The sequence below is a fragment of the Halomonas sp. GXIMD04776 genome, assembly GCF_049808615.1.
GTDB lineage: Bacteria > Pseudomonadota > Gammaproteobacteria > Pseudomonadales > Halomonadaceae > Modicisalibacter.
The window spans coordinates 1-53,790 of sequence record NZ_JBNCAN010000027.1 but is presented as its reverse complement, the minus strand read 5'-3'; the positions used below and the strand labels follow the sequence as shown (position 1 = coordinate 53,790).

Here is a 53,790-nt window from a genome sequence, read left to right as displayed (position 1 = left end):
GCCATTAGGTCTTTTTTAGCTGACCCAATCCACATTAATTTTTTTGGCTGTGAACTCATAAAGGAAATTATACCTATTTTGGCATAGTCGACAAGATGATTTTAAGTAGACTGCCAGTCTTGCAGTGTTTTTCATCAAGGCGGCATCCAGAAACGCGTCAAGCGTAGGATCTTGCTTGTCCGCCTCGGCGGCCAGCCGCGATTGGCGGCGACACTCCTCGGCGAAACCCGGCGCTCGGGTATTCGGCACTCAGATCGTGATCGGACGCACCACTTGCGCGCGGAACTTGTCACGGTGCTTCGGTTCGCGACAGTTATCATGAGCCATTTCATTATCCTTCGCTGTCATTGCCTGGCGACGTAGTGAGCGTGGCGATCCACGTCCTCCCGAAAAGCTTCCAGCAATAACCTGAGACCGCAAAAAACCCGACAAACCAAGCTGGCATCAAAACCACCGCCTGTTCATGCCTTGACTCTTTTCCGCGTCTTTCTACAAAAAATTGCCCTTCCCTAAAAAATTTCGCATTTAGGCCTAAAGCAATTTTCCCTGGCGACGATAAACAGGGTAACGGCCAACGGCGCCGTTGCGGTAGGAGAGGCAGAACCCAGTAAAGCGCCGATTCACCGCTGGAGCCCTCAAGACCTAATCAGGTTACTATAGGAAGGAAATAAACATGTCAGTTATCAATACCAACATCACTTCGATGATCTCTCAGCAGAACCTGGCTTCATCCAAAGGCGACCTGACTACCGCCATGGAGCGTCTGTCTTCCGGGCTGCGCATCAACAGCGCCAAGGACGATGCCGCCGGCCAGGCCATCGCCAACCGCATGACCAGCCAGATCACCGGCCTGTCCCAGGCACAGCGTAACGCCAACGACGGTATCTCCATCGCTCAGACCGCAGAAGGCGCCCTGAACCAGGTCAACGACAACCTGCAGCGTGTTCGTGAGCTGACCGTTCAGGCTCAGAATGGCACTAACTCCGCCGACGACCTTCAGTCCATTCAGGACGAGATCGGTCAGCGTCTGACAGAAATCGACCGTATTTCAAGTGAAACCAACTTTAACGGTGTGAAGGTGCTGGCTAGCGACCAAAACATCGGCATTCAGGTTGGCGCCAACGACGGTGAGAGCATTTCTGTCGCCCTGAAGGCTATCAACTCTTCTACCCTGGGCATGGATGGTTTTTCTGTCGCGGCTAACACTCTAAATACTAGCGAAGCGATCACTCAGGTCACCAACGGCGGTGGTACGCCGGCAGACGTTAACCTCAGCACCGCCGCTACCACTCTCGGCGTCGATGCCTCCACGTTGTCACTGCGCAACGTTCAGGATGCAAATGGCAATGCCACCGGTAATTTCGTTGTAAAATCTGGTGATGACTACTACGCAGCTTCTGTCGACGATGCGACTGGCGCTGTTTCGCTGAACGTTGCAGATGTCGACTTCTCGGATACTGATAATGGCGTGACCGGTCCTGTTACTCTTGCAGACCAGCTCGTTAAAGTAGGTGCGAATGCTAGTGGTGCTGCCACAGGCTATGTGGAGATTCAAGGCGGAAATTATTCCGTAGCAGCCTCTGCGTTGGCTAACGGCGGCGCAACGGGCACCGATGATGATCAGACAGGTACTACTATTGCTCTTAGCGGCGCAACTCCAACTGCAGAGTTCACTGGTGCCAGCAGCAACGATCCGCTGGCAACTCTTGACAGTGCACTGAAGCAAGTTGACGAGTTCCGCTCTGCCTTGGGTGCCTCGCAGAACCGCTTCGAGTCTGCCATCACCAACTTGAGCACTAACGAGACCAACCTCTCTGCCGCTCGTTCACGCATCGAAGATGCCGACTACGCGACTGAAGTGGCCAACATGACTCGCAGCCAGATCCTGCAGCAGGCCGGTACCTCCGTCCTCGCACAGGCCAACCAGCTGCCGCAGTCCGTACTGTCACTGCTGGGTTAATTCAAAGCATAGCGGTAAAAGTGAGGGTCGGCTTAGGCCGGCCCTTTTCCTGTTTGAGAATTTATTAAGGCATGTCCATGAAGTGCAGATATTGTAATGGCGAGGGTGACGTGCGCTGCCCTACATGCAAAGGTGGCTTGCTTGAGGTGGGATGCCCCGACTGCGATGGCGACGGCTGGATAGTCGATCCCGAAGCGGAAAAGCTACGGGAGTGTAACCGTTGTGAAGGCGAGGGAACCCTGACATCCGACGAGTGCTCGAATTGCGATGGCCTAGGCGTCGTCGATTGCGACGACTGCAATGGCACTGGCGAGGAATAAAGATTCTTCGGCGTTTCATGTAGATTTGATTTGGCTTGATCCAGCGTGCCTCCATCGGGCTGCCGAAAGGCGGCCTGTTTCCGTTTCTAGTTGAAGAGACTTCGCCGCGTCAGTAATACCGACACTGCACGATGACGATGGCTTGATCTATCATCCGGGGTCTTACAACGTAATAACTCTCTCAGGGACTGGCGCGACACCCCCAGGGGTTCAGCCAGCCGCGTGGAGGTCAAGTCATAGTCCGGAATAAAGTCCTCTCTCAACGTCTCGCCAGGATGAGTCGGCTTGCGCTGCATACCCGCAGTATTAGGAATAGCCATCGTTGTCACCTTACTCAGTGGTAATCGCATACTTCGACGTCGTAAGCATCACCCTCTTCAAAACGAAAGTAGCCCGTCGGAAATTGTCAGACTAGCCACAACACGACATCGCAATTTGCGATATCTGGTAAGATTGCGTTACACTCCTTATCGCGAAATGCGATATAAGAACAGTATGCATATCACCACACAGAAACGAATTTGGGAGGCCAAGGTAAGGTGGCCGCAATCTGCGTCTGCTCTAGATGCCTGGTATCGCCTTATCAAAGTCAGCGAGCCCAGTAGCTTCGCAGAGATGAAGGCGCTGTTTCCAGCAACCGACAAGGTCGGCCATCAGCATGTATTCGACATCGACGGCAACAAACTGCGTCTGATAGCCGTCGTCCATTATCGTTTCAAGAAAGTCTACCTTCAGCACGTCCTTGACCATGCTGAATATGATAAGGGCAAATGGAAGGAATAACCCATGAGTGCGTTGATCCAACAAGCCGTAGCACATTGGCACTTTGTTGCGCCTTTGCTTGATAAACCATCGTCAGAGGCAGATTACGATGCCTTGGTCGAAGCGCTTGATGAGGTGCTGGTGCTAGTGGGCGATGATGAACACCATCCGCTGGCAAGCCTGGCATCTCATATGGGCGACCTGCTAGAAGCTTATGATCACGCTCATCGGCCAATGCCGGAGGTAAGCGGTGTTCAGGCGCTGCGCTATCTAATGCAGGAGCATGGCCTTGATCAATCAAGCCTGCCTGAAGTTGGTACGCAATCGGTGGTCTCGGAGATTCTCAGCGGCAAGCGTCAACTCAACCTACGCCACATCCGAGCACTTTCGACGCGATTCGAGGTGCCAGTAGAAGTGTTTCTCGAATAGCCATCTTTTGCAGCTTGGTTCAATAATGATACCGACACTGCACGATGATAATCGCCTGATCGGTCTGTCCATAGACGAGACGATGCTCGCGATCGATGCGTCTTGACCAATAGCCGGCCCAGTTGTACTTCAACGGCTCGGGATCACCGAGGCCGTTGAAAGGCTGTCGCTGTATGTCCTTTATAAGCGTGTTGATCCGCTTCAGCGTCTTTTTATCCTTGGCTTGCCAGTAAAGATAATCCTCCCACGCCTTCTCGGCCCAGGTCAGCATCACTTTTCAATCAGCTCATGCTGGACCGTCTGACCGGCTTCGACTTCAGCAATAGCCTGATTCAACCGCTCGGCGTTCTTGGGACTTGCCATCAAATAGGCAGTTTCTTCGTAGGATTTGAAATCCTCCACCGACATCACGATGGCAGGCTTGCCATTCTGACGGGTGATCAAGATTGGCACATGATCGTCGTTGACCTTGTCCAGGATGCTGGCCAGCTGAGCGCGGAAAGCCGAGTAGCTCAAAGTATCCATATGTTTACACCTCGATGTAATTGTACAGTTCATTGTACTGGTACAAAAACAAGTACTCAAGCGCATTTAAGTTGGTCCACTTGCTCAATCTTGTCAGCCTGACGCTGAGTGGCAAATCGAAATAACCCCCAATAGTCAAGCTTTTTATCCCCTTGCCGATATCTCTTTCAAGATACCTTTCAACAGTTGCACATCCACTCGGCAAGCAGGGAAAACCGATGAGCCACTTACATGTCTTGAAGACCACATCGGACAGCACATTTCTGAAAACTCTTGATCAGGCGTTGCAAACCCTGATCGAGCAGGATCGCTTCCTTCTCAAGCGGGGTGCCAACGAGCGGGCGATCTCCTTTCGCCTGGCGCTGCATCTTCAGGCGCTGTTGCCCGAGTGGAACGTGGACTGTGAATACAACTGCTGGGAGACCCCCTGCCACTATATGAAGCAGGTCGTCACTGGCACCACGTCCGCGGCGACCGAGGCGCGCACGATTTTCCCGGATATCGTCGTTCATCGACGCGGCACCGCGGAAAATCTGGCGGCCATCGAGATTGCCAAGAGCACCAATCGCTTCAGCATCCACCAGGACATCAAGAAGCTGAAGGCCTACAAGACGCAATTGGGCTATCAGCACACCCTGCTCCTGAGCATCGGGGTCGATGATGATATTGGTAACAGTCAGGTAGAGGTCATTGCCTGACCCTAGCCACCACTACGTATCGGAATACGCCATGACACCCTCCATTCATGATCTCAATTTCGTTGCACAAGCGCCTTCCGTCAGCGATCTGCTATCGCGTCAGCGTTCTGACAAAGCTCTGATACAGCTCCCCGCCGCCGAGGGAGACGCGTCATCCACAGGGATTGCCGGCGGCGTTGATTCGACGAGCTTTGAGGAGCTGCTGGAACCCGTGCAGCGGATCAACGATGTGATGCGCAGCTATGGCATCGAGTTCGATCTGCAGCGCCAGGAGGGGCGCGTGGTAACGCGTATCATCGACCGCCTAAGCGGCGAGGTGATTCGTCAGATGCCCAGCGAGGAAGTATTGCGTATCGCTGATTCTCTCGAGCAGTTGCAGGGCCATCTGATCACGCTCGAAGTTTAGCATCAGCACACGTATATTAGATTAATTTCTTATATCTAAAGGTTCGCGAGATGGCTGCCGATAATAGCGGATAAACGGCATATCCAGTGTTATCGGTATTGCCCCATGAATGCCTCGAGGCCGATCAAAACAATGAATCACTGCGTCAGTTGCTCCCCAAGCCAGCAACGATCGAGAATCAAGGACACCGTGCGCTTGGAGGCGCTTGAATCGACACGACTGTTGGACACCTCCTCGGAGCAGCGCTTCGATGTTCTGACGCGCCTGGCCTGTCGTCTCTTCGAGGTGCCCATCGCCCTTGTCAGCCTGGTGGACGACAAGCGCCAATGGTTCAAGTCGGCTCAGGGCATCACCGTACGCGAAACCCCGGTAGAACACGCCTTCTGCGCCTACGTGATCGAAGCGAATGAGCCGATCATCGTGGAGGATGCACGCCAAGATTCACGCTTTTGCGATAACCCCCTGGTGACGGGTGCTCCTTATATTCGTTTTTATGCGGGCGTTCCCGTCTACGGTCTTGGCGACAGCCCGTTGGGGACACTGTGCATCATCGGCTGCGAGCCCCGCAGCATCACACCTAAAGAACTGGAAACACTGCATAACCTTGCCGATCTGATTACTCTCGAGATCGCCCATGGACGACGGGCAACCCACTTGAATGAAATGCCTGACAGTGAGGCCACGCTTGAACGCACGATCGAAGCGCTCATTGCCCGCTCGGAACAACGCCATCGGGCCGGCGCCCCGCCGAAGCTGATCTTGCTCGAGCTGCTCGACGATCTTCTGCGCTTGACCCAATGCCAATACGGTCTGGTGGGTGAAATCACGAAAGAAGATGATGCCCTGGTACTCGACGTGCTTGGCATGTCCCTGGGCGATGTGACTGAAAAGATGCATGCGTTCTTCATTCGTGGCGGCCGCAGGCTGAGCCTCGATCGTATGAATGCCCTGATGAACGATCGCTTTCTGCGACCGGAAATTCAGGTGTACAACGATCATGATTTCGCCGACATTTCACCGAATGCGCTCCCGGACAATCATCCACCGCTGCATAATGCGTTGCTGGTTCCGTTCGTGGTGGGAGGTGAAAACCGGGGCCTGATACTGATCGCCAATCGCAAGGATGGCTTCAACCTCGCCCGTGCACAACGCCTGCTGAAACCCTTGATGAGTATCGGCAGCCGTCTACTCGAGTCACTGCACGAAGAACAGGCAAAAGGCGCCCTCTACGCCACCCTGGAAGAGTTTCGTGCCACCCTGGATGCCACCCTGGACCTGATTCTCATCTTCGAGGAGCAGTCCCAACGCTTTACCTATTGCAATCAGGGCGGGCTCGATCAACTCGGCTACAGCAATGAAGAAATAAAGACGCTGTCCCCCGACCAGCTGATCGATTGTTTCAACGACACGGCCCCGACCGGGCAGCTCGCCATGCTGGAAGAGGACGATCAATCGGTACGCTTGAATACCCATCTTCGCTGTCGCGATGGCGAAGTTCTCCCGGTGCGGGCAACGATACAACGGATCAAATACAAGGATTCCGGTCACTACAACGTCGTCATCGTTGCTCGGGATCTGCGCGAGTCCCTGGAAGCGCAACGCGAGATTGAATGGATCACTCATCATGACGCCTTGACCCGCCAGCTCAATCGCGCGGGTTTTCTAAAAGCGCTGGCGAAAAACGCTCCCAAGCGTCATTCCACGGCACGCCGTCAGGCGGTGCTGGTGTGTGGAGTCGATCGTTTCAAGCGGATCAACGATGCCCATGGCACGGCGATGGCGGATGACGTGCTGCGAGAGCTGGCTGGCGTCTTTTCTTCAGCATTGATGGATTATTCCAACGCGCTGATAGGACGCCTGGGCGGTGACGAATTCGCTATCGGTGTCAACCTGGTCAGCGACAAGCATGTTCTCGAGCTAGCCGACCGCTTACGTCAGCGCGTGGAGCAACACCGCTTTCCGATGATCGGTGAATTGCAGTTGACCATCAGTATCGGCTTGGCTACCACCACCGGCGGCTATATAAAACCCGCCGAGCTGTTGCGTCGGGCCAATGCGGCTCAGGTGCAAGCCAAGCGGCACGGACGCAACCGGGTACGCCAATACATGAGCGGCATGCTCAAGGAAGCCAGCCGACACCAGAATATCGAACAGCGGCTCTCCGGCGCGTTTGCCCGTGGTGATTTTCGTCTGCACTTTCAACCCCAGTGGCATCTGGCCGATCTTTCCCGACCCACCGGCGCGGAGGTGCTTCTGCGCTGGAAAGACGAGAAGTTAGGCACCATCGGTCCCGATGTTTTCGTGCCGATTCTGGAAGAGAACGGGATGATGATCGAGGTCGGGAAATGGGTCATCGAACAGGCGCTGGACGCGCTGGTCGCGGCTCGGGACCGGCTCTCCGAAGGCTTTTTCATCAGCATCAATATCAGTGCCATCCAGTTGATGGATGACGATCATCTGGCAACCCACATAATGTCGGCATTGCATCAGCGCGGGTTGTCCACCAGTGCATTGGAGCTCGAGATCACCGAAACCGCGCTCATTCAATCCCCGGAGTGGATCGGCCAGCAACTGGCTGGGTTGTATGATCGAGGAGTGCGTATTGCCTTGGACGATTTCGGTACCGGATTCTCGTCGCTATCGCATTTGAAGCAGTTCCCCTTCGATACGATCAAGATCGACAAGTCCTTCATCGCCGGACTACCCAACTCCGCGGAAGATCGCGCCATCGTCGAATCGCTTTTGACCCTGTGCAGTGGATTCGGACGGGAAGTCTGCGCCGAGGGTATCGAAACCCAGGCACAGCTTGAGTTCCTTCAGGCCCATGGTTGTGGGCGGATCCAGGGCTATCTGCTGGCCAGACCGGGGCCTGAATTGATGCCCGACACTGCTTGGCAGCAATAAAAAAACCTGACGCCCTTCAAGGCTTTCTGGTTCTGAAACTCGGCGGGACTGTTACCATGATGTCAGCCCCGTCGTTTTTCACCTGTCAAGAGAGTGGCAATGCGCACACTATGGATGCTTCCCGCCCTGCTGTTCATCCTGAGCGGCTGTACGACTCACTTGGACGCACCCGAGACCCCATCAACGGCTACCCTTCCGCAAACCACCTCCTTCGAGGTATTGAAAAACCTGACCTACACCCCGGATGACTGGCCCGAAGCCATCCAGGCGGATGTCTATTTACCCGCCACACCCGGCGTGACTGAGCGACCCGCTGCCTTGGTCGTACACGGCGGTGGCTGGCAAGGGCGCTCTCGAGACGATATGACCGATATCGCCGAGCGCTTGGCCCGCAACGGCATCGTGGCGATCAACGTCACCTATCGTTTCGCCCCCGACTACAAGTTCCCTGCCCAGCTTCACGACCTGCAACAGGCCATGGCCTGGATTCATGCGCATGCGGATGAATGGGACGTGGATACCTCCCGTATCGCCGGCGTGGGCTATTCCTCCGGGGCGCATCTGGTGAGCCTATTGGCGCTGGTGGCCAGCGAAGGGGGCGAGTTGAACGAGCCGTATGGCGGTGACACCTCGCAGCTGGCGGCGGTGGTCTCCGGTGGCACACCGAGCAACTTGTTCAAGTTCGATGATGGACGCCTGGTGGTGAAGTTCCTCGGCGGCCCCCGCCTGAAGGTTCCCATGCAGTACGCCAAGGCGTCGCCGATGAAACACATCAACGCGGATGCTCCGCCTTTCTTCCTGTTTCATGGCACCTGGGACGATCTGGTGCCGGTGGATCACGCCAAGGACTTTCATACCGCTTTAAATGAGGCCGGAATTGATAGCGAGCTTTACTTGCTACGCTATCGTGGCCATATCACCACCTTCCTGACTCGTGGCAGCGCCATGGACGCGGCCATGGAGTTCCTCAGGCGTGAACTTGGAGGTTAGACCTGCATGTTCAAGCGTCCTGATGCAATCGTCGTGAATCAATTGTGCTCTTGAAGATATTCCTTGAGCGCCTGATTGATTCGACTCTGCCAGCCAGCGCCTTGTGACTTGAATGATTCTACGATCTCCGAGTCCAGGCGTATGGTCACGCGCTGTTTTACTTTATCGGCCTTCGGACGTCTGCGTTTGACCAAGGCATCGCCGCGATACTCATCGGCCTCTTCGAAGAAGGCATCGTCGAGTTCCGGCGCATCGTCTGGATCAATCCAGTCGTGATCGGCATTTTCTCTGTTCGCGCTCATTGGCTTTCCTCATGGAAATGATGCGACGTGCCCCATCGCGAGGAGTCCACACAATGATGACCATGCGAGCTTGCATCATGCCTACCGTAATATAACGTATCTCGGCATAGTCCTTACGAGCGTCTCGCAAGGTGAAATGGTGGCCCGAAAAGACGTCGGTTGCATCCTCCAAATCAAGCCCTCTCGCTTTGAGAGTCTGATCACGCTCATGTGCATCGAAGGATAATTTCATATTTATTGTATGCACAAAAATAAGTAGAAGAAATCGTATTTCAGACCTGCATGTTCATGATGTCCTTGTAGGCCGTCACCAGGCGGTTTCGCACCTGGACGCCCATCTGAAAGCCAACGCTGGCTTTTTGCATGTCCACCATCACGTCGTTTAGCGCAACGCCGGGGTCGCCGGCCTGGAAGGCGTCGAGCTTGGCGTTGGCGGTCTGCTGCAGCCGGTTGATGCGCTGTATCGAGGATTGCAGCTCACCCGCAAAACCACCCTGGCCCACCATCGTGGATAACTGCTGCCCCTTGGCGGCCTGACCGCTGGCTTGGGTCGCCAGACTCTGCATTTGACTCAGCGCCGCTTGAATGGCCGGTGCACTCATGAGGAACTCCTGAACGGATTGATAGTGATGGCAAGCCTATCAACCCTTTACCGCACCTCATGCATGCAAATGAACTAAAAAACGCGTCCTTTTCCTGCCTTTAGCCTTGCCTTCGATGCGGATAATGACCTCCATCACCCGACCGTTCAGGGCTAGCGTATAACACCACCCCGAACGCCGAATCGAGACGGATGCTGGAGCCGGACATCATCATGCTATCTGGACTGACCCGCGGCTACCGGGCCGACACCCACAACATCGCCTTAGCGGGCATTATCTTCAACGCCGGGAGGCGCGCATGACCGACGCTGCTTCGGCCACTCAATCGACTTCGCCTCAGGGCAGCCGCAACGCATCGGATGCCAAGGCGTCATCGGCATCGAATCTTTTGTCGAAACTGCGCAGCAGCTCGATGGTTCCCCTGCTGATTGCAGGAGCGGCCGCCATTGCCATTCTTGCGGCGTTGTTGTTGTGGGCCACTACCCCTGACTATCGAGTGCTGTACAGCAATCTGACCGATGCGGATGGCGGTCGCATTATCAGCGAGCTGGACAGCCGAGGCATTCCCTATCGTTTCAATGACGGCGGTAGCGCCTTGCTGGTACCCGGGGATCAGGTACATACGCTGCGTCTGCAATTGGCCGAACAGGGGCTCCCTCAGGGTGGCAATGTCGGTTTCGAGCTGATGGACGACCAGGCCTTTGGTGTCAGCCAGTTCACCGAGCAACTCAATTATCAACGCGGCCTGGAAGGCGAACTCATTCGTTCGATGGAGGCCCTGGGCCCGGTCGCTCAGGCTCGCGTTCATCTGGCCATGGCCAAGTCGTCGGTGTTCGTGCGGGAGCGCGAACCCGCCAAGGCCTCCGTGGTATTGACCCTGGAGCCTGGTCGCGTGCTAGGTGATGGTCAGATCAATGCCATCGTGCACATGGTCGCCAGCAGCGTGCCGGAGCTTGCTTCAGAGGCGGTCACCGTGGTCGATCAGAACGGGCGCCTGCTCTCACGCAGCGGCAGCAGCCTGGGCGATCTCGATGGCACCCAGCTGAGTTATATCCAGGAAGTCGAACGCTCCTATCAGCAGCGCATCGAACGCATTCTTTCCCCCATCCTCGGCCCTGACAATGTGCGCGCTCAGGTCGCTGCCCAGATCGATTTCGCCTCCCGGGAGCAGACCGCGGAACGCTACAGTCCCAATCAGCCCCCGAACGAAGCGGCGGTGCGTAGCCGTCAGGTCAGTGAATCCTATACCGGTGGTGATGACCTGGGCCGCGGTATTCCCGGCGCCTTGACCAACACCCCGCCAGGTACCGTTGCCTCACCCATCGATCAGGGGGCTGAAACGACCGAAGACGACGAAGGCAATGTCGATCAAACCAATAAAAACAAGCCGCCTAGCCGCATGGATCGTGACGATGTGGTCAACTACGAAGTCGATCGCAGCGTCGAGCACATTCAGTATCGTCGCGGTCGTGTCGAGCGCCTTTCGGTTGCCGTGGTGGTCAACTATCGCGACGGCATCAACGAAGAAGGTCAAACCGTTCGCGAGCCGTTGAACGATAACGAACTGGCTCAGATCAAGCGGCTGGTGCGACAGGCCATGGGCTTCTCCGAGGCTCGGGGCGACGCTATCGAAGTGGTCAACTCAAGCTTTGCTCAGCGCGACGATACCCTGGAGCCTCTGCCCTGGTGGCAGACCGCTCAAGCCATCAATCTGGCCATGACCCTGGGGCGTTACCTGCTGGTCGCCTTGGCTGCGCTGTTCCTGTGGTTCATGGTGCTACGCCCCTTGGTCAAGCGTCATAGCCAGGCACTCCCTGCTCCAGCGCAGGCGAGTCCGGGAATGGTCATGGACTCATCTTCCAATAGAACCGCAGATAACAAATTCGAGGATGAGATGCCGCAACCCCGTCCTCGCCGCCGTGGCGCCTCGGCCTACGAACAGAACCTCAAGGCAGCGCGGGAGATGGCCCAGGAAGATCCGCGCATGGTCGCTCTCGTCGTCAAAGGCTGGATGAAAGAACATGACTAAGATGACCGGCGCCCGTCGCAGCGCCATTCTGTTGCTGTCCCTGGATGAAGACAGCGCTGCGGAAATATTCAAGTATCTATCGGCCAAGGACGTCGAAGCGCTGGGCATGGAGATGGCTCAGCTCAACCAAATCTCTCATGAAGAGATGCGCCAGGTACTCGATGAGTTTCATGACGAGGCCGAGCAGTTCGCCGCGCTTAACCTGCATACCAGCGAGCACATTCGTGCGGTGTTGACCAAGGCACTGGGCAATGAGCGTGCCTCGAGCCTGATCGAGGACATCCTCGATGCCAAGGGGGCCAACTCGGGCATCGATTCGCTTAATATGCTTGAGCCATCGATGGTGGCGGAGCTGATTCGCGACGAGCATCCGCAGATCATTGCCACCATCCTGGTGCATCTGGAGCGTCATCAGGCCGCCGACATCCTCGAGCTGTTCAATGAAAAGCAACGTAACGATGTGGTGCTGCGGATCGCGACCTTCAGCGGTGTGCAACCCGCGGCCCTGCAGGAACTGACGGAAGTACTCGGCGGCATGCTCGACGGCCAGAATCTCAAGCGCAGCAAGATGGGTGGCGCAAGAACCGCAGCGGAGATCCTCAACCTGATGAACACGGCTCAGGAAGAGGCCATCATCGAGAACGTGCGCGCTCACAGCGAGGAGCTGGCACAGAAGATCATCGACGAGATGTTCCTGTTCGAGAATATCGTCGATATCGACAGTCGCGGTATCCAGCTCATTCTCAAGGAGATCGACACCAATTCCCTGGTGGTGGCGCTCAAGGGTGCGCCCAACGAACTGGTCGAGAAGTTCACCTCCAACATGTCTCAGCGTGCTGCCCAGTTGCTCACCGAGGACCTCGAGGCGCGCGGCCCGATTCGCGTCTCCCAGGTCGAGAACGAGCAGAAAGCGATCCTGCAGGTGGTGCGGCGCCTGGCCGAAAACGGCGAGATCGTGCTGAGCGGTGGAGACGACAGCTATGTCTAACTGGGCGAACTTGCCAGGACAGGACAAGGGTGACTGGCGCCGCTGGCAGATGGATGAGCTGGACCTGACGGAATGCGCGGAGCCTAACCGCGAACGTTCGCGCCAGGACGCCATTCGTCAGCAGGCACTGCGGCGCAGCGCCGAACTCGAAGCGGAACGCAAGAAGGCACGTCAGGAAGCTTATGACGCCGCCTATGCGGAAGGCTTCAAACAGGGGAAGCAGGCCGGCTTCGAGCAGGGCGTGAGCGAAGGCCGCGTGGCGGGCGAAGAGGAGCTTCAGCGCCAAACCCAACAAACGCTTGACCCCCTGCTTTCCTTGGCCGAGCAGTTTCAAAACGCCCTAGCCGGTCTCGATGACGAAATCGCCGAACGCCTGGCGGATCTTGCCCTGACCGCTGGACGTCAGCTCGCCGGCGAAGCACTTGAAGCGCAGCCGGAACAGGTGCTGGCCATCGTGCGTGAATTGCTGCACGTGGAACCGGCGCTTTCCGGTCGCCCTCGCCTCTGGTTACACCCGGAAGACCTGCTGCTGGTCAAGACGCAACTGGGCGCCGAATTCGAAGCGGCGGGCTGGCAGCTTCAACCGGACGACCTGATTACCCGCGGCGGCTGTCGCGCCACCAGCGCCAGTGGCGAGCTCGATGCCACCTTCGAGTCCCGCTGGGAGGCCATCGCCGGCAAGGTGCGTCGTCGTCATAACAGCGACAATATACCGGGAGGCTCCTCATGAGCGCCGCCGTGGAGTCCGTCAATGCGCATCAGCGCCATTGGCAGGATGCCTTAGCGGGTGTCCAGCGCCGCGTACAGGGCACCCCCTCTTATCGCGCAAGTGGCCGTATCGTGCGGGCGACCGGCCTGGTCCTCGAAGCGATCGGCTTGCGGGTGCCCCTGGGTAGCGCCTGTCGTATCGAGATCTCGCCGCCTTCTTCAACGACAGCCGCAGCGCTTGATAGCGAACGCTTTGCGGAAGCGGAAGTGGTCGGTTTCTCTGGGGAAAAGCTGTTTTTGATGCCGCTGGAAGAAATCAGCGGGCTGCTCCCCGGCGCTCGGGTATTTCCGCTTGGCGAAGGTGGTCAGGGCAATAGTGCACGACGCTTCCCCCTGGGCGAAAGCCTGCTGGGTCGCGTGGTGGATGGCAATGGCCGGCCGCTGGACGGCCTGGAGCCGCTTACGGATGCGCCTCACGCACCGCTGGCGGCCACCCCGCTCAATCCCATGGCTCGCGCCCCCATCGAGACACAAATCGATGTGGGTATTCGCGCCATCAATGGTTTATTGAGTGTTGGTCGTGGACAGCGTATGGGCTTGTTCGCCGGCTCCGGAGTGGGTAAATCGGTCCTGCTGGGCATGATGGCACGCTACACCAAAGCGGATGTGATCGTGGTCGGGCTGATCGGCGAACGCGGTCGCGAGGTGCAGGATTTCATCAACAACATCCTGGGTGCCGAGGGGCGTCGCCGCGCTGTGGTCGTCGCCGCGCCGGCGGATACCTCACCGCTGCAGCGCTTGCAGGGTGCCGCCTATGCCACCCGACTGGCGGAGGGATTTCGGGATGCCGGGCAAGATGTACTGCTGATCATGGATTCTCTGACCCGTTACGCCATGGCGCAGCGTGAGATTGCCTTGGCCATCGGAGAGCCGCCGGCCACCAAGGGCTATCCACCCTCGGTATTCGCCAAGCTCCCCGGTCTGGTGGAGCGCGCCGGCAACGGCATGAAGGGCGGCGGATCGATCACTGCTTTCTACACGGTGCTCACGGAAGGCGACGATCAGCAGGATCCGATCGCGGATTCCGCCCGGGCGATTCTCGATGGCCACATCGTGCTCTCCCGCTCCCTGGCGGAGAGTGGCCACTACCCGGCCATCGATATCGAAGCCTCGATCAGCCGCGCCATGACCGCCATCGTCAGCAACGAACAACAGCGCCAATCCCAGCGCTTCAAACAGATGATGTCGCGCTACCAGCGCAACCAGGATTTGATCAGCGTCGGCGCCTATACGCCGGGGCATGATCCACAACTCGACCAGGCCGTGATGATGCAACCCAAGCTGGAGCAATTTCTGCAACAGCGCATCGATGAACGGGCCGATATCACTCAAACGCACCAGGCGTTGAACGTCCTGTTACCGGTTTGACGGTAACCCCAGGGCGCAAGACAAGAAGGAAACGACATCATGACAAAATCGACACCACTGGACACTCTGATCACTTTGGCCCGGGATTCCCGGGACAATGCCGGTATGGAGCTGGGGGGTCTGCGTCGCGCTCAACAAGAAGCCAAGATGCAGCTCGACACGCTGCTGCAGTACCGTCATGAGTACCGTCAGAAACTGCAGACGACCATGGAATCCGGCATTGGCCCCGATAGCTGGGGCAACTATCAGCAATTTCTACTTTCCCTGGACAACGCCATCGCGCGCTCACGCCACACCCTGGCCGAGCGCGAAGCCCAATTGACCCAGGGACAACTACGCTGGCAGAGCGAGCAGCGCCGGCTATCCGCCTACGACACCCTAGTCGACCGTCGCGATATCGCCGAGCGCCAACGCAGGACACGCAGCGAGCAGCGGATGGCGGATGAAATGAGCGCCGGCATGCGGTTTCGTCGCCGGGCACAACAAGAACACTCCGGTTCCAGCCACTGAGGAGGCGTCGCTTCATGGAAATTTCACAACTGCTTACCCCCCAAGGGGCCTCCCCCGTGACTCAGAACGCCAAGGGCGACTCCGGGAATGGCGCCAAATTCGCTCAGCTTTATCAACAAGCCGGCCATTCGTCCAAATCGCTTGGCGACGCAGACTCGGGCACCGCTAAAAATGCGTTGTCGCTGATCGCCAGTGGCAATGCTGCGGTCAAGGGGCACGGAGGAACGGTTCTGGGCGGTACGACGGGCAACGCTTCTCTCGAAAAGCTGCTGGACAAGCTCGAATCCGGCATCGAATTATCCGGAGAAGAAGCGTCCATCATCGATGCCATGACCAGCGGGATGCCAACCCCGGCGGAATTGACGCCCCTTGCACAGCACATCGCCACTATCCTGGGCAACGACATTCAAGCCCAGACCAGTGTTCTGAAGGGTGGCACCCAGGCAAGCCAATCCATCGGCGCAACCGGGAAGCCGGACGAAATGCCTGGCCTTGCCTCGATCCGTCAACGCCTGGATCTCATCGCCCAGGCTCAGCAAGGAAATGGCGCACCGGCAGGCAACGAATCACTCACGCTGGCAAATCAGGGGCTGGGCGATGCTGTCGCGAGGCGCGCGTTCGACAACGGCGCCCTTCGCCATCAAACACTGACGTCGCAAAATCAGTCCGGCGCCCTGTCTCAAGCGGGCGCCCTGTCTCAAGCGGGCGCTCTGACTCAAGACGGCATGACGGCAACCGGCACTCAGCCAATCGGCACCTTCGTCGAGGCGATTGCCACCGCTAGTGGCAATGACGCCGGCATGGGTGGACGCGGCGGTTCGGAAGCCTTCATCGGCCAGGGAATACCCGCGGCGGGCACGGGCGCACCCGGCACGTCTTCGCAGATCGCCGGTCAGCCTCAAGGCATCAGTCAGCCAACGCTCACTGCCCCGCTGGCCTCCGCTCAATGGCAGCAGGGATTAGGGCAGCAGTTGGTATCGATGCACCAGCGAGGCAATCAACGCGTCGAGCTTTACCTGCATCCAGCGGAACTTGGACCGGTGAGCATCAGCCTAAAGATGGACGATCATCTGGCTCAGGCCCAGTTCTCTTCGGCCAATCCCCATGTACGCGCCGCTATCGAGCAGGCCATCCCTCAGCTGCGTGAAGCGCTTGCGGAAAGCGGCATTCAGCTCGGTGAAGCCATGGTCGGTCAGCACCAACAGCGCGGGGATGATCAATCGGCTGAACAGGACGGCGCCCTGCTGGCGGATTCGTCGGTAGGCACTGCAGCAAGCGATGAATCGGAGTCCTTGATCATGACCCCGCAAAACCTCGATATGAACGGTCGGGTCAACCTCTACGCCTAAGCGATCACTGTAATACTTCCCACGCCCGGCTCGTCCTCAACGATCCGGGCGTTTTGCCGATGACATCCATCGAGAATGTAGCAAAAGCTAAAGATGAGCTCATATCGGCAGCCTTTTCCGTCCATATCAACGACCGTGCTGCCGCCATAATCCTCTTGCAATCACCGATCAACGATGGCGAACACCCACTATGGCCAAGAATCAATCTGAGAAAAAAAACGGGAAGCCCTGGTGGCTACTCGGCATCGTGATCATCGTGATCTCGATGGCAAGTTCCGCCGGCGTGTATTACCTGCTGGATCTGAACACTCCGGCCAATGCCGATGACCACCAGCCAGAAGAGGAAGCCAAGGCGGTCGTTGCCCCGACACCGATCTTCGTGACCGTCTCGCCCTTCACCGTCAATGTGCAAAGCGATAATTACGAGCAGCGTCTTCTGTACATCGGCCTGTCCTTCAAGGTCGGCAATGAAGAGACCGCTGGCCTGATCGAGCAGAACATGCCTCAGCTTCGCAGCCGGCTTCTTCTTCTGCTGTCCGACCAGAATGCGGAAGAATTGACGCGCCCGGCAGGCAAGAAAGCCGTAGCCAGCGAGATTCTGGCACTTTTCGATGAGCCGTTCAGTGATCCCCAGCCGGATCTCGCGATCGACGACGTGCTCTACACCGACTTCATCGTGCAATAGGGACACCATGTCTCAAGACGATCTGCTTTCGCAGGATGAGATAGACGCCCTCCTGAAGGGCGTCAGCGGCGATGACGAAGCCGGCGATGGTGGCGATTCATCGACGGCGGCACGCATCCGCCCCTACGATCCCGCGACTCAACACCGCATCATCCGCGAGCGCTTGCATGCGCTGGATATCATCAACGAGCGCTTTGCCCGTCAGTTTCGCATGAGCCTGTTCAATCTCCTGCGACGCAGCGCCGATATCACCGTGGAGAGCGTGCGCTATCAAAGCTATAGCGATTTCTCGCGGCATTTGCCGGTGCCCACCAATGTCAATCTGATCACCATGAAACCGCTGAGAGGCACCGCTCTGGTGGTGTTTCCTCCCAATCTGGTGTTCATGGTGGTCGACAATCTGTTCGGTGGCGACGGGCGCTTCTTGACCAAGTCGGAAGGCCGCGAATTCACGCATACCGAGCAGCGCATCATTCAGCGTCTGCTGCATCTGGCCATCGACTCCTATCAGGATGCCTGGAAATCGGTTTTCCCGCTGGAAATCGATTACGTGCGCTCGGAGATGCAGGTTCGCTTTGCCAATATCACCAGCTCGCCCAACGAAATCGTGGTGACCAGCACCTTCCATCTGGAAGTCGGCAACCTTGCCAGCGATTTTCAGATCTGCATGCCCTATTCGATGATCGAGCCGATGCGCGAGCGCCTTTCCGGTCCGCTCACGGACAACAATGCGGAAGAGGATCGCCAGTGGGGCCAGCGCATGGCCGGCGAGATCAGGCATTCGCAAATCGAGCTGGTCGCCGATTTCGTGGAGATTGCCGCCAGTATCAGCCAGGTCATGTCGCTCAAGATGGGTGATGTGCTTCCTATCGATTTACCCGACATCGTGTCGGCACGCGTCGATGGCGTGCCGGTCATGAACTGTGAATTCGGCAGCCAGAATGCTCAGCGCGCACTGCGTGTACGCCAGCTGATCGACCATGTCGCCCCCACCAACAAGTTCGCCCCCGGTCTGATGCCCGGCGCCAAGGAATCCGACAATGACTGACCCCAAGAACCCCGATCAGAACTCAGATCAAAGCAAGCCTGATCAAAACGAGGCCGATGTGAATAACCAGGACCAGAACACTCCCGATCCAAGCGCTTCGGAAGATCCCTGGGCCGAGGCTATGGCCGAGCAGGAAAGTGCCGACACTGATGAACAGGCCGGCAGCGACGCGGACGAAGACGACCCCTGGGCGGCGGCATTTGCCGAACAGGCGGAAGCCGAGCCGGAGGACGAGTTCGATACCCCTCAGAGCAAGGATGCCGCACCGGCCACCGCCGCCGGCGATCAGGTGTTCAAGCCGCTGAACAGTGGGTTTGAGAGTGGTGCCGCTCGCGATCTGGAAATGATCATGGACATCCCGGTCAAGTTGACCGTGGAGCTGGGTCGTACCCGCATCACCATCAAGCAACTGCTCGAGCTGGCCCAGGGATCGGTGATCGAACTCGACGGTTTGGCCGGCGAGCCCATGGATATCCTGATCAACGGCTATCTGATCGCCCAGGGCGAAGTCGTCGTGGTGGATGACAAGTACGGCATCCGTATCACCGAGATCATCACGCCTTCCGAACGGGTACAGAAGCTCAATCGATGAGTCAATCGTCTTCACTCCAGGCCTCCGGCGCCCAGGGCGCTACTGAGGCGGTCGCCGCAAATGTCGTCAGTGGCGCTCAGGGCGATGCCCTGATCGGCCTGGCAACCCTGGGCAAGACTGCCCTGGCGCTGGCCGTGGTCATCGCCGTCATTCTGATATGCAGCGCGCTTCTCAAGCGCCTGGGGCCGGGACGCAAAGGCAGCGGACAACACCTGAGAATGGTCGCAAGCACCGCCGTGGGGCAGCGTGAACGGGTGGTCATCGTCGATGTGAAAGGCACCTGGCTGGTACTTGGCGTCGGGGGCGGTCAGATCACGCATCTGCATGAGATGCCGGCACCGGAGGAAGACGTCGCCCAGGAGTCCTCTGCGATGGGCCTCGGCGAGAGCAACGAGAGCTTCGCCACTCGCTTTGCGTCTGCGCTACGCCAGAACACCAAGGAACGCTTTGCCGGCCAGCGCCGCAAGCCCGGGGGTGATACGTGATGCCTACCTCGTTGCGGCTACTCCCGCGTCTGCTCGCATTACCGTTATTCATCGGCTTGATGCTGGTCTGGCCCCAGGAAAGCTGGGCTCAGGCCGCCATACCCGGTGTGATCAGCCAGCCTCTTGCAGATGGTGGTCAACAATGGTCGCTGAGCCTGCAGACGCTGTTGCTGCTCAGCTCCATGGCCTTCTTGCCGGCCCTTCTGCTGATGATGACCGGATTCACTCGCATCATCATCGTGCTGGGCTTGCTGCGCACCGCCATGGGCACCCAGTCGGCGCCCCCCAATCAGGTGTTGCTCGGTCTGGCACTCTTTCTGACCTTCTTCGTCATGTCGCCGGTGATCAATCAGGTCTATGAAATTGCCTGGCAGCCCTTCTCCGCGGATCAGATCAACTTCGATGAATTCCTGCGCCTGGGCAGCGAGCCGTTTCGTGAATTCATGCTCGGTCAGACCCGGGAGCCGGATATCGCCTTGTTCGCGCGTCTGGCGGATGCCGGCACCTTTCAGGGGCCTGAAGATGTCCCCATGCGCGTGCTACTGCCCGCCTTTGTTACCAGCGAGCTCAAGACCGCATTTCAGATCGGCTTCACCATCTTCATCCCGTTTTTGATCATCGACCTGGTGGTGGCCAGCGTGCTGATGGCGCTGGGGATGATGATGGTGCCGCCGGCAACCATTTCATTGCCCTTCAAGCTGATGCTGTTCGTGCTGGTGGATGGCTGGCAACTGCTGATCGGCTCCCTGGCCGAGAGCTTCTACATCTGATGCTTCTTTTTCTTCAATCCCGAGGTGCTGCATGACACCGGAAATGGTAATGAGCACGGCCTACCAAGGCATGAAGGTCACGCTGTTCCTGGCCGGACCGCTACTCCTCACGGCGCTGAGCATCGGCCTTCTGGTGAGTCTTTTTCAGGCCGCGACCCAGATCAACGAGATGACGCTATCGTTCATTCCCAAGATTCTCGGCGTGTTCGGTGCACTGGTCCTGACCGGCCCCTGGCTGATCCAGTTGATCACCCATTTCACCACCGAGCTGTTTCGCAATATCCCGTTGATGCTGGGCTGACATGGTCGAGGTCACTTTCGATCAGCTCCAGGGCTGGCTCATCGCCTTCCTGTGGCCCTTCGTCCGCCTGACGGCCTTTCTCATGGCCGCCCCGCTCTGGGGCCACTCCAGCGTGCCACGGCAGGTCAAGATCGGCCTGGCGCTGCTGCTGACAATGGTGATTACCCCGGCCCTGCCGCCACTGCCCGCGGTGCCCATCATCTCCTGGGCGAGTCTGGGCATCATGGTGGAGCAGATGCTGATTGGTATCGCGATCGGGTTAGTCATGCGGGTCGTGTTGGCGGTAGTGATGGCTGCGGGGGAATACATCGGCCTGCAGATGGGCCTGGCCTTCGCTACCTTCTTCTCGCCGGATACCGGCGCGAATACCATGGTGCTGTCGCGCTTTCTCTACATGATCACGCTATTGATGCTGCTGGCCTTCAATGGTCATCTGATCGTGATCGAAATCCTGGCCAATTCCTTCGATACGCTGCCCATCGGCATGGGCGGGTTCAATCCCAACGCCTTCGAGATACTGGCCCGCTATGGCGGCACGATCTTTTCCGCTGGTCTACTGCTCGCCCTGCCGGTGGTCGCCTCGCTTTTGATCATCAATCTGTCCCTCGGCATTCTCAACCGCGCCGCCCCTCAGTTGACCATCTTCTCGATCGGCTTTCCGATGACCCTCACCGTGGGGCTGATCCTGCTGATGATCCTGATGCTGGACCTGGGTCGCTATCTGGAGGGCCTGTTCTCTCGCGGCTTCATGTTCATGCAGGAGCTGATTGCAATGATGGCACCGCTTGGTTGAGCGGTGCCATTGGCCACTCTATTTTTGCGAGGCGTCCAGAGCTTGGTCTAAATCGGTAACGATATCATCGATATGCTCGATGCCGATCGACAACCGCACCATGTCCGCAGTGACGCCCGCGGACTTGAGTTCCGCTTCATTGAGCTGACGATGGGTGGTGGCTGCGGGAATCGAGGAACAGGTCTTGGCATCGCCGATGTTGACCAGCCGCAGAATCAGTTGCAGCGCGTCGTAAAATTTCGCTCCCGATTCCAGACCGCCTTGAATGCCGAAGCTCAGGATGCCCGAGGCGTGACCGTTCATGTAGCGCTTGGCCAGGGCGTGATCCTTGTGGCTTTCCAGCCCGGCGTAATTTACCCAGTTGACCTGGGGGTGCTCTTCCAGATAGCGGGCCACCTTGAGCGTGTTGTCGCTGATACGCTCGATGCGCAGCGCCAGCGTCTCAAGCCCTTGAAGCAGCTGCCAGGCAGCCTGAGCGGACAATGCCGCTCCCATGTTGCGCAGCGGCACTACCCGCGCTCGGGCGATGAAGGCCGCATCGCCCACGTCCCGGGTATAGCTGATGCCATGGTAGGAAACATCCGGCTCGTTGAGCAGCGCAAAACGTTTAGCATGATCGGCCCAAGGGAATTTGCCGGAGTCCACGATGACCCCGCCCACGGTGGTGCCATGACCGCCGATGTACTTGGTCGCCGAGTGAATGACGATATCCGCACCCTGCTCGATGGGTCGCCATAGAAACGGCGTGGCCACGGTGTTATCCACCATCAACGGCACCCCATGACGATGCGCCGCTTCGGCCAGCACGGCCATATCCACGACGCCGCCGGAGGGATTACCGATACTTTCGCAGAACACCGCCTTGGTGCGCTCATCGATCAGCGCCTCGATACCGGCGATATCTTCCTTGTCGGCAAAACGCACCTGGATGCCCTGGCGCGGCAAGGTGTGGGCGAACAGATTGTAGGTACCGCCATAAAGCTCGCTGATGGAGACGATATTATCACCGGTCTCCGCAACGGTCTGAATGGCCGCGGTGATCGCCGCCATGCCCGAGGCCATCGCCAGCCCGGCGATCCCGCCTTCCAGCGCGGCGATACGCTGCTCCAGCACCGCACAGGTGGGGTTCATGATGCGCGAATAGATATTGCCCTCGACCTTGAGATCGAAAAGATCCGCCGCGTGCTGGGCGTTGTCGAAGGAGAACGAGGTGGTCTGATGGATGGGCACCGCCACCGCATGTTGATCGTCGGCGGTATAGCCGTGGTGCAAGGCAATCGTTTCAGGTTTCATCGTGACTCCCAAGAATGTTGTTGTCGCTGACCGTCTCTCCGGATTTGGCTACATTTAAACAAAAAAAGCCAGCCGGACTGCTTAACCGACTGGCATCAAATGGTGAAACCTTTACAAGCGATCGAACAACGACATCCCCTGGATTTCAGTAAAGACCTTCTGGGCGGCCTGCAGGCCAACCTGGCGTATCTTGTAATCGGTAATCGCCCTGCCGTAATCGAGATCGACCAGATCGGACAGGGTCGATTCGTAATTCAAGGAGCGATTGCCGCCCACGGAGTCCAGCACATCGAGTTCATTGAGCCGTGCCCCCACAGAGGCGCGCACGGTCAGGACATTGTCGAGACTATTGTCGAGTTCACGGCTGACCGTGGACAGGGTATTGCGTCGCGCAGCCTTTTCGGTGGCGGTTTCAGCCGGGGCATCGAGAGCCGCAATGGCGCTTTCCAGGGTGGAGAAGATACTTTGATCTTCCGCCTTGGCCATGGAGATCGTATCGCCGGCCACCGGTGTACCTTCAAGAGTGATCGACAGCCCACCAAAGGAGAGTGTTTCGCCGGGAGTGTATTCCACGCCTGCCTTCCCTGGCACAGTAGAGCCAGTGGACGTGTTAGTCACGGTATATTCTAGAGTACCTGCATTGTCTGCAAAACTGATTGCATATCCATCACCATACCCTGAATCAGCCGCATCCACCCGAGTCGGCCCGGTAAAGGTCACGCTACCGTTGTTGGTGCCAGCAGTCGCGACGTACCCTGCACCGTTATGCACGCGTTCGAAGATCGCCACGCCGCTATCGCCTACCGGCATCTTGCGTGAGGAGTCCACCTGCTGCTCCCGCACCCCCAAGTCACCCTTGTATGCCACCCCGCCGCTCTCTTTGACGAAAGGCGGCGCATCGTCCTTGTAGCCACCGAACAGATAAGTGCCGTTGCCGTTGGTGGTATTGGCCAGCCCCAGCAGGTTTTCATAGATGCCCTTGAGTTCCGTTGCTACTGATGCGCGGTCGGCATCGCTCAGGGTGTCGCTGCTGGCCTGGATGATCAGAGTCTTGGCGCTGGCGATACCATCGCTGACGCTGTTGAGCACGCTCTCTTCCTGGGCCAGGGCATTGCCCGTGCTGATGCGGGCGTCTGCATACTGCTGGCTGACCGCCATGGATTGGGACACATTGACGGCCCGGGAAGCGGCCTGGGGGTCGTCGGACGGGTTGACGACCCGACGCCCACTGGCTAGCTGCTGATCGACGTGCATCAACTTGCCCTGCTGACGGTTCATGGCCGTCAGGCCAGACTCGAACATGGTGACGGTACTGATACGCATGGTGTCGCCTCTACAATGGTGCTCAGCGCAGGTTGAGAATGGTATCGAGCAGATTGCCGCCGGTCTCGATGACCTTGGCGTTGGCCTGATAATACTGCTGATAACGAATGAGGTTGGCGGCTTCCTCGTCCAGGTTAACCCCGGACTCGGACTGCTGCACGGCAGTAAGCTGCTCGGTAAGCCCCTGCTGAGCCGAGAGGTTGGCCTTGACCACGTTGGTACGATTACCCACATCACTGACGATGGAGGCATAGGCTTCACTGATGCTCGCATTACCCCCGACGATGTCGATGTTCTGCAGGTTTTGCAGCGCCAAGGCGTTGCGGTTGTCGCCGTTGGATACATTGCCAGGATCAAGATCCGCGGCTGCGATCTTGGACGTATCGCGGATCTCATTTTTTAACGTGCCGGCAAGATCCCGGGTTGGCTGGATCTGAAAGCGATCGCCCGCTGCGGGAGTTCCGCCCAAGGTCAGTTCCAGACCATCGAAGGCCAGTGTCGTTGCCGTGGTTGTAATTTCACTAGCGGGAATTTCCTCTCCGGTGGCGCGACGTGTAATGACAATGTCACTGGTACCGGGCCCTTCAAAACGCACGTCATAGTCGCTGGTACTTACTTTTCGACTATCCACGAAGGCCACGTCGACGGTAACGCCGCTACCGGTGTTGTCATTATGAGGCAATACCCGGGGCGAGCCGATGCTGAAGAAGTCCTCTCCCTGGTCACCATTGAGATCCTGGCCTTGGGCGTGCTGAGCATTGAACTCGTTGGCCAGGGCCAAGGCCATCTGACCGATCTGATTCTGGGTCTTGTCCAGGGTCTCGCGGCGGAAGGTCATGAGCCCGCCGAGAGTGCCCTTCTCGAAGGTCGATTCATCGAGGGACATCAGGTTGCCGCCGGCATCACGATAGGCCACCACGGTCCGCGAAGGATCCAGCGGCGAGGTGACGGCTTCCAGAGTGAAGCTCTGCCTGCCGGCCACCAGGGGCTGGCCGTTGCCGATGGTCAGGTTGTAGCTGTCGCCATCCTGATTGACCAGATCAACGCCGACACGCTTACTGAGTTCGGCAACCAGATGATCGCGCTGATTGAGCAGGCTATTGGGAGCTTCCCCGGTCTTGGCCTTGGCCAGAGCGATCTCGCGATTGAGCGTGGCCACCTGCTTGGCGGTATTGTTGATCTGAGTGACTTCGTCGCGGATGTTGCCGTTGATGCCGGACTGCATGTCATCCAGATAGCTATCGAAGGAGCGGAACTGGGCCGTCAGGGTGTCGGCGGTACCGATCACGCCCTGGCGGGCCGCGGGGTCCGAGGGTGCTCCGGCCAGATCTTCCAGAGAGGAGAAGAAATTCTGCATCAACGGCGCCAGGCCGGCGTCCCGATCCGCCAGCAGATTATCGATCTGGCTGACCTGATTCGAGTAAGCCTGCAGCGCTGCACTATTCCCGGTGGCGGTATTGAGCTGATTGGCGACATACTTGTTGAACTGACGCTGTACATCGTTGACCTGGACGCCCCCACCCACGGTGTTTTCCCCGATCAGGGTCAGTTGGCGGTTATAGCCCGGCGTAAAGACGTTACTGACATTGCTGCTGGCAGTCTGCAGGGCGGCTTGTGCGGTATTGAGGCCACTAAGGCCGATGGAAAAGAGGCTCATGGGTCCATTCCGAGTTAGCGATTATTAGGGTTATCGGCCGGGGTCGCGCAATATTGAGGGGGTGGATGCAATTTTCCACCACCTTTTGCTCAGAAAGCGCTCCTCGGCGCGCTATCGGCCCTCGCCGTAGCGGGCGGAGCCGTGGTTCCGAAACTCTCCATCACCGCGATCAGTTTGTCGGCGTAGGCTGGGTCCGTGGCGTAACCGCTGCTCTGTAGGGCACGGGCCGCCGCCGGGGCATCCGCAGCGGTAATCACTCCACTGTAGCGCGGGTTATCGCCGATCAGCCGGGCGTAATCGGTAAAGGCGTCCTCGAAGGAGCCATAGACGCGGAAACGATCGACCTGCTGCACTGGACGACCACCTCGGTATTCGGTGGTCGTGATGTCGGTGGTGTCACCCTGCCAGCGGCTTCCGGCCTTGATGCCGAACAGGTTGTGGCTATTACCGCCGCTCGCGTCTGGAATCTCGTGGCGTCCCCACCCCGTTTCCAATGCGGCCTGGGCCAGAATGAGTTTGGCGGGCACACCAGTGGTGCGACTGGCCCGCTCCGCGGGGCCTTCGAGCTTGCTCAGGAACTGGGCTACATGATCGGGCCGCTCAGGCGGGTGACCCAGTACAGGGTCGCTCGGCGTAGTGACCGTTGGTCCTTGCGGTCTGAGATCGAGTTCATCCGCCAATCGCACTGGCGCATTGGCTGGCGCCACCCCCGTTGCTTTATCCGCAGCGTTGTTCGCATCGTTATTCAAACCGCCATGCAGCAGTCGCGGCGTGCCGCGCGGGATACCTGCGATCAGATTTTCACTGACGCTGGACGTCTTCGGCACCAAGCCGCGACCTTCCAACTGGTTGATCAATTGCTCCGCAAGGCCGATACCCTGCCCCGACAAATGCTGCGACCACTGCTTGTCGAGCATCTCGGTGTAAAATCGCGTTTGCTGACTATCCATCAGGCCGGATTCCGGGATCGCCTCCCGCATGCTTTTGAGCATCATCTGTAGAAAGACTGACTCGAACTGTTCCGCCGCGGCCTTGAGGCCTTCGCCAGGCGCCTTGCTGGCAGTGTGCTTGAGTCGTTGCAGCCCCTGGAGGTCGAGGGCAAACTGACTGTTGATATTGCCGGCACTCATCAGATGATCTCCAGTTCAGCGCGAAGCGAGCCCGCCGCCTGCAGCGCCTGCAAGATCGACATCAGATCCTGCGGGGTGGCGCCGAGGGCATTGAGGGCGCTGACCACGTCAGCCAGATCGGCGCTGGTCTCCATCATCTGCAAGGCACCCCCTTCCTGAGCCACGCTGATATCCGCGTTGGGCACCACCACGGTATCGCCACCACCGAACGGATTGGGCTGACTGACCTGAGGATTGGAATCGATGGTGATCGACAGATTGCCATGCGCCACCGCGGCCCGGTTCAGGGTCACCGCGCTCGTCAGCACCACGGAACCGGTGCGCGAGTTGATGATGACCCGTGCCGGCCCTTCACCCAAGGTCAGATCCACGTTCTGCACCCGGGCCATGAAACGCACCTGATCGTTGCTGTTGATGGGTGCATTCAGACGAATGACGCGGCCATCCAGGGCGGCAGCCACCGGGGCGCCGAATTCATTGTTGATCGCGGTAACGGCGCGTTGAGCGGTATCGAAGTCAAACGTATCGAGCTGCAAGTCAAGCGTGCCATCGGCGCCGAGCACCAGGGGGACTTCCGCCTCCACCGTCGCGCCGTTGGTAATACGCCCCCCCGCCTGCTGATTGATCTGAACGCTGCTGCCGCCGGCCTGGGCGCCGGCCCCACCGACCAGCACGTTACCCTGGGCCATGGCGTAGGTGCGCCCATCGGCACCCTTGAGGGGCGACATCAACAAGGTGCCACCGCGCAGGCTACGCGCGTTACCCACCGAGGACACGACCACGTCGATCTTCTGCCCCTGGCGCGAGAACGGTGGCAGTTCAGCAGTGATCATCACCGCCGCCACGTTCTTGAGCTGCATGTTAGTGCCCGGCGGCACGGTGATACCCAACTGAGAGAGCATGTTGGTCAGGCTTTGCGTGGTGAACGGTGCCTGGGTGGTCTGGTCGCCGCTACCATCCAGACCCACCACCAGGCCGTAGCCCACCAGAGCGTTGTCCCGTACACCGACGAAAGACGCCAGGTCGCGCAGTCGCTCCGCCTGCGCCGTTTGGGCAGCGAACAGCGCCAACAGCAGTGCTAGCAGCAAATGCAGGATGAAAGCGCGGTAACCGTGGCGTTGAATCATGTTCATCGACCTGTGTGTCATGCGGCGCCGATCAGAAAGGCGACACGTTGAGGAAGAAGCGCTGCAGCCAACCCATGGTCTGCGCCTCGTTGATATAGCCATCGCCGACATACTCGATGCGTGCATCCGCCACCTGAGTCGACGGCACGGTGTTCTGACCGCTGATGGTGCGCGGATTGACCACCCCGGAGAAGCGGATGAACTCGGTACCCTGATTGATGGCGATCTGTTTTTCACCGCGTACACGCAGGTTGCCGTTGTAGAGCACATCCAGCACCGTCACGGTGATGGTGCCGGTGAAGGAATTGGTGGCCCGAGCACCACCGCTACCGGAGAAGTCGTTGTTGCCGGAAACATCGAAACCGTACTCGACGAGCTTATCCAGCTTTTCGGGTAGCCGCGCCAGTTCCAGACTTGCCGATCCATCGCGCCCCGCATTGGCAGAAGAATTCTTGCTCGCGCTGACCTCTTCATCGAGCACGATGGTCAGAATATCGCCGATCATGCGCGGGCGGCGGTCCTCGAACAGCGGTTGATAGCCTCGGCCCTCTTGGTAGATCGAGCCATTGGCAAGCGGCGGTGGCGGCTCGACCACAACAATCTTCTCCTGCTCGCCCACCACAGAGGCCCGCGGAATCTGCGCGCAGCCGGCAGCGACCGACAGAATCACAAGCACCAGCAACACGCGCAGCGCCTGGCTAACAGAAGAAGGTGGTCGCGGTCTCATGGGTCGCTCGATGCTCATGGATTCTAGTCTCACATCTGGCTCAGGCGAGCCAGCATCTCGTCGGAGGTCTGCACGGCCTTGCTGTTGATCTCGTAGGCGCGCTGGGTCTGGATCATGCTGACCATCTCCTCGACCACATTGACGTTGGAGGTCTCGACATAGCCCTGATAGAGCGTGCCGGCACCGTTGAGTCCGGGTACGCTGTCGTTGCGCGGGCCGGAGGCATTGGTCTCGAGATAGAGATTCTCGCCGATGCTTTCGAGTCCCGTCGGGTTGGTAAAGGTGGACAACAACAGCTGGCCGACCTGATTGGACTCGGAGGTACCCGGTTGGGTCACAGAGACGATACCGTCCTGACTGATCGACACGGACAAGGCGTTCTCGGGGATGAACACCGCCGGTTCAACGGGATAACCGCTGGCGGTGACCATCTGGCCGTTCTGATTGACCTGGAAACTGCCATCCCGGGTATAGGCGGTGGTACCGTCCGGCCGCATCACCTGAAAGAACCCCTTGCCGCTGATCGCCAGGTCACGGGAGTTCTGCGTGTTTTCCAGCCCGCCTTGGGTGTGCAGCCGTTCGGTCGCCACCGGGCGCACACCGCTACCGATCTGCATGCCGGAGGGCAGGTTGTCCTGCACCGTGGATTGGGCACCGGGCTGGCGCATGTTCTGGTACAGCAGGTCTTCGAATACCGCCCGGGAGCGCTTGAAACCATTGGTGCTGACGTTGGCCAGGTTGTTGGCGATGACGTCCATCTGCGTCTGCTGAGCTTCGAGACCGGTCTTGGCTGTCCACAGCGATCTGATCATGATTCAATTCCTCGTAGAATTAAGCGGCGGTCAGCGCAAGGCTTAACCATTCAACGACAACAGGTTATTGGCGCGCTGGGCGTTCTCGTCGGCGCTTTCGATGCTCTTCATCTGCATGTCGTAGCGTCGCGCACTGTCGATCATCGCGACCATGGTCTCGGTGACACTGACGTTACTGCCTTCGAGGGCACCACTGATGACCCGCACCGTCTCGTCCGCCTGCAGCACGCCGGGGCCGGCCTTGGGCCGAAACAGCCCGTCCTCGCCCCGCACCAGACTGCCGCGTTCCGGGTTGACCAGCTTGAGCTGACCAATTGGCCCCATGGTGTTGGGCTCCCCGCCGGCGACCAGGGCACTCAGCGTCCCATCGCTGCCAATGCTGACCTGAGCCCCCAGCGGCACCAGGATCGGCCCGCCGTCACCCAGTACCGGACGCCCCATATTGGTCAGTACGCCATTGGCATCGATCTGCAGATCGCCGCGCCGGGTATAGGCTTCACCGTTCGAGGTCTGCACCGCCAGCCAGCCATCGCCGTCGATGGCGACGTCCAGTTCCCGGCCCGTGGTGCTGATCGAACCGTGACTGAAATCGCTGCCCGGGGTGGTCGCCGCAACCATGGTGCGAGTCGGCAAGCCGTCGCCCTGTACCGGTACGGCACGCATGGCCTGTAATTCGGCACGAAAGCCCGGTGTAGCGGCATTGGCCAGGTTATGGTTGATTATCGCCTGCAGGTCCATGCTCTGCTTGGCGCCGCTCATCGCGGTATAAAGAAGACGATCCATGGGGTCCGGCTCTCCTGATTCAGCTCGGTTGGCTCGCGCCAGTAGATGTCAGTGCCTGCCGGGCCTATCGGACCCGGCACAAGCGTGGCGATTAACGCAGATTCACGACGCTTTCGAGCACTTCCGACTGGGTGCGTACCGAGTTGGTATTGGCCTGGAAGTTGCGCTGAGCAATGATCAGATCGACCAGTTCCCGGGTCAGATCGACGTTGGAGGTTTCCACCACGCCGGACTCGATGCTGCCCAGCATGCCGGTGCCGGCCCTACCCAGTAGCGCTTGGCCTGAATCGCCGGTTTCCGCCCAGGCATTGTCACCTACCGGCTTCAAGCCTTCCGGGTTACGGAAGTTGGCCAGGCTGATGGTGCCCAGGTTCTGGGACTGCTCGTTGGAGTAGTTGCCCATGATGCTGCCATCGGAGTTGATGGCGATGCCCACCAGATTGCCGGAGGCGTAGCCGTCCTGAGTCAGGGAATCCAGGGAGAAGTTATTGCCGGTCTGGGTGGTACCCGCTAGATCGAGATCAACGGTCAGAGGGTCAGTGCCATTGCCCAAGCCTCCAAAGCTGAAAGTCAGTGGCATTCCAGTGGTCAACTGGCCCTTGGTATCGAAGGTCACTGTGGTAGCCGCGTCATCTTGAGTCGCCGGATTACCGTCAATGGACTGGCGCACTTCCCAGTTGTTGTCACTTATCTTGCTGAAATACATGGTGACATTGTGACTGTTGCCCTGAGAGTCATAGACCGTGGCACTATTGGCGTAGGAATAGCTATCCGTATTATTTTGATCGAAGGGTCCAGCTACCGCATTAACCGAGGAGTCAAGCACAAAGCTGGCATCGATGCCGGTGGTGGCATTCGCCGGCAAGGCTGCAGAAGGCACCTGCAGCGCCTGCGGCTCCGCACCGGCACCCGCGCCTGCCGGGAAGCCGGTCAGCCGTGCGCCCTGGGCATTTTCCAGATAGCCGTCGGCGGTCATGGTCAACTGGCCGTTGCGGGAATAGACCACCTGATCGTTCTGGGACATACGGAAGAAGCCGCCACCGCTGATCGCCAGATCGAGGTTACGATTGGTGCTTTCCAGGGTGCCGTTACTGAAGTCCTGCAGCACCGCGGAAACCCGGGTACCCAAGCCCACCTTGGCACCGGCGTAGACGTCGGCGAACTGCACGCCGGAACTCTTGAAACCCACGGTCTGCGAGTTGGCAATGTTGTTGCCGACCACATCCAGATTGGTCGAGGCGGCGTTCAGGCCGCTAAGTGCTTGTGAAAAACCCATTGTGCTACTCCTGCGCGTTTTTGATTACGTTTTAATTTTTTATGTTGAAGCGTTTATGTATGTTGAAAGTCTTGTGCTTAACATCTGGCGTCAAAGAATCTGGCGGACGTCATCGAGACTCACCGAGGCCATCTTGGCGCCCAGATCCAGACGTGGCCCGCCCTCGGACTTGATCACGCCGCCCACCAGGGCATAGTTGAGGGATGTCACATTGACCGGCTCATCACCCTGAGTCGCCTCGATAGTGAAGCGATAGGCGCCGGACGGCGCTGCCGTGCCATCCGCCAGCTTGCCGTCCCAGGCGAAAGAATGAACGCCCTTGTCCAGCGCGCCCATCTTCTCTGGCAGATACTGCCTCACGACTTCGCCATTGCTGTTGGTAATGGTAATGGTGACGTCATCCGCGGAGCTCGCCAGTTCAACACCGAAAGGCGTGGTCGCAACGGTATCGTCCTCACCTTCTCCGCCGGAGAGTATCTGGTTGCCCGGCACCAGCACGCCCTGACCAATCAGTGCGGTCGCCTGCAAAGTCTGGCCGGCATCGATCTGGCCCGTGATGCCTTCCAGGGTGGTATTGAGATCCTGGATGCCGTTGACCGTATTGATCTGCGCCAGTTGCGAGGTCATCTCGGCGTTTTCCATCGGCTTCAAGGGGTCCTGATTCTTGAGCTGGGTCACCAGCAAGGTCATGAAGCTGTCACTCAGCTCCTGGGTGCTGCCCTGAGCCGGCTTGGCGGCGGCAGTCGGGTTCAGCGCACTCAGGACACTGCTATCGATCGTATTGGCCATGAATTATCTCTTGAAGGCGTTTGATCAGTTTTCACCCAGCGTCAAGGTCTTGAGCATCAGCGTCTTGCTGGTGTTCATGACCTCGACATTGGCCTGGTAGGAACGCGAGGCGGCGATCATGTTGACCATCTCATTGACCGGCTCCACGTTGGGCATCGTCACGTAGCCATCCTCATCGGCCAGGGGATGCTCGGGGCGATACTCCATGCGCATCGGCGTGGGATCGTCGACGATGCGAGTGACCCGCACCCCACCCACGCCGCTTCCCGCCTGGGACTGGGTTTCGAACATCACCTGCTTGGCGCGATAGGCCTGACCATCCGGCCCAGCCACGCTGTCGGCATTCGCCATGTTGCTGGCGGTGATGTTCATGCGTTGCGCCTGGGCACTCATCGCCGAGCCAGAAATATCGAATACGCTGAACATTGACATCTAGTGTTACTCCGGTTGCATGGCCGACTTCAGGCCCTGGATCTTGCGATTGAGAACGGTCAATCCCGCTTGATAACGCACCGCGTTGTCGGCAAACTGCGCACGCTCGCGGTCCATATCGACGGTATTGCCGTCCAGGCTGGGCTGATCCGGCACGCGATAGAGCAAATCGCGCCCAGCGGACGCCGGCCCTTGAGCAGGAATATGCCGGTTGGACGTGGTGTCCAGCGCCAGGCCCTTACCCTCGGCACGGCCCTGCTTCATCACCCGCGAGAGCTCGCCGGAGAAATCCATGTCCCGCGCCTTGTAATTCGGCGTGTCTGCATTGGCGATGTTGCTGGCCAACACCTTTTGCCGTTCGGCGCGCAGGTTGAGTGCTTCCTGGTGAAAGCGTAATGCGCCATCGAGCTTGTCTAACATCGTCAGGCTCCCTGGTGTTCGATAGGGAATCAATGGGGAAAGATTCAGGGTGGAGAATAGACGCCCGGCCGTCCGCCCAAAGGAAAAAACAAGCCACGATTTGTCCATCATTTCTTCGCATGAGCTTTTACGCATTCTCCTAGAATCGGCATCATTCGATCGAAGGAGAGTCATCGTGCGGTCAGCAGGACAGTCAAACCCCAGCCAACGTCATGCCGAAAAAATATTCACCGGCGCTCCCAGGCTAGTCGGAGTGTTGCTGTGCTGGGCGATGAGCCTGTTCGTTGCGAACGAGGCGTTGGCATCGGACAGCGAGCGTCTGCTCGATCAGCGTGTACATGCCTTTCTTGTAGAGCACACTCGCGAACTAGGTCGGGATGTCGAGATCAACATTCACCCCGGCGCCGCGCGGTTGGGCGAGTGTCGCGATCCGCAGCCCTTCTTGACCAACCCGGAGCAACGCCTTTATGGACGGGTCTCGGTAGGCGTGCGTTGTGATAGCAAAACGAGCCAAACGCGCTATTTGCAGGCGGAGGTCTCGGTGCTGGTCGATCATGTGGTAACGGCACGGGATATCGAGGCCGGGTCCAGAATTGGCCCTGCGGACGTGAAACTTGTCGAGGGACGCCTGGAAAGACTGCCGCGCCACGCCCTTCTCGATATCGATGATGCGCTTGGGTTGAGCGCGGCGCGTCCGCTACGAGCCGGATCGCTGCTGCAGACGCATCATTTACGTCGGGAGAGGCTGGTCACGCGAGGCAGCAAAGTGACGGTGCTTGCGCGAGGCAATGGCTTCAGCGTCAGGCGCGAGGCAAAAGCGCTCGACCACGGCTCCCTTGGCGAAGCGGTACGTTTGAGCATCGAGGGCGGAGATCATCTCAGAGCAATCGTGACGGGGCGTGGTCGACTCGAAGTGGCTTTTTAGAGATGCGCGCCAAAGTTTTAGAAAGCAAGTTCATTTTTTTGCCATCTTTTTGCCAGTGCGGGCTTAAAGTTGTGCGCAGAATGGCCGATAGTCTGGGAAAGCGCACTTTCGAAAGGATATTCCCATGAAGATCGATAGCAACCCGTCTTTGCACTCCGTCTCTTTGAACGATGGGGCTAAAAAGACCGCCTCGAACCAAAAAAACGATGTCGATCAGGCATCGACCACACCCAAGGCGTCGGTCGCGCATCTCAATAGCGGTGTCAGTGACACCAGCCATGACGTTGATACGGCACGCGTTGCCGAAATTCGTCAGGCAATCAGCGAAGGTCGTCTGGATATTCGTCCTGAACGTATCGCCGATGGTCTGATCGATAGCGTTCGTGATCTGCTGGGGCGTTCCGATTAACGTATTGTAAGGAGAGTCATCCGCCATGAGTCTGGCGCAACATATCGCACGTCAGCGCAAACACCTCGAGGCCCTCATTGCCCTGTTGGAGGCCGAGCAAGAAAGCTTGTCTTCGGCCCAGGTGGATGGTCAGCGGTTGTCGGAACAAGCCAGACACAAGCAGGCGCTCATTCAGCAATTGGAACGACTCGAGACCCAGCGCCTCGGCGCTCAGCGCAAACTGGGTTACGGCGAGGGTCGTCAAGGAGCGGAGACTGCCGCGGCGGATGCCAACTGCCTGGAGGCGTGGATTGCGTTTCGTGAGCGCGCCTTACATGCCAAACAGCTCAATCAATTCAATGGATTATTGATTGGCGCACGGCTGAATCAGAATCAACGTATTCTAGACTTTCTCAGAAATGCCGCCGGCCAGGCACTGTATGGCCCCGATGGACAGTCACGCGTGGGAAGCCTGGGTAGCGTCGCATCGAGCGCCTGAGCCTGTTTTCATGCCCCATTGCACTCAACAAGTACCACGATGATTCTCATGCAGGGAGCGATCACTTGATTAACAACGCGCTACGTGAATCTCTCGATGCCTGTCATGAGCTGCCCTCGCTGCCGTCCGCCGTGCTCAGGGTCATCGAACTCGCTCAGGATCCGGATGCTCGATTGCAGTCGATCATCGAAGCCCTGCAACACGACTCCGCCTTGACAGCACGCCTTATCTCCCTGGCCAATACGGTGTACTACGCCCAGTCACGCAGCGCGGAAACGCTTCGCGAAGCCGTGGAGCGCTTGGGTATGGAGCTCACCGTCTCGCTGGCACTGGGATTCAGCCTGGCGCGTAGTTACGGTAATACGAGTAAGCCTGAAGGGCTGGATCTGCACTACTACTGGCAACGCTCACTGACCAGCGCCGTGGCTGCCCAGGAACTGGCGCGCTCCCTACCCAGAAAGCTCGATACCGACAGCATTTTCACCGCGGCCCTGCTACAGGATATCGGCATGTTGGCGCTGGATACCATCGAGGGCCCGGCCTATGCCGAGATCGTGGGCGATCTTGGTCGGCACGACGAGGTCAGCCACCGCGAACGCAATGGCCTGGGTGCCGATCATACAGAGGTCGGCGCCTGGCTCGCGGCGAGCTGGGGGTTGTCCCAACGCTGTCGAGACTGGATCCGACGTAGCCACGATTATCCTGCGCAGATGCGCATTTTATGTGGCAGTGAGTGTGTCATGCTCTCGGGGCGTCTGGCGGATCTCTTGCTGGCCGCGGACCAGGAACAAACCCTGGCCCTTATCGAGCCCTGGTTAGGTGAGGAAGAAGGTCGAGCAGCACTGCTGGAAAACATCCAGTCGCGCTTGCCCATGATTGCCGAACTGTTCGATGTCGTCCCTCCCGAACGGGTCGACTCCGAGCGTTTGCTGTTCGAAGGCAAGCAGACACTGCTGGAGCGCAACCTGAAGCTTCATCAGCAAGTTGATCAACAGGAAAACGAGTTGAAGCGTCAGCGCAAATTGAATGCCCGATTGGATCGAGCGGTACGCTTCGACACGCTCACCGGCCTGTATAATCGGCAATATCTGACCCGCCTGTTCATGGCGCACTTTTCCAAGGCGCAACGCGAAGCATTGCCGCTCGCGCTGATATTCATCGATCTCGATCACTTCAAGAGAATCAACGACGAACATGGCCATCATCATGGCGATGTGGCGCTCAAGTCGTTTGCCAAGCTTCTTCATCGAGTCAGTCAAAACGGCATGATCGTCGGTCGTTTCGGCGGCGAGGAATTCATCGCCATCCTGCCGGGACATAATCTGAAGAGTGCGACGGAATTCGCCAACCAACTCTGCGCCCATCTGCGCACTGAACCTCTTGTGCGCTATGGCGAGACGACACTGTTCGTGACCGCCTCCATTGGGGTTGCCAGCCTGGATGGTGGCGACTTCGAAACACCGGATGAAATGCTGCGCACCGCGGATCATCGTATGTATCTATCCAAGCGTGAAGGCCGCGATCGGGTTACTTCGGGTCGCTCCAGCCTATAAACGCGCCTCGACGCGCTCAAGGATCTGTCGGCTCACTTGATTGATCAGCGGACCCGCTGCCTTGTTGACCGCCTTGTTCACCAGGCGATTGCGAATCTGATACTCGACGGTGAGACGCACCCTTGTACCTTCCGGCACGGCAAGCAGGTCATAGCGCCCACTATTGTGTACCCCGTTTATCGACTCCCAGGCCAGCACCTCTGGCGGCCTGATCTCCGTCACCTTGACGTCAAAACTCCAATCCATTCCCACGGCATGGATATGCCAGCGGTAACGGTGTCCCCCGAGTGACTCTACCTTTTTGATGTGATCGGAATAATCAGAAAAGTTTTCGACCTGCTCAAGCAAGGCAAAAACCCTCTCCGGTGGGGCGTGCAACACCGCACTATGTTCGATGGTCGCCATGCGCATTCCTGATTGACAATAAAAGGCTGACACGAGAGTAACGTTAGCCATCGCCTAGTACCAGCCCCACCATGGCTTAGACAGCGTCATGGTTTTTGGCAAGGCCAACGACCTTTTGCACTCAAGGCATATCTGGCCGCGCCCCGCATCTAATGAGTACAATGCGCAACCTTCGGCCATCACGTTGCAATCATGATATTGCCTTTTGCTTTAAAAGGACTGCGAGCACACTCAATGTGCATGATGCCTTCTGATTGACACGGCAAGAGCCCCTGGGCAGGCTTCCAACGCACGAGATCCTGGAGATCCTTCAATGACGCTTTTCGTCAATGATCTGACGAAACTTGATGTTTCACTATGGTGTTCGCAGCGGGGATTGATTGGCGCCAGTTGGAGAGTCGATGCCGAATTCATCGGTGAACTCGGTGAAGATGGAGTGCTGTTCGACTCTGATCATGTGGCGTCCTGGATCCAATCTCGGCTGAACGCCAGCATGAATCAAACGCTCCTTGTACCCACTCGAGCGCCTCAGTTGAGCGTGCAGGAATGTGCGGAGGGTCTATGTGTTCGGACGACGTTACCCTACGCCATGGAAATAAAGGCGCCGAGGCAGGCGTTCACTCTACTGCCCTGGAGCGGGATCAGTCTGGAACGCCTCGCAGCTCATTACAGCGAGGCACTTTCGCGATTGCCGCCGCCTCGTGTTCTTGGCATTCGACTGAGCCTGCATGAGGAACTCATCGATGAAGCGGCTTATACCTTCAGTCACGGACTCAAACTCCATACTGGCAACGATCAGCGCATTGCTCATGGCCATCGTTCGAGATTGCATATCTGGTGCAACGGAGAACGGCAACCGGAGCTGGAGGCTCGCTGGGCACAACGCCTGAATGATCGCTATCTGGTGGATACCGCTGACATCCTGGAGGATTCTGCAAAGAGTGGAGGTAAACAATCCAGCGATCGGTTAACGCTGGGATATCGCGCTGAACAAGGACGCTTCCTGCTCCGTCTGCCTCGGGAACGCTGCGAGATACTCCCCGTATCGACCAGCATCGAGCATATCGCCGCTTGGCTGGCTGATCAGATAGCGCGGGATTGCGGCCAGACTGTGCGCGTACAGGCCTTCGAAGGCATCGGCAAGGGAGCTATAGCCGAGGCGAGTGCATGAGCGATCACAGCATGACAACGCAGAGCGATGGCACCGGATGCCGCCCCGGCTGTGGTGCCTGTTGTATAGCGCCATCGATCAGCTCAGCTATCCCTGGGATGCCTGGGGGCAAGCCCGCTGGAGCACGCTGCGTCCAGCTCGACTCGCTCAATTTATGCCGCTTGTTCGGCGATCCACGCCGTCCAGCCGTGTGCCGACGTTTTGACTACGACAAAGAACTCTGCGGGAGCCATCGAGACGACGCCTTGCGTAGAATCGCTGCCCTGGAAGTGGCGACTTGAGATAAAAAAGAGCGCGGCAAGGCCGCGCTCGGATCATGATCGAAGCAGGCGCTGTCGCTCAAAGCCGCTCGATATCGGCCTCGGCACGCAGCGTTTCCAGCAGTCCTTCCACCGCTGCCTGAGCCCTGAGCCGCTCGGTCAGCTGGCTAGCGAATGCGTTGATCTGGGAGTCGGCGGCCTGGTCACCCGTCGTGACGTCGGTCAGTGCAATCAAGGCAACGCCTTCACCGACCGCGGCTTGACCGTAGACACTGCCCTCCTCAGGCTTGGGCAGCTTGAAGGCCATGTCCAACACCGGCTCCGGGATATCTGTACCCGCTTCCTGTGTCCCCTGACGCGACACCTGATCCGCCTCTTGCCATTCGAGCTCAGGCTTGCGACCATTTTTCAATGCCGCCGCGAGTTCCTTGGCGCGATCGCGCAGGGCATCACGCCTTTTGTTCGCCTTGACCTGCTCACGTACCTGGGCACGCACCTCGGACAGCGGCAAGGTCGTTGCCTCGCGGTGTTCGGCTACCCGCAATACCATGCGCCGCTGCTCGTCGAGCTCGATCACCTCGCTATTATAGCCTTCGTTGAGCACGTCCGGTTCGAAGGCCGCCGCCATTACCCCCGGTTCTGCCAGCACGCCCTCGGTCCCCTCGCGAGACACCCAGTCGCTGTGCTGGAGTTCAAGCCCGAGATCCTCGGCGACACTGGCCAGATCATCCGCGGCAAAACTCTCATCGATGAGGCGCTGGGCCTGTTCATTGAAACGATCACCGGCCTGTTCCAATGCCAGTTCTTGACGTAGCGTATCGCGCATCTCCTCGAAAGGGGGCAGGTCCAGCTCCGTCACCTTGATCAAATGCAGGCCGTTGTTCGTCTCGACGATATCCGAGACCTGACCCGGCTTGAGCGAATAGGCAGCTTCTTCAAACGCTTCATCGAAGAAACCACGGCTGATGAATCCGAGATCGCCCTGGTCATCGGCGGTTGTCTCGTCATCCGAGTACTCCGCGGCCAGATCCGCAAAGTCATCCCCTTGCTGCAGACGCTCGCGAGCCTTTTCAAGACGCTGGCGTGCTTCCTGCTCGGAGCGTTGGTCACCGTAGGTGATCATGATGTGCGATACGCGTCGCTCGGCGTTGCGTTGACGCCCGGCGTAGGCCTTGCGTAGCGCCTGATCGTCGATATCGATGCTATCGGCGAGATCCGCCTGATCGAGGATGACATAGTTCAAGCGGACCTCTTCCGGGCGGCGAAATTCCGGTTGGTGCGCATCATAATAGGATTGGATATCGGCGTCGGTGATATCGATCTCGGCATCGATGTCTTGCGGCTCGAGCACATGATAGCGAAAGCTGCGCGTCTGATTCTGCAGTTCGGCGAGTCGGTGACGCTCGCTATTCAGCAAGAAATCGCTGTTCGTCAGGCCCTGCTGCAACTGCTGACGCATGAGATCGTTCTTGAGTTGCTGACGAAATGAGAGTGGTGTATATCCCGCGCTGGCGAGACGGTTGCGAAACAGTTCGGTAGAAAAATCGCCATTTTGATCCTGGAACTCGCGACGATTGACGATCACTTGATCGAGCTGCTGGTCCGAGACATGCATGCCGCCCTTGGCAATGTACTGATCGAGCAGCTCGAGCGTCACCAACTGCTCAGTGACCTGGTTGCGTAACTGGCGCTCCTGCTCCGGGGGGACCTGGCCCGAGCGAATGCCACGCTGAACCTCCATCTCGATCTGTTGCCGGGTGATGGGCTCGCCATTGACTTCGACAACGTCGTCAGCGCCACTGGTGAATAGCCCCACCACGGATTCGATGCCAAAAAGCGCAAGCGCGACGACCACGGCACCGACGATGATCTTGGCGATCCAGCTCTGGGAGCGATCACGGATTTGTTGCAGCATGCTAACCTCGGATGCTGTAGACGAAATAATAAAAAAGCGTATCGCTTACACGATACGCCTGGCCTGGAGGTCATGAGTGACTACGGGTGACAAGGTGAGCATGTTGACTGCCATGTGTCGACCAATGGCACTGTGAAATCACCGCCAGATGAATGCTGCGCTCACCCCTGAACACCAACTCTTAATTGACCGAATCCTTGAGAGCCTTGCCTGCCTTGAAGCTAGGCACCTTGGCCGCACTGATGTTGATCGGCTTGCCTGTCTGCGGGTTACGGCCAGTACGTGCAGCGCGTTCCTTGACAGTGAACGTTCCGAACCCAACCAGGGCGACGGAATCACCTTTCTTCAAGCTGTCGGTGACAGACTCGATCATCGCATCCAGTGCACGACCCGCCGCCGCCTTGGGAATATCGGCAGATGCTGCGATAGCTTCGATCAGCTCAGATTTATTCACTTTTCACCCCTTGACTGTTTCAAGAATTACTGGAATTAAATGCTTTGTTTTAGACAACTAGCACCATCACAGTAAAACGCAATTTATAGCAATGCCGTAAAACTCATGTCAAGCAACTAAGGCGCAAACCCGCGCCATTTCAACGTTTGACATATGGCAATATACAATGGCGGCTTTAATGAGTACTCATTATCGAACTGGAAGGCGCGGTTTCGTCCGAGCGATTATCGTCACCATTAGCATCCGTATTATTCACCAGTGCGAGATCAAGAACCTCATCTATCCAGTGCACCGGATGGATATCAAGTGCATCCTTGATATTATCCGGCACTTCCTTGAGATCGCGACGATTCTCTTCTGGAATGAGCACCGTCTTTATACCACCGCGCCGAGCAGCCAGCAATTTCTCCTTGAGCCCTCCAATGGGCATGACCTCGCCACGCAGGTTGACCTCCCCGGTCATCGCCACATCGCAACGAATCGGCCGCTCGATATAGGCCGACACCATGGCAGTGACCATGGCAATGCCCGCGCTAGGACCGTCCTTGGGCGTGGCGCCCTCGGGGACGTGGATATGCAGGTCTTCCTTTTCGAAGCGCTCGGGATCGATCCCCATGGCCACCGCTCGGGCACGCACCACGGTATGGGCGGCGTCCACCGACTCCTTCATGACATCCCCCAGGGAACCGGTCTTGTGTACTCGTCCCTTACCCGGCGTTACCACCGACTCGATGTTCAGCAGCTCGCCACCAACGGACGTCCATGCCAAGCCAGTGACACGTCCCACCTGGTGCTCCATGTCCGCCAGGCCATAGCTGTAGCGGCGCACCCCGGCATAGGCCTCGATATCCGCAGCAGCCAGTACACGTGGCGCCAAGGCGCCCTCCTGGCTTTCCTGCTCGACGCGCTCGCGCAGGACCTTGCGACACACCTTGGCGATCTGGCGTTCGAGTTCGCGCACCCCGGCTTCGCGGGTGTAATAACGGATGATCTCCATTACGGCGTCATCGGAGAAGCTCAGCTCATCTTCTTTCAAGCCATTTGCCTTGAGCTGCTTGGATACCAGGTAGCGATTGGCGATGGCCAGCTTTTCGTCCTCGGTATAGCCTGGAAGCCGAATGATCTCCATGCGGTCCAATAGTGGCCCAGGGATATTCATCGAGTTGGCGGTGCAAATGAACATGACATCCGAGAGATCGTAATCCAGCTCCAGATAATGGTCACTGAAGGTGTTGTTCTGCTCCGGATCGAGCACTTCGAGCAACGCAGAGGAAGGATCGCCGCGATGATCCATGCCGATCTTGTCGATCTCATCGAGCAGGAATAGCGGATTGCGGACCCCCGCCTTGCTCATGCGCTGAATCATCTTGCCGGGCAAGGAACCGATATAAGTACGACGGTGACCACGAATCTCGGATTCGTCCCGCACGCCGCCAAGAGCAAGACGCACATACTTGCGGTTGGTCGCTCGCGCGATGGACTGTCCAAGTGACGTCTTGCCCACCCCGGGCGGCCCTACCAGGCACAGTACTGGCCCCTTGAGCTTCTTGACGCGCTTCTGCACGGCCAGGTATTCGAGAATGCGCTCCTTGACCTCTTCCAGGCCGTAATGGTCCTCGTCGAGCACCGACACCGCATGCGCGAGATCATGCTTGACCCGGGTGCGCTTCTTCCAAGGGACCGATATCAGCCAATCGAGATAGGAACGCACTACGGTGGCCTCGGCAGAGGTAGGCGCCATCATCTTCAGCTTGCCCAGCTCCTGGCTAGCCTTGTCCGCTGCCTCCTTGGGCATGCCGGACTCCTTGATCGCCTTCTCGTACTTTTCGGCCTCGTTGGGCACATTCTCAAGCTCACCCATCTCCTTCTGGATGGCCTTCATCTGTTCGTTGAGGTAGTACTCGCGCTGAGACTTCTCCATCTGGTCCTTGACCCGGGAGCGAATGCGCTTTTCCACCTGCAACAGGTCGATCTCGGACTCGATCAACGCCATCAGGTGCTCGATGCGGTCACGCACCCGATCCATCTCGAGCAACTCCTGCTTGTCACCGATCTTCAGAGACAAGTGCGCGCAAATGGTATCGACGAGGCGACTCGGATCTTCGATGCCCTGCAGGGAGTTGAGTACCTCGTTGGGCACTTTCTTGGAAAGCTTCACATACTGCTCGAATTGATTGAGCAGCACGCGTACCAGGGATTCCTGTTCGCGCTCGGAGAGCGGCTCGCTCTCGCGCAGTGCAATCTCGGCGATGCTGTAACCGGCTTCGACACTCTGGACTTCGTGAACATCGGCGCGAGAGGTGCCCTCGATCAACACCTTGACGGTGCCATCCGGGAGCTTGAGTAGTTGCATGATCTCGGCCACGGTGCCGACGGCAAAGAGATCGCTGGTCTCTGGATCGTCCTGGCCCGCCTCGCGTTGCGCCACAAGCAGCACGCGCTTATCGGCTTCCATGGCGGCCTCGAGTGCCTGAATCGACTTCTCTCGACCAACGAACAAGGGAATGACCATCTGCGGATAGACGACGACATCCCGCAGCGGAAGAAGGGGCAGGCTAAACGTCTGTTCGGCATTCTGCTGCATCGCAGAAGCTCCTCAAGAAACGGGGGGATTATGCGCCAAGAGCGCTAACTGAATAACGCTATGGATGGGGGCGAAAAAGCGCTTTACAACCACCAAGGCGCGCTAAACGCGAGTCCTGTAACAAGAAAAGGGGGCCGCTAGCCCCCTATGACGCAATACTCGATCAACCGTCCTTGTTGGCCACCTTGCTCTCCTCCTGACTGGAGTAGATCAGCAAGGGTTCACTCTCACCGGTAATGACCGATTCGTCGATCACTACCTTGGTCACACTATCCAATGAAGGCACTTCATACATGGTATCGAGAAGCACGGACTCGAGAATGGAGCGCAAACCGCGAGCGCCAGTCTTGCGTGCCATGGCCTTGCGCGCCACCGCACGCAGTGCATCCTCGCGGAAGTCGAGCTCGACATGCTCCATGTCGAACAGCTTGGCATACTGCTTGATCAGCGAGTTCTTGGGCTCGGTAAGAATCTGTACCAGCGCGTCCTCGCTCAGCTCGGTCAAGGTAGCGATCACCGGCAGACGCCCGACGAATTCGGGAATCAAGCCAAACTTGACCAGGTCTTCTGGTTCCACGTTGAGCAATATATCGCCTACACCCTTGCTGGAATCCTTGCTCTTGACCGTTGCGTTGAAGCCGATTCCACCTTTCTCGGCACGATCGCGGATTACCTTGTCCAGACCGGCGAAGGCGCCGCCGACGATGAACAGGATATTGCCCGTGTCGACCTGAAGAAATTCCTGTTGCGGATGTTTGCGCCCGCCTTGAGGAGGTACTGACGCCGTGGTGCCCTCGATCAGCTTGAGCAGAGCCTGCTGTACACCCTCCCCGGACACATCCCGAGTGATGGAAGGGTTGTCGGATTTGCGCGAAATCTTGTCGATTTCATCGATATAGACGATGCCTTTCTGGGCCTTTTCCACATCGTAATCGCATTTCTGCAACAGCTTCTGAATGATGTTCTCGACATCCTCACCCACGTAACCCGCTTCGGTGAGAGTCGTGGCATCCGCGATGGTGAACGGCACATTGAGTAACCGCGCCAGTGTTTCGGCGAGTAGCGTCTTGCCGCTGCCGGTCGGGCCGATCAACAGAATATTGGACTTGCCCAATTCCACATCGTCGGATTTCGATCCCATCCGCAGACGCTTGTAGTGATTGTAGACCGCCACGGACAGCACCATCTTGGCACGATCCTGGCCGATGACATAATCATCCAGCGTATTGCGAATATCACGAGGCGCTGGCAGCCGATCCTCGTCACCTTCTGCGTCGGCCTCGAGGACTTCCTCGCGAATGATGTCATTGCACAGGTCGACACATTCGTCGCAGATATAGACGGACGGGCCAGCGATCAGCTTGCGCACTTCATTCTGGTTCTTGCCACAGAACGAGCAGTACAGAAGCTTTCCCTCATCTTTGTCTTTGCCTTTGCCGTCGGCCATTAGCGTACCTCTTGGCTGAGGCGGTCCAAGTCGACCGCCAGAATATGCAGGAAAATATGATTTACATCATCAGGATACAGGACGCTTATCCAGCACAGCGTCGATGAGGCCATATTCCGTCGCTTGCTTACCATCCATGAAATTGTCACGGTCGGTGTCGCGGGCGATAGTATCGATGTCCTGACCTGTATGATCGGCCAAAATCTTGTTTAGTTTATGACGGATGTTGAGAATTTCCTTGGTGTGAATCTCGATATCCGATGCCTGCCCCTGGAAACCGCCCAGTGGCTGATGGATCATCATCCGTGAATGCGGCAGACAGAAACGCTTGTCCTTGGCGCCACCCGCCAGCAATAACGCTCCCATACTCGCGGCTTGACCGATACATACCGTCGAGACGTCGGGTTTGACGAATTGCATGGTGTCGTAGATCGACATACCGGCGGTTACCGAGCCGCCTGGCGAATTGATGTACAGATGAATGTCCTTATCCGGGTTTTCCGACTCGAGAAACAGCAGCTGCGCCACCACCAGGTTGGCCATGTAATCTTCCACCTGACCGACAAGGAAGATGACCCGCTCTTTGAGCAGCCGTGAGTAGATGTCGTAGGCCCGCTCACCGCGTGCATTCTGCTCGACGACCATCGGTACCAGACCGCCAGCGTTCTGAATATCGTACTCGTTGCCCATTGCGTGACCACCCTGATCCGATGATTTGAAAATCATGTCTATTTTGCGCTCTACGAGCGCCATTGACTAGCGACCCGGCCTTAGCCGGGTCGGTCCTGCGTTGTATCTAGCCCAGCTTTCAATCCTGTGCTGAGGCGCTCTCATCCGCCTCATCATCGTCTTCCTTGTCGCCTTTCTGAGCCGCCTTCAGTGCCTGCTCATAGGACATCTCGACGTCCTTAACCTGGGCCTGCTCCAACAGCTTGTCAACCGCCTTCTCTTCGAGCACCGCAGACTTGACTTGGTTCTTCATCTGCTCGTCCTTGAGGTAATACTCGATCACCTGCTCAGGCTGCTGATACTGCTGGGCCAACTCTTCGACCTTGGCCTTGATCTCGTCGTCACTGGCATCCAGCTCATGAACCTTGATCACTTCCGCCAACAATAGACCGATCTGTACCCGACTCTTGGCTTGATCGGCAAACAGCTCATCAGGTAACTGAGAGACATCGAAATCGTCTCCCAGGCCAAACTGCTGCGCCGCCTGACGCTTGAGCCCCTCGGTTTCCTGCTCTATCAGCGAGGCAGGCACCGGGATGTCGTTGACATCCTTGAGCGCTTCGAGCGCTTGCTGCTTGACGCGATTATCAATGGCCTGCTTGACCTCGCGCTCCATGTTCTTGCGCACCTCGGCACGAAACTGCTCCTTGTCACCATCTTCGACACCGAACTGCTTGATGAATTCATCATCGATTTCCGGCAGTTGCTGGGCACTGACCTGATGTACCTTGACCTGGAAAGTGGCTTCCTGACCGGCCAGATGCTCGGCCTGATAATCCTCGGGGAACGTGACCTTGATCTCGAGATCATCACCGGGCTTGGCGCCTACCAGTTGCTCTTCGAAACCGGGAATGAAACTGTTTGAGCCCAACACCAGTTCATGGCCTTCGGCTTCACCGCCCTCGAAGGGCTCGTCGCCCAGATAGCCCTTGAAGTCGATCTTGACCTGATCCCCATCCGCAGCAGCGCGCTCAACCGGCTCCCAGCTGGCATTCTGCTTGCGCAGTGTCTCGATCATTTGATCGACATCGGCGTCTTCGACGTTGGCTACCGGGCGCTCGATTTCGGTGTTTTCAATGGAGGCCAATTCGACTTCCGGATAGATTTCCAGCGTGGCCACGAATTCCAGATCCTTGCCGGACTCATTCACCGTCGGTTCCAGGGCTGGGTAGCCGGCGGGATTGAGGCTATGCTCGGTAATCGCCTTGACATAATGCTGGCGCATCATTTCGCCCACTACCTCATTGCGAACGTCCCGACCATAGCGCTGCTTGACCACGGCCATCGGGACCTTGCCCTGACGAAAGCCATTCAGGCGGACATTCTTTGCAGTGTCCTGGAGGCGGGCAGTAACAGCCTGATCGATCTCTGCAGCGGGTATTTGAACCGTGACGCGGCGTTCGATCTGTGAAGTCGTCTCGACGGAAACTTGCATGAAAGGTCCTCTAACCGGCTGGGCGTTTGTAAATGCATTTAAAAGTGCAGGATTTTAAGAATCCCGCGGCGTGCTGGCAAGCACGGTATTATGGCTTCAATGGGGATGAGTGAACAGACTTGCAAGAGTAAGCGAGGAAATCACTGAATTCATTGACATCTCAGCGTCAGAGCGATTCAGCATCAGATACAGGAGTTCAACAAAAAAAGAAGGATGCAAGGAGCTAAATAAAAATCCCACGAGATAGATTGGGGTGGATGATGGGGATCGAACCCACGACCACCGGAGCCACAATCCGGGGCTCTACCACTGAGCTACATCCACCATGATACGGGTACTGCTGGTCGAACGATATGGGGTGGATGATGGGGATCGAACCCACGACCACCGGAGCCACAATCCGGGGCTCTACCACTGAGCTACATCCACCATATCGATCATCGACACTAACTGGGAACGCTTAGTATGTCTTTCATTTGGTGCTTGCCAGACATTGGCGCGCCCAGCAGGACTCGAACCTGCAACCTACGGCTTAGAAGGCCGTTGCTCTATCCGATTGAGCTATAGGCGCATGGTATGGCTCGAGACACTCGCCTGCAATCCCATCGAAACAAATACTTAAAGCCACTCAATGAGTTGGTCGGGGTAGAGGGATTCGAACCCCCGACATCCTGCTCCCAAAGCAGGCGCGCTACCAGACTGCGCTATACCCCGTCGGCTATTGCCGGCGCCCAGACGATAGCCCTGAGGCGTCGTCGAGCGCTGCGTATTCTACGCTAGATTGCCTTGCGGTCAAGTCCGTTCGATAGACAAAGCCGCAAGAGGCTTTGAGCAAAGCGCTGCGCATGCGAAAATCCGCATCTCGCTATCTCCTCGGCAAGGTTTACGGCAAGACTTATTGAACTGCCCGACTGAACTACACGACAGGAACTCTTGATGCCCGCACAACTGATCGACGGCAAGGCCATTGCCGAAAAGGTACGCCACCAGGTCGCCCGCCAGGTACAAGCAAGGCATCAGGATGGGCGTCGTGTTCCTGGCCTCGCCGTCGTTCTGGTAGGCGAGGATCCAGCCTCCGAAGTGTACGTGCGCACCAAGCATCGCGCCTGTGAGGAAGCAGGAATCCACTCCTTTCGGCATCAATTGTCCGAAAATACCTCGCAGCAAGCGCTGGAAACGCTCGTCGATGACCTGAATGCCGACCCGACAGTGGACGGCATACTGGTACAGCTACCGTTACCCCAACACCTGGATGAGCGTCCGATTCTCGAGCGCATTCGCACGGACAAGGATGTGGATGGCTTTCATCCCTACAATCTGGGTCGTCTGGCGCAGCGCCTGCCCATGCTGCGGCCTTGCACGCCAAAGGGCGTCATGACGCTATTGCAGGAAAGCGGCCTCAAGGTACGCGGTTTGAACGCGACGGTGGTGGGCGCCTCGAATATCGTCGGTCGCCCCATGGCCCTGGAATTAATGCTCGCTGGCTGCACCACCACGGTTTGTCACCGCTTCACTCATGACCTGGAAGAGCACGTCCGGCGCGCCGATCTCTTGGTAGCGGCAGTGGGCAACCCCGGGCTGATCAAGGGCGAATGGGTGAAGGAAGGTGCGATCGTCATCGATGTAGGCATCAACCGTCAGGAAAATGGCCATTTGATTGGTGATATCGAATTCGAGCCTGCCGCCGCCCGGGCCAGCCATATCACGCCGGTGCCGGGCGGGGTCGGTCCCATGACGGTAGCCTCGCTACTGGAAAACACACTATTCGCCGCCGAATTGCACGACGGCATGGACCAATAGCCAGCCTCCCGGTCTATTGCTCGAACACCCAGGTCGTACCCTCCCGGGAATCCTTGAGCACGATGCCCAGGGCCGCCAGCTCATCGCGTATGCGATCGGCCTCTTTGAAATCCCGGGCCTTTTTGGCATTGGCTCGCGCCTGGATACTGGCGTCGATCTCCGCCTCGGAAATCGATAACGTCTGAGCCCCTAGCTTGAGGAACGTCGCGGGTTCCTGGGAGAACAACCCCAGGACCGCCCCCAAACGCAGGAGTTCAAACGCCAATGCCGGTGCTTGATCCGGCGCTTCCTTCTTGGCCCGATTCAATTCCCGGGCCAGTTCGAACAGCGCCGCCAACGCTTCCGGCGTATTGAAATCGTCGTCCATGGCGACGGTGAAGCGGTCCGCAAATCGCGATGCCACCTCTCCCTGAACGGGACTTACGCCTTCAAGAGCATTGTAGAAACGCTCCAGGGACTTGCGCGCCTCGACCAAGGCATCCGGGGCATAGTTGATCGGGCTGCGGTAGTGGCTCGCCAGCAGCAGATAGCGCACCACCTCCGGGTCGTGCACCTCGAGCACTTCCCGAATGGTGAAGAAATTACCCAGGGACTTGGACATCTTCTGCTGATCGACCCGCACCGCTCCGGCATGCATCCAGGTATTGACGTAGGGCTTGCCGGTGGCCGCCTCGCTCTGGGCGATCTCGTTCTCATGGTGCGGAAAGGTCAGATCCGGCCCGCCACCATGAATGTCAAAGGTATCGCCGAGACAGCGGGTCGACATCGCCGAGCACTCGATATGCCACCCTGGGCGCCCGTCTCCCCAGGGCGACGACCAACTGGCTTCCCCGGGTTTGGCGGCCTTCCACAGCACGAAATCCAGCGGATCTTCCTTGTACTCGTCCACCTCGACTCTAGCACCGGCACGCATTTCGTCCGGGTCCCGGTTGTTGAGCTTGCCGTAGCCCTCGAAGCGGCGCACCCGATAGTAGACGTCGCCGTTATCCGCAGAATAGGCGAAATCCTTGTCGATCAGGCGCTCGATCATCGCCAGGATTTCATCGATGTGTGCCGTCGCCCGCGGCTCATGATCCGGGCGCAGCACACCGAGGCGATCCTCGTCTTCATGCATGGCCTCGATCATACGCTCCGTCAGACTGTCGATACTCTCGCCGTTCTCCTCAGCCCGTTTCAATATCTTGTCGTCGATATCGGTGATATTGCGCACATAGTTGACCTCGAATCCTCGGCTGCGCAAATAGCGTGTAATCACATCGAAGGCCACCATGACCCGCGCATGGCCGATATGGCAGTAGTCGTAGACGGTGATGCCGCACACATACATGCGTATCTTGCCCGGCTCGATGGGTACGAAAGGCTCCTTGCGCCGGGTCAGGGTGTTATAGATCTGCATATGACGCTTAGCCCTTCTTCTGAATCTTGGCCCAGGTATCCTTGAGACCCACGGTGCGATTGAAGACGCATCGCCCTTCGGCGGCGGCATGCCGATCGGCACAGAAATACCCCACCCGCTCGAATTGAAAACGCGTTTCAGGCTCCACGTCGGCAAGGCCTGGTTCGCCATAGGCCTGCACCACTGTCAGGGAGTTGTCGCTGAGATGCTCGAGAAAGTCGACATCGCGATCCTTGTCCGGCGCCTCGACCTGGAACAGATTGTCATAGAGACGCACCTCGACGGGCACCGCATGATCCGCACTGACCCAATGGATCACCCCCTTGACCTTGCGCCCTTCCGGGTTCTTGCCCAGGGTGTCGAAATCCACGCTGCAGCGTAGCTCTTCGATCTCGCCAGTCGCCCCCTTGATCACTTCGTCACAACGAATCACATAGCCGTTGCGCAGACGCACCTCCTTGTCCGGCGCCAGGCGGAAGAACTTCTTCGGCGGCTCCTCCAGAAAATCCTCTCCATCGATCCATATCTCCCGGGTAAAGGGCAGCCTGCGCAGCCCCATGTCCTCCCGCGCGGGATGACCGGGCACCTCGAAGACCTCCTCGTGATCCTCCGGCACATTGGTCAATACCACCTTGAGCGGATTCAGCACGCACATAGCCCGCGGCGCGTTGTCCTCGAGATCGGAACGAATGGCGTGATAGAGCATGGCGATCTCGACCATGCCACCATCCGCCCGAGTGACCCCGATCATGTCGCAGAACTTGCGAATCGATCCCGGCGTGTAGCCTCGCCGCCGCATGCCGGAAATGGTCGGCATGCGCGGATCGTCCCAGCCATCGACGATACCCTGATCCACCAGCAGCTTGAGTTTGCGCTTGGAGGTCACGGTATAGTCGAGATTCAGCCGGGCGAACTCGATCTGGCGCGGCTTGGCCGGCACCGGCAGATTGGCCAGGAACCAGTCATAGAGCGGTCGATGATCCTCGAACTCCAATGTGCAGATGGAGTGAGTCACCCCCTCGATGGCATCCGATTGGCCATGAGTGAAATCGTAAGATGGATAGATCTTCCACTTGTCGCCAGTCTGGTGGTGGCTGGCGTGACGAATACGATAGAGAGTGGGATCGCGCAGGTTGATGTTGGGTGACGCCATGTCGATCTTCGCCCGCAGCACCTTCTCGCCCTCGGCGAACTCGCCCTTGCGCATGCGCTCGAGCAGATCCAGGTTCTCTTCCACGCTGCGCTCGCGATAGGGACTCGGCCGGCCCGGTTCGGTCAAGGTGCCACGATATTCGCGGATCTCATCGGCGGAAAGATCGTCCACATAGGCCTTGTCTTCGTGCACCAAATGCTGCGCCCAGGCGTAGAGCTGGTCGAAATAATCCGAGGCGAAGCGCACCTTGCCCGCCCAGTGAAAGCCTAACCACTCCACATCCGCCTTGATGGCATCGATGTAGACCTGCTCCTCCTTGGCAGGGTTGGTATCGTCGAAGCGCAGATGGCAGTCGCCACCGAACTGCTCGGCGAGGCCGAAATTCAGACAGATCGACTTGGCATGGCCAATATGCAGAAAACCGTTGGGTTCTGGGGGAAATCGCGTAACGATCGTCTCGACGGTACCCGCCTCGATCTCCTCGAGAATCTGGTTACGGATGAAGTTCGGGGCACTGGTGCTCTCGGTGCTCATGGGGGATCGATGAACCTCTGTGAATCGCGAATGGCAAAACGATGGCGGGTGTTTCCTTCGCGCATCGATTCAAAACCGCTATTATAGCGCGACGCTTGCGCGCTTCGCCAAGGCGCACCATTCAGATTGCTTGGGAAACTTTTCATGATCGTCCTGCACACCAATTACGGTGACATTCATCTCGAACTGGATCACGCCAACGCCCCGAAGACTGCGGCCAATTTCGAACAGTACGTGCGTGACGGCCATTACGACAACACGCTCTTCCATCGCGTCATCGACGGTTTCATGGTGCAGGGCGGTGGTTTCGATACCAACTTCGAACAAAAGCCTACCCGTGATCCGATCGACAACGAAGCGGACAACGGCCTGAAAAACAGCACGGGTACCGTCGCCATGGCGCGCACCCAGGACCCGCATTCGGCAACTGCACAGTTCTTCATCAATGTTGCCGACAACGAATTTCTCGATCATCGTGGCAAGAACCTGCAGGGCTGGGGGTATTGCGTGTTCGGTAAAGTGGTCGAGGGCATGGATGTCGTCGAGAAGATCAAGGCCTTGCCCACCGCGCGTCGCGGCATGCATGCCGATGTCCCCACCGAAGACGTCGTCCTGCAGCGCGCCGAAATCATCGAATAAGATCGCTATTTATGACCGTACTGCTGATTTCCGATCTACACCTGCATGCTGGAGTGCCCGATATTGCCGCGGGCTTCCTCGGCTATCTTCAGCGTCAGGCGCGGGAAGCCGATGCGCTCTATATACTGGGCGATTTCTTCGAGGCCTGGGTCGGTGACGACTACCAGGTACAAGGCGAATTCGAGGCGCCCATCATCAAGGCGCTCAAGCAGCTCAGCGACGACGGCACACGGCTGTACTTCATGCACGGCAACCGTGACTTTCTGGTCGGCGAAGGGTTTGCCCAAGCCTCCGGAGCCACCATTCTGCCCGACCCTTACTTGCTGGAGTTGGATGGCGAGCGCATGTTGTTGATGCACGGTGACAGCCTGTGCACCCGGGATGAGGAGTACATGAAATTTCGCGCCATGACCCGTGATCCCGAGTGGCAGCGCCAAATTCTGGCACTCCCGGTGCAGGAGCGTCTCGAACTGGCGCGCAATCTACGCAGTCAATCCGGCGAGGCCAATTCCAACAAGGCTCAGGACATCATGGATGTGACCCCGGAGGAGGTCGTCAAGACCATGCAGGAGCACCAGGTGCGCATTCTCATTCATGGGCACACTCACCGCCCCGACGTGCACGAACTAGAGGTCGATGGCGAAGCGGCACAACGCTTCGTGCTCGGTGATTGGCGAGCGGATCAGGGTTGGGATATCCGTATCGATGACGGACAGGCACCGAGGCTGAGAAGCTTCTCCTTCGAGTAGCCCGCAGTGTCCGATCAGAGGGTGTTTACAAAACAGGCGAACGAAGGCAAGCGCGAAGCCCGCTCCAGGCGGGCTAACGCATTTCCTACATCCATGTAGGTCACAGAGCGAAATTGAACGACAAATCGGCAGGACTGCCGATTTGGACAGCTCTGCTGCTCAAAGAGCGAGCAACATGGATGTTGCGAGTCCAAAAGCGCAGTTTACGTGGGTAAATGAGCATTTTGAGGTCAATTTCAACGCTGTATTGCCGAGTGCAGGCATTTTGTAAACACCCTCTCACCCGGATATTGCACCGGGCCGGCCAGACGCTCCCAGATTCCAGGCTCGGTGGGGATGATGGCGATCGGGGTTGAGATTGGCTATTTCTTGATCAATTTCCTGGCTTCAGGGCGCACTTC

The 53,790-nt window shown here is 58.0% G+C and carries 58 protein-coding genes and 4 tRNA genes (1 of these 62 only partly in view); 29 read left to right on the top strand and 33 right to left on the bottom strand.

The window, feature by feature from the left end; all coding sequences use genetic code 11:
* Together ACPF7Z_RS16710 and ACPF7Z_RS16705 are read right to left on the bottom strand one after the other, a co-directional pair.
* On the bottom strand, positions 1–59 hold the 5' end (the start) of the coding sequence (locus ACPF7Z_RS16710; protein WP_425194392.1) for a type II toxin-antitoxin system RelE/ParE family toxin. It extends 304 nt beyond the left edge of the window; the window shows 59 of its 363 coding nt (coding positions 1–59); the start codon lies at positions 57–59; its stop codon lies beyond the left edge, outside the window.
* Positions 16–249 (bottom strand): antitoxin MazE-like protein, encoded by a 234-nt coding sequence (locus tag ACPF7Z_RS16705; RefSeq protein WP_425194391.1) that lies wholly within the window; start codon positions 247–249, stop codon positions 16–18. Before ACPF7Z_RS16705 ends, ACPF7Z_RS16710 begins: the two co-directional genes overlap by 44 nt.
* Positions 250–673: 424 nt before the next feature.
* Here ACPF7Z_RS16705 and ACPF7Z_RS16700 point away from each other — a divergent pair, with 424 nt between their 5' ends.
* Positions 674–1,960 (top strand): FliC/FljB family flagellin, encoded by a 1,287-nt coding sequence (locus tag ACPF7Z_RS16700; protein WP_425194390.1) that lies wholly within the window; start codon positions 674–676, stop codon positions 1,958–1,960.
* Between the two features lie 406 nt (positions 1,961–2,366).
* Here the strand turns inward: ACPF7Z_RS16700 and ACPF7Z_RS16695 are convergent, their stop codons facing one another.
* A complete protein-coding gene (locus ACPF7Z_RS16695) occupies positions 2,367–2,600 on the bottom strand; it encodes a helix-turn-helix transcriptional regulator (protein WP_425194389.1) in 234 nt (77 codons plus the stop codon).
* A 175-nt stretch (positions 2,601–2,775) separates the two neighbouring features.
* Between ACPF7Z_RS16695 and ACPF7Z_RS16690 the strand changes: the two genes are divergently transcribed.
* Complete coding sequence (locus ACPF7Z_RS16690; protein ID WP_425194388.1) at positions 2,776–3,063, top strand: type II toxin-antitoxin system HigB family toxin; 288 nt, start codon at positions 2,776–2,778, stop codon at positions 3,061–3,063.
* Between the two features lie 3 nt (positions 3,064–3,066).
* Positions 3,067–3,471: a helix-turn-helix domain-containing protein gene (locus tag ACPF7Z_RS16685; RefSeq protein ID WP_425194387.1), complete on the top strand. Its 405-nt coding sequence runs from the start codon at positions 3,067–3,069 to the stop codon at positions 3,469–3,471.
* Between the two features lie 19 nt (positions 3,472–3,490).
* Here the strand turns inward: ACPF7Z_RS16685 and ACPF7Z_RS16680 are convergent, their stop codons facing one another.
* Positions 3,491–3,742, bottom strand: a complete 252-nt coding sequence (locus ACPF7Z_RS16680; RefSeq protein ID WP_425194386.1) for a Txe/YoeB family addiction module toxin — start codon at positions 3,740–3,742, stop codon at positions 3,491–3,493.
* The gene (locus ACPF7Z_RS16675; protein WP_425194385.1) at positions 3,742–3,996 is read right to left on the bottom strand and encodes a type II toxin-antitoxin system Phd/YefM family antitoxin; all 255 of its coding nucleotides are present in this window, start codon (positions 3,994–3,996) and stop codon (positions 3,742–3,744) included. The genes ACPF7Z_RS16680 and ACPF7Z_RS16675 overlap by 1 nt, the downstream gene beginning before the upstream one ends.
* 218 nt (positions 3,997–4,214) lie before the next feature.
* Between ACPF7Z_RS16675 and ACPF7Z_RS16670 the strand changes: the two genes are divergently transcribed.
* The 4 genes from ACPF7Z_RS16670 (at position 4,215) to ACPF7Z_RS16655 (ending at position 8,994) form a co-directional block, all read left to right on the top strand.
* Positions 4,215–4,694: a hypothetical protein gene (locus tag ACPF7Z_RS16670; RefSeq protein WP_425194384.1), complete on the top strand. Its 480-nt coding sequence runs from the start codon at positions 4,215–4,217 to the stop codon at positions 4,692–4,694.
* Positions 4,695–4,725: 31 nt separating this feature from the next.
* Positions 4,726–5,100 carry a flagellar protein FlaG gene (locus ACPF7Z_RS16665; RefSeq protein ID WP_425194383.1) on the top strand — a complete coding sequence of 125 codons (375 nt, stop codon included), beginning with the start codon at positions 4,726–4,728 and terminating at the stop codon, positions 5,098–5,100.
* Positions 5,101–5,295: 195 nt separating this feature from the next.
* Positions 5,296–8,004, top strand: a complete 2,709-nt coding sequence (locus ACPF7Z_RS16660) for a sensor domain-containing phosphodiesterase (protein ID WP_425194382.1) — start codon at positions 5,296–5,298, stop codon at positions 8,002–8,004.
* Positions 8,005–8,103: 99 nt separating this feature from the next.
* Positions 8,104–8,994 carry an alpha/beta hydrolase fold domain-containing protein gene (locus tag ACPF7Z_RS16655; protein ID WP_425194381.1) on the top strand — a complete coding sequence of 297 codons (891 nt, stop codon included), beginning with the start codon at positions 8,104–8,106 and terminating at the stop codon, positions 8,992–8,994.
* Between the two features lie 38 nt (positions 8,995–9,032).
* Here ACPF7Z_RS16655 and ACPF7Z_RS16650 read toward each other — a convergent pair whose 3' ends face one another.
* From ACPF7Z_RS16650 to fliE, 3 genes are read right to left on the bottom strand one after another with little or no spacing between them, the layout of a single operon-like run.
* Positions 9,033–9,296 (bottom strand): BrnA antitoxin family protein, encoded by a 264-nt coding sequence (locus tag ACPF7Z_RS16650; protein WP_425194380.1) that lies wholly within the window; start codon positions 9,294–9,296, stop codon positions 9,033–9,035.
* Positions 9,256–9,528, bottom strand: coding sequence for a BrnT family toxin (locus ACPF7Z_RS16645; RefSeq protein ID WP_425194379.1), 273 nt, complete (start codon positions 9,526–9,528; stop codon positions 9,256–9,258). Before ACPF7Z_RS16645 ends, ACPF7Z_RS16650 begins: the two co-directional genes overlap by 41 nt.
* A gap of 40 nt (positions 9,529–9,568) precedes the next feature.
* Positions 9,569–9,898, bottom strand: a complete 330-nt coding sequence (fliE, locus tag ACPF7Z_RS16640) for a flagellar hook-basal body complex protein FliE (RefSeq protein ID WP_425194378.1) — start codon at positions 9,896–9,898, stop codon at positions 9,569–9,571.
* A 298-nt stretch (positions 9,899–10,196) separates the two neighbouring features.
* On the opposite strand from fliE, the gene fliF reads away from it, so the two are divergent.
* The 13 genes from fliF (at position 10,197) to fliR (ending at position 21,584) form a co-directional block, all read left to right on the top strand.
* Positions 10,197–11,927: a flagellar basal-body MS-ring/collar protein FliF gene (gene fliF, locus ACPF7Z_RS16635; protein ID WP_425194377.1), complete on the top strand. Its 1,731-nt coding sequence runs from the start codon at positions 10,197–10,199 to the stop codon at positions 11,925–11,927.
* Positions 11,920–12,915, top strand: coding sequence for a flagellar motor switch protein FliG (gene fliG, locus ACPF7Z_RS16630; RefSeq protein ID WP_425194376.1), 996 nt, complete (start codon positions 11,920–11,922; stop codon positions 12,913–12,915). Before fliF ends, fliG begins: the two co-directional genes overlap by 8 nt.
* Positions 12,908–13,645: a flagellar assembly protein FliH gene (fliH, locus tag ACPF7Z_RS16625; protein ID WP_425194375.1), complete on the top strand. Its 738-nt coding sequence runs from the start codon at positions 12,908–12,910 to the stop codon at positions 13,643–13,645. The genes fliG and fliH overlap by 8 nt, the downstream gene beginning before the upstream one ends.
* A complete protein-coding gene (gene fliI / locus ACPF7Z_RS16620; protein ID WP_425194374.1) occupies positions 13,642–15,051 on the top strand; it encodes a flagellar protein export ATPase FliI in 1,410 nt (469 codons plus the stop codon). Before fliH ends, fliI begins: the two co-directional genes overlap by 4 nt.
* 39 nt (positions 15,052–15,090) lie before the next feature.
* On the top strand, positions 15,091–15,561 hold the full coding sequence (gene fliJ, locus ACPF7Z_RS16615) for a flagellar export protein FliJ (RefSeq protein WP_425194373.1): 471 nt from the start codon (positions 15,091–15,093) through the stop codon (positions 15,559–15,561).
* Positions 15,562–15,575: 14 nt separating this feature from the next.
* The gene (locus tag ACPF7Z_RS16610) at positions 15,576–16,910 is read left to right on the top strand and encodes a flagellar hook-length control protein FliK (protein ID WP_425194372.1); all 1,335 of its coding nucleotides are present in this window, start codon (positions 15,576–15,578) and stop codon (positions 16,908–16,910) included.
* A gap of 190 nt (positions 16,911–17,100) precedes the next feature.
* Positions 17,101–17,595 carry a flagellar basal body-associated protein FliL gene (fliL, locus tag ACPF7Z_RS16605; RefSeq protein ID WP_425194371.1) on the top strand — a complete coding sequence of 165 codons (495 nt, stop codon included), beginning with the start codon at positions 17,101–17,103 and terminating at the stop codon, positions 17,593–17,595.
* Between the two features lie 7 nt (positions 17,596–17,602).
* The gene (gene fliM / locus ACPF7Z_RS16600; RefSeq protein ID WP_425194370.1) at positions 17,603–18,643 is read left to right on the top strand and encodes a flagellar motor switch protein FliM; all 1,041 of its coding nucleotides are present in this window, start codon (positions 17,603–17,605) and stop codon (positions 18,641–18,643) included.
* Positions 18,636–19,235 carry a flagellar motor switch protein FliN gene (gene fliN, locus ACPF7Z_RS16595; RefSeq protein ID WP_425194369.1) on the top strand — a complete coding sequence of 200 codons (600 nt, stop codon included), beginning with the start codon at positions 18,636–18,638 and terminating at the stop codon, positions 19,233–19,235. The genes fliM and fliN overlap by 8 nt, the downstream gene beginning before the upstream one ends.
* The gene (gene fliO, locus ACPF7Z_RS16590; protein WP_425194368.1) at positions 19,232–19,720 is read left to right on the top strand and encodes a flagellar biosynthetic protein FliO; all 489 of its coding nucleotides are present in this window, start codon (positions 19,232–19,234) and stop codon (positions 19,718–19,720) included. The genes fliN and fliO overlap by 4 nt, the downstream gene beginning before the upstream one ends.
* Before the next feature lie 59 nt (positions 19,721–19,779).
* Positions 19,780–20,490, top strand: coding sequence for a flagellar type III secretion system pore protein FliP (gene fliP, locus ACPF7Z_RS16585; RefSeq protein WP_425194403.1), 711 nt, complete (start codon positions 19,780–19,782; stop codon positions 20,488–20,490).
* Positions 20,491–20,521: 31 nt separating this feature from the next.
* Positions 20,522–20,791: a flagellar biosynthesis protein FliQ gene (gene fliQ / locus ACPF7Z_RS16580; RefSeq protein ID WP_425194367.1), complete on the top strand. Its 270-nt coding sequence runs from the start codon at positions 20,522–20,524 to the stop codon at positions 20,789–20,791.
* A gap of 1 nt (position 20,792) precedes the next feature.
* Positions 20,793–21,584 carry a flagellar biosynthetic protein FliR gene (fliR, locus tag ACPF7Z_RS16575; protein WP_425194366.1) on the top strand — a complete coding sequence of 264 codons (792 nt, stop codon included), beginning with the start codon at positions 20,793–20,795 and terminating at the stop codon, positions 21,582–21,584.
* Positions 21,585–21,602: 18 nt separating this feature from the next.
* On the opposite strand, the gene ACPF7Z_RS16570 is transcribed toward fliR, so the two are convergent.
* The 12 genes from ACPF7Z_RS16570 to flgB form a co-directional block, all read right to left on the bottom strand.
* On the bottom strand, positions 21,603–22,877 hold the full coding sequence (locus tag ACPF7Z_RS16570; protein ID WP_425194365.1) for an O-acetylhomoserine aminocarboxypropyltransferase/cysteine synthase family protein: 1,275 nt from the start codon (positions 22,875–22,877) through the stop codon (positions 21,603–21,605).
* Between the two features lie 111 nt (positions 22,878–22,988).
* Positions 22,989–24,200, bottom strand: a complete 1,212-nt coding sequence (gene flgL / locus ACPF7Z_RS16565) for a flagellar hook-associated protein FlgL (RefSeq protein WP_425194364.1) — start codon at positions 24,198–24,200, stop codon at positions 22,989–22,991.
* A 22-nt stretch (positions 24,201–24,222) separates the two neighbouring features.
* The gene (gene flgK, locus ACPF7Z_RS16560) at positions 24,223–25,857 is read right to left on the bottom strand and encodes a flagellar hook-associated protein FlgK (protein WP_425194363.1); all 1,635 of its coding nucleotides are present in this window, start codon (positions 25,855–25,857) and stop codon (positions 24,223–24,225) included.
* 89 nt (positions 25,858–25,946) lie between these two features.
* Positions 25,947–26,987 (bottom strand): flagellar assembly peptidoglycan hydrolase FlgJ, encoded by a 1,041-nt coding sequence (gene flgJ, locus ACPF7Z_RS16555; protein WP_425194362.1) that lies wholly within the window; start codon positions 26,985–26,987, stop codon positions 25,947–25,949.
* Positions 26,987–28,114, bottom strand: a complete 1,128-nt coding sequence (locus ACPF7Z_RS16550; protein ID WP_425194361.1) for a flagellar basal body P-ring protein FlgI — start codon at positions 28,112–28,114, stop codon at positions 26,987–26,989. Before ACPF7Z_RS16550 ends, flgJ begins: the two co-directional genes overlap by 1 nt.
* A 31-nt stretch (positions 28,115–28,145) precedes the next feature.
* Positions 28,146–28,841: a flagellar basal body L-ring protein FlgH gene (locus tag ACPF7Z_RS16545; RefSeq protein ID WP_425194360.1), complete on the bottom strand. Its 696-nt coding sequence runs from the start codon at positions 28,839–28,841 to the stop codon at positions 28,146–28,148.
* 29 nt (positions 28,842–28,870) lie between these two features.
* Complete coding sequence (gene flgG, locus ACPF7Z_RS16540) at positions 28,871–29,653, bottom strand: flagellar basal-body rod protein FlgG (RefSeq protein ID WP_425194359.1); 783 nt, start codon at positions 29,651–29,653, stop codon at positions 28,871–28,873.
* 42 nt (positions 29,654–29,695) lie between these two features.
* Positions 29,696–30,436 carry a flagellar basal body rod protein FlgF gene (locus tag ACPF7Z_RS16535; RefSeq protein WP_425194358.1) on the bottom strand — a complete coding sequence of 247 codons (741 nt, stop codon included), beginning with the start codon at positions 30,434–30,436 and terminating at the stop codon, positions 29,696–29,698.
* Positions 30,437–30,527: 91 nt separating this feature from the next.
* Positions 30,528–31,712, bottom strand: a complete 1,185-nt coding sequence (gene flgE / locus ACPF7Z_RS16530) for a flagellar hook protein FlgE (RefSeq protein WP_425194357.1) — start codon at positions 31,710–31,712, stop codon at positions 30,528–30,530.
* 90 nt (positions 31,713–31,802) lie between these two features.
* Positions 31,803–32,501, bottom strand: a complete 699-nt coding sequence (locus ACPF7Z_RS16525; protein ID WP_425194356.1) for a flagellar hook assembly protein FlgD — start codon at positions 32,499–32,501, stop codon at positions 31,803–31,805.
* Positions 32,502–32,525: 24 nt separating this feature from the next.
* Positions 32,526–32,933: a flagellar basal body rod protein FlgC gene (flgC, locus tag ACPF7Z_RS16520; protein WP_425194355.1), complete on the bottom strand. Its 408-nt coding sequence runs from the start codon at positions 32,931–32,933 to the stop codon at positions 32,526–32,528.
* A gap of 6 nt (positions 32,934–32,939) precedes the next feature.
* Positions 32,940–33,353 (bottom strand): flagellar basal body rod protein FlgB, encoded by a 414-nt coding sequence (gene flgB, locus ACPF7Z_RS16515; protein WP_425194354.1) that lies wholly within the window; start codon positions 33,351–33,353, stop codon positions 32,940–32,942.
* 175 nt (positions 33,354–33,528) lie between these two features.
* On the opposite strand from flgB, the gene flgA reads away from it, so the two are divergent.
* From flgA to ACPF7Z_RS16495, 4 genes are all read left to right on the top strand, one after another.
* Positions 33,529–34,278, top strand: a complete 750-nt coding sequence (gene flgA / locus ACPF7Z_RS16510) for a flagellar basal body P-ring formation chaperone FlgA (protein ID WP_425194353.1) — start codon at positions 33,529–33,531, stop codon at positions 34,276–34,278.
* Between the two features lie 124 nt (positions 34,279–34,402).
* Positions 34,403–34,687, top strand: a complete 285-nt coding sequence (gene flgM / locus ACPF7Z_RS16505; protein WP_425194352.1) for a flagellar biosynthesis anti-sigma factor FlgM — start codon at positions 34,403–34,405, stop codon at positions 34,685–34,687.
* A gap of 25 nt (positions 34,688–34,712) precedes the next feature.
* Positions 34,713–35,165 carry a flagella synthesis protein FlgN gene (locus tag ACPF7Z_RS16500; protein ID WP_425194351.1) on the top strand — a complete coding sequence of 151 codons (453 nt, stop codon included), beginning with the start codon at positions 34,713–34,715 and terminating at the stop codon, positions 35,163–35,165.
* A 65-nt stretch (positions 35,166–35,230) separates the two neighbouring features.
* Entirely contained in the window at positions 35,231–36,718 is a 1,488-nt protein-coding gene (locus ACPF7Z_RS16495) for a diguanylate cyclase (protein WP_425194350.1), read from the top strand.
* On the opposite strand, the gene ACPF7Z_RS16490 is transcribed toward ACPF7Z_RS16495, so the two are convergent.
* Positions 36,713–37,123, bottom strand: a complete 411-nt coding sequence (locus ACPF7Z_RS16490; RefSeq protein WP_425194349.1) for an SRPBCC family protein — start codon at positions 37,121–37,123, stop codon at positions 36,713–36,715. The two genes, ACPF7Z_RS16495 and ACPF7Z_RS16490, sit on opposite strands and share 6 nt — an antisense overlap.
* Positions 37,124–37,436: 313 nt before the next feature.
* Here ACPF7Z_RS16490 and ACPF7Z_RS16485 point away from each other — a divergent pair, with 313 nt between their 5' ends.
* A complete protein-coding gene (locus ACPF7Z_RS16485) occupies positions 37,437–38,294 on the top strand; it encodes a 6-carboxytetrahydropterin synthase (protein WP_425194348.1) in 858 nt (285 codons plus the stop codon).
* The gene (locus ACPF7Z_RS16480) at positions 38,291–38,575 is read left to right on the top strand and encodes a YkgJ family cysteine cluster protein (protein ID WP_425194347.1); all 285 of its coding nucleotides are present in this window, start codon (positions 38,291–38,293) and stop codon (positions 38,573–38,575) included. Before ACPF7Z_RS16485 ends, ACPF7Z_RS16480 begins: the two co-directional genes overlap by 4 nt.
* Before the next feature lie 58 nt (positions 38,576–38,633).
* Here the strand turns inward: ACPF7Z_RS16480 and ACPF7Z_RS16475 are convergent, their stop codons facing one another.
* From ACPF7Z_RS16475 to ACPF7Z_RS16430, 10 genes are all read right to left on the bottom strand, one after another.
* Positions 38,634–40,469 carry a SurA N-terminal domain-containing protein gene (locus tag ACPF7Z_RS16475; RefSeq protein ID WP_425194346.1) on the bottom strand — a complete coding sequence of 612 codons (1,836 nt, stop codon included), beginning with the start codon at positions 40,467–40,469 and terminating at the stop codon, positions 38,634–38,636.
* Positions 40,470–40,650: 181 nt separating this feature from the next.
* Positions 40,651–40,923 (bottom strand): nucleoid-associated protein HU-beta, encoded by a 273-nt coding sequence (hupB, locus tag ACPF7Z_RS16470; protein ID WP_072821993.1) that lies wholly within the window; start codon positions 40,921–40,923, stop codon positions 40,651–40,653.
* 175 nt (positions 40,924–41,098) lie between these two features.
* A complete protein-coding gene (gene lon / locus ACPF7Z_RS16465; protein WP_425194345.1) occupies positions 41,099–43,507 on the bottom strand; it encodes an endopeptidase La in 2,409 nt (802 codons plus the stop codon).
* A gap of 163 nt (positions 43,508–43,670) precedes the next feature.
* Positions 43,671–44,954, bottom strand: a complete 1,284-nt coding sequence (gene clpX, locus ACPF7Z_RS16460; protein WP_425194344.1) for an ATP-dependent protease ATP-binding subunit ClpX — start codon at positions 44,952–44,954, stop codon at positions 43,671–43,673.
* A gap of 69 nt (positions 44,955–45,023) precedes the next feature.
* A complete protein-coding gene (gene clpP / locus ACPF7Z_RS16455; protein ID WP_425194343.1) occupies positions 45,024–45,644 on the bottom strand; it encodes an ATP-dependent Clp endopeptidase proteolytic subunit ClpP in 621 nt (206 codons plus the stop codon).
* Positions 45,645–45,762: 118 nt separating this feature from the next.
* Positions 45,763–47,118 (bottom strand): trigger factor, encoded by a 1,356-nt coding sequence (gene tig / locus ACPF7Z_RS16450; protein WP_425194342.1) that lies wholly within the window; start codon positions 47,116–47,118, stop codon positions 45,763–45,765.
* Between the two features lie 249 nt (positions 47,119–47,367).
* A tRNA-His gene (locus ACPF7Z_RS16445) sits at positions 47,368–47,442 on the bottom strand.
* Between the two features lie 30 nt (positions 47,443–47,472).
* Positions 47,473–47,547: transfer RNA gene (locus ACPF7Z_RS16440), tRNA-His, on the bottom strand.
* A gap of 65 nt (positions 47,548–47,612) precedes the next feature.
* Positions 47,613–47,689: transfer RNA gene (locus ACPF7Z_RS16435), tRNA-Arg, on the bottom strand.
* Positions 47,690–47,755: 66 nt separating this feature from the next.
* A tRNA-Pro gene (locus tag ACPF7Z_RS16430) sits at positions 47,756–47,832 on the bottom strand.
* A 222-nt stretch (positions 47,833–48,054) separates the two neighbouring features.
* Here ACPF7Z_RS16430 and folD point away from each other — a divergent pair.
* Positions 48,055–48,918 carry a bifunctional methylenetetrahydrofolate dehydrogenase/methenyltetrahydrofolate cyclohydrolase FolD gene (gene folD / locus ACPF7Z_RS16425; protein ID WP_425194341.1) on the top strand — a complete coding sequence of 288 codons (864 nt, stop codon included), beginning with the start codon at positions 48,055–48,057 and terminating at the stop codon, positions 48,916–48,918.
* Between the two features lie 13 nt (positions 48,919–48,931).
* Here folD and cysS read toward each other — a convergent pair whose 3' ends face one another.
* Both cysS and ACPF7Z_RS16415 read right to left on the bottom strand, forming a co-directional pair.
* Positions 48,932–50,314, bottom strand: coding sequence for a cysteine--tRNA ligase (gene cysS, locus ACPF7Z_RS16420; protein ID WP_425194340.1), 1,383 nt, complete (start codon positions 50,312–50,314; stop codon positions 48,932–48,934).
* Between the two features lie 7 nt (positions 50,315–50,321).
* Positions 50,322–52,001: a glutamine--tRNA ligase/YqeY domain fusion protein gene (locus ACPF7Z_RS16415; RefSeq protein WP_425194339.1), complete on the bottom strand. Its 1,680-nt coding sequence runs from the start codon at positions 51,999–52,001 to the stop codon at positions 50,322–50,324.
* 144 nt (positions 52,002–52,145) lie between these two features.
* On the opposite strand from ACPF7Z_RS16415, the gene ACPF7Z_RS16410 reads away from it, so the two are divergent.
* Together ACPF7Z_RS16410 and ACPF7Z_RS16405 are read left to right on the top strand one after the other, a co-directional pair.
* The gene (locus ACPF7Z_RS16410) at positions 52,146–52,640 is read left to right on the top strand and encodes a peptidylprolyl isomerase (RefSeq protein WP_425194338.1); all 495 of its coding nucleotides are present in this window, start codon (positions 52,146–52,148) and stop codon (positions 52,638–52,640) included.
* A gap of 11 nt (positions 52,641–52,651) precedes the next feature.
* Positions 52,652–53,389 carry a UDP-2,3-diacylglucosamine diphosphatase gene (locus ACPF7Z_RS16405; protein ID WP_425194337.1) on the top strand — a complete coding sequence of 246 codons (738 nt, stop codon included), beginning with the start codon at positions 52,652–52,654 and terminating at the stop codon, positions 53,387–53,389.
* The last annotated feature ends 401 nt before the right edge of the window (positions 53,390–53,790 follow it).

Excerpts from the sequence above, each read along its gene's own strand:
- ACPF7Z_RS16700 (WP_425194390.1), top strand. The coding sequence starts at position 674 with ATGTCAGTTATCAATACCAACATCACTTCGATGATCTCTCAGCAGAAC.
- ACPF7Z_RS16695 (WP_425194389.1), bottom strand. The coding sequence starts at position 2,600 with ATGGCTATTCCTAATACTGCGGGTATGCAGCGCAAGCCGACTCATCCT.
- ACPF7Z_RS16690 (WP_425194388.1), top strand. The coding sequence starts at position 2,776 with ATGCATATCACCACACAGAAACGAATTTGGGAGGCCAAGGTAAGGTGG.
- ACPF7Z_RS16685 (WP_425194387.1), top strand. The coding sequence starts at position 3,067 with ATGAGTGCGTTGATCCAACAAGCCGTAGCACATTGGCACTTTGTTGCG.
- ACPF7Z_RS16680 (WP_425194386.1), bottom strand. The coding sequence starts at position 3,742 with ATGCTGACCTGGGCCGAGAAGGCGTGGGAGGATTATCTTTACTGGCAA.
- ACPF7Z_RS16675 (WP_425194385.1), bottom strand. The coding sequence starts at position 3,996 with ATGGATACTTTGAGCTACTCGGCTTTCCGCGCTCAGCTGGCCAGCATC.
- ACPF7Z_RS16670 (WP_425194384.1), top strand. The coding sequence starts at position 4,215 with ATGAGCCACTTACATGTCTTGAAGACCACATCGGACAGCACATTTCTG.
- ACPF7Z_RS16665 (WP_425194383.1), top strand. The coding sequence starts at position 4,726 with ATGACACCCTCCATTCATGATCTCAATTTCGTTGCACAAGCGCCTTCC.
- ACPF7Z_RS16655 (WP_425194381.1), top strand. The coding sequence starts at position 8,104 with ATGCGCACACTATGGATGCTTCCCGCCCTGCTGTTCATCCTGAGCGGC.
- ACPF7Z_RS16650 (WP_425194380.1), bottom strand. The coding sequence starts at position 9,296 with ATGAGCGCGAACAGAGAAAATGCCGATCACGACTGGATTGATCCAGAC.
- ACPF7Z_RS16645 (WP_425194379.1), bottom strand. The coding sequence starts at position 9,528 with ATGAAATTATCCTTCGATGCACATGAGCGTGATCAGACTCTCAAAGCG.
- fliE (WP_425194378.1), bottom strand. The coding sequence starts at position 9,898 with ATGAGTGCACCGGCCATTCAAGCGGCGCTGAGTCAAATGCAGAGTCTG.
- fliF (WP_425194377.1), top strand. The coding sequence starts at position 10,197 with ATGACCGACGCTGCTTCGGCCACTCAATCGACTTCGCCTCAGGGCAGC.
- fliG (WP_425194376.1), top strand. The coding sequence starts at position 11,920 with ATGACTAAGATGACCGGCGCCCGTCGCAGCGCCATTCTGTTGCTGTCC.
- fliH (WP_425194375.1), top strand. The coding sequence starts at position 12,908 with ATGTCTAACTGGGCGAACTTGCCAGGACAGGACAAGGGTGACTGGCGC.
- fliI (WP_425194374.1), top strand. The coding sequence starts at position 13,642 with ATGAGCGCCGCCGTGGAGTCCGTCAATGCGCATCAGCGCCATTGGCAG.
- fliJ (WP_425194373.1), top strand. The coding sequence starts at position 15,091 with ATGACAAAATCGACACCACTGGACACTCTGATCACTTTGGCCCGGGAT.
- ACPF7Z_RS16610 (WP_425194372.1), top strand. The coding sequence starts at position 15,576 with ATGGAAATTTCACAACTGCTTACCCCCCAAGGGGCCTCCCCCGTGACT.
- fliL (WP_425194371.1), top strand. The coding sequence starts at position 17,101 with ATGGCCAAGAATCAATCTGAGAAAAAAAACGGGAAGCCCTGGTGGCTA.
- fliM (WP_425194370.1), top strand. The coding sequence starts at position 17,603 with ATGTCTCAAGACGATCTGCTTTCGCAGGATGAGATAGACGCCCTCCTG.
- fliN (WP_425194369.1), top strand. The coding sequence starts at position 18,636 with ATGACTGACCCCAAGAACCCCGATCAGAACTCAGATCAAAGCAAGCCT.
- fliO (WP_425194368.1), top strand. The coding sequence starts at position 19,232 with ATGAGTCAATCGTCTTCACTCCAGGCCTCCGGCGCCCAGGGCGCTACT.
- fliP (WP_425194403.1), top strand. The coding sequence starts at position 19,780 with ATGCTGGTCTGGCCCCAGGAAAGCTGGGCTCAGGCCGCCATACCCGGT.
- fliQ (WP_425194367.1), top strand. The coding sequence starts at position 20,522 with ATGACACCGGAAATGGTAATGAGCACGGCCTACCAAGGCATGAAGGTC.
- fliR (WP_425194366.1), top strand. The coding sequence starts at position 20,793 with ATGGTCGAGGTCACTTTCGATCAGCTCCAGGGCTGGCTCATCGCCTTC.
- ACPF7Z_RS16570 (WP_425194365.1), bottom strand. The coding sequence starts at position 22,877 with ATGAAACCTGAAACGATTGCCTTGCACCACGGCTATACCGCCGACGAT.
- flgL (WP_425194364.1), bottom strand. The coding sequence starts at position 24,200 with ATGCGTATCAGTACCGTCACCATGTTCGAGTCTGGCCTGACGGCCATG.
- flgK (WP_425194363.1), bottom strand. The coding sequence starts at position 25,857 with ATGAGCCTCTTTTCCATCGGCCTTAGTGGCCTCAATACCGCACAAGCC.
- flgJ (WP_425194362.1), bottom strand. The coding sequence starts at position 26,987 with ATGAGTGCCGGCAATATCAACAGTCAGTTTGCCCTCGACCTCCAGGGG.
- ACPF7Z_RS16550 (WP_425194361.1), bottom strand. The coding sequence starts at position 28,114 with ATGATTCAACGCCACGGTTACCGCGCTTTCATCCTGCATTTGCTGCTA.
- ACPF7Z_RS16545 (WP_425194360.1), bottom strand. The coding sequence starts at position 28,841 with ATGAGACCGCGACCACCTTCTTCTGTTAGCCAGGCGCTGCGCGTGTTG.
- flgG (WP_425194359.1), bottom strand. The coding sequence starts at position 29,653 with ATGATCAGATCGCTGTGGACAGCCAAGACCGGTCTCGAAGCTCAGCAG.
- ACPF7Z_RS16535 (WP_425194358.1), bottom strand. The coding sequence starts at position 30,436 with ATGGATCGTCTTCTTTATACCGCGATGAGCGGCGCCAAGCAGAGCATG.
- flgE (WP_425194357.1), bottom strand. The coding sequence starts at position 31,712 with ATGGGTTTTTCACAAGCACTTAGCGGCCTGAACGCCGCCTCGACCAAT.
- ACPF7Z_RS16525 (WP_425194356.1), bottom strand. The coding sequence starts at position 32,501 with ATGGCCAATACGATCGATAGCAGTGTCCTGAGTGCGCTGAACCCGACT.
- flgC (WP_425194355.1), bottom strand. The coding sequence starts at position 32,933 with ATGTCAATGTTCAGCGTATTCGATATTTCTGGCTCGGCGATGAGTGCC.
- flgB (WP_425194354.1), bottom strand. The coding sequence starts at position 33,353 with ATGTTAGACAAGCTCGATGGCGCATTACGCTTTCACCAGGAAGCACTC.
- flgM (WP_425194352.1), top strand. The coding sequence starts at position 34,403 with ATGAAGATCGATAGCAACCCGTCTTTGCACTCCGTCTCTTTGAACGAT.
- ACPF7Z_RS16500 (WP_425194351.1), top strand. The coding sequence starts at position 34,713 with ATGAGTCTGGCGCAACATATCGCACGTCAGCGCAAACACCTCGAGGCC.
- ACPF7Z_RS16490 (WP_425194349.1), bottom strand. The coding sequence starts at position 37,123 with ATGGCGACCATCGAACATAGTGCGGTGTTGCACGCCCCACCGGAGAGG.
- ACPF7Z_RS16485 (WP_425194348.1), top strand. The coding sequence starts at position 37,437 with ATGACGCTTTTCGTCAATGATCTGACGAAACTTGATGTTTCACTATGG.
- ACPF7Z_RS16480 (WP_425194347.1), top strand. The coding sequence starts at position 38,291 with ATGAGCGATCACAGCATGACAACGCAGAGCGATGGCACCGGATGCCGC.
- ACPF7Z_RS16475 (WP_425194346.1), bottom strand. The coding sequence starts at position 40,469 with ATGCTGCAACAAATCCGTGATCGCTCCCAGAGCTGGATCGCCAAGATC.
- lon (WP_425194345.1), bottom strand. The coding sequence starts at position 43,507 with ATGCAGCAGAATGCCGAACAGACGTTTAGCCTGCCCCTTCTTCCGCTG.
- clpX (WP_425194344.1), bottom strand. The coding sequence starts at position 44,954 with ATGGCCGACGGCAAAGGCAAAGACAAAGATGAGGGAAAGCTTCTGTAC.
- clpP (WP_425194343.1), bottom strand. The coding sequence starts at position 45,644 with ATGGGCAACGAGTACGATATTCAGAACGCTGGCGGTCTGGTACCGATG.
- tig (WP_425194342.1), bottom strand. The coding sequence starts at position 47,118 with ATGCAAGTTTCCGTCGAGACGACTTCACAGATCGAACGCCGCGTCACG.
- folD (WP_425194341.1), top strand. The coding sequence starts at position 48,055 with ATGCCCGCACAACTGATCGACGGCAAGGCCATTGCCGAAAAGGTACGC.
- cysS (WP_425194340.1), bottom strand. The coding sequence starts at position 50,314 with ATGCAGATCTATAACACCCTGACCCGGCGCAAGGAGCCTTTCGTACCC.
- ACPF7Z_RS16415 (WP_425194339.1), bottom strand. The coding sequence starts at position 52,001 with ATGAGCACCGAGAGCACCAGTGCCCCGAACTTCATCCGTAACCAGATT.
- ACPF7Z_RS16410 (WP_425194338.1), top strand. The coding sequence starts at position 52,146 with ATGATCGTCCTGCACACCAATTACGGTGACATTCATCTCGAACTGGAT.
- ACPF7Z_RS16405 (WP_425194337.1), top strand. The coding sequence starts at position 52,652 with ATGACCGTACTGCTGATTTCCGATCTACACCTGCATGCTGGAGTGCCC.